Below are 57,671 nucleotides of genomic sequence, written 5' to 3' on the forward strand. Positions count from 1 at the left end.
CCCGACCTGCCGTTCTGCCTGTGCTGGGCCAACCACAGCTGGAGCAACATCTGGCAGGGCGTGGCCGATCGCATGCTGATCGAGCAGACCTACCCGGGCATGGACGACCACCGCCGCCACTTCGAATGGCTGCTCGCCGCATTCCACGATCCGCGCTACATCCGCGTCGACGGCAAGCCGATGTTCCTGATCTACAACCCGCCCGACATTCCCGACGTGGCGCGGGTGATGGACTACTGGCGCGAGCTCGCTGCGCAGGCGGGGCTGCCGGGGCTGCACCTGGTCGCGGTGAATTACCTCGGCGCTGCGGTCGATCCGGCCGACTTCGGCATGGACGCCGCCACCTGGCAGCCCCTGCCGCCCAAGAGCGGCCACATCCCGTGGCGCTACCCGGCCTTGAAGGCGCGCATGCGCATGGCGAAGGGAAAATACAAGCTGACCGTGCTGGACTACGCCCGCATCATGAGCGGTCTGACCCGCGCCAGCCCGCCGCAATTCACCGAGTACCCCACGGTGCTCCCGAACTGGGACAACACCCCGCGCTCGGGTCTCAACGGACTGGTGCTGCACGGCTCGACCCCGGAGCTCTTCAAGACCGTGCTGCGCCGCGGCGTCGACCTGGTGCAGGGCTACCCGGCCGAGCAGCGCATCGTCTTCATCAAGGCCTGGAACGAGTGGGCCGAGGGCAACTACCTCGAACCCGACCAGCGCTTCGGCCACGGCTACCTGCGCGCGGTGCGCGAGGTCCTGCAGGAGACGCGCTGAAGTGTGCGGCATCAACGGGATCTTCGCCTACGCCCCCGCTGCTAACGCAGTGGACCGCGCCGAACTGCTGCGGGTGCGCGACACCATGATCGAGCGCGGCCCCGACGGTGCCGGCGTGTGGACCGGCGACGACGGGCGGATCGGCCTCGGCCACCGGCGCCTCGCCATCCTCGATCTCAGCGCGGCGGGCGCCCAGCCGATGCACTCGGCGGACGGCACGCTGGTGGTCAGCTTCAACGGCGAGATCTACAACTACCCCGAGCTGCGCGGCGATCTCGAGCGCGCCGGCGTCGAGTTCCGCTCCCATTCCGACACCGAGGTGCTGCTGCACCTGTATCGCCGTCACGGTCCCGCGATGGTGGGCCGCCTGCGCGGCATGTTCGCCTTCGCGCTGTGGGACGCGCGGGCGCGCAGCCTGCTGCTCGCGCGCGACCCCCACGGCATCAAGCCGCTGTATTACGCGGACGACGGCAGGACCCTGCGCTTCGCCTCCCAGGTCTCCGCCCTGCTGGCCGGCGAAGGCGTCGACACGCGCCCCGAACCCGCGGGAGCGGTCGGATTCCTGCTGTGGGGCTCGGTTCCGGAACCGTTCACGCTCTACCGCGGCATCCGCCTGCTGCCGGCAGGCTCGACCCTGCTGGTGAACGAAGCGGCCGGCGCCGGCGCGGCGGTACGCTACTGGAGCCTGTCCGCCGCCCTGCAGCGCTCGGTGCAGGCCGCGGCGGCCGTCCCGGCCGGCGGGGAGGCCGCCTTCATGCGCGAACGCCTGCTCGAGAGCGTGCGCGCCCACCTGCTCTCCGACGTTCCGGTCGGTGCGTTCCTGTCCGCAGGGCTGGATTCGTCCACCCTGGTCGGCCTCGCCCGCGAAGCCTCGCCCGCCCGCCTGCGCACGCTCACCCTGACGTTCGACGACCTGCAGGGCACGGCGCACGACGAATGTCCGGCCGCGAGCCTGATCGCCCGCCATCTGGACGTCGACCACACCTGCATCGTGCTCTCTGCGGGCGAACAGGAAGACGAGCTCGATCGCTTCTTCGCCGCGATGGACCAACCGACCATCGACGGCATCAACACCTGGTTCGTGAGCCGCGCAGCACAACAGGCCGGCCTCAAGGTCGCACTCTCGGGCCTGGGAGGGGACGAATTGCTCGGCGGCTACGTCACCTTCGCAGAGCATCCGCGGCTGCGCGCGCGCGCCCACGCCAGCCCCTGGCGGCACGCACCCCGGCTCTACCGCGGCGCCCACCGCCTGCTCGGTGCCCGCCTCGGCTGGCCGCCCAACGCGGCCGGGATCCCGGCTTGCGGCGCCGATCCGGAGGGCGCGTACCATCTGCTCAAGGGCGTGTTCATGCCCTGGGAACTGGACGGCGTGGTCGATGCCGACGTCCTCTGCGAAGGCCTGCAAGCCCTCGCCGAACACGATGCGGCTCACACCGAGGCGCTTGCGGGGCTGAACGACTTCGGCCAGGTCGCCTGCCTGGAGTCGGTGCGCTACATGCGCAACCAGCTGCTGCGCGACACCGACTGGGTCAGCATGTCGCACTCGCTGGAGATCCGGGTGCCGCTGGTGGACCACCTGCTCAGCGAGGCCCTGCTCGGTCTCGCCGCGAGCGGACGCCTCGGCCCGGGCAAGAGCATGCTGCCGCGGACGCTGGCACGCGGCCTGCCCGACGAGATCCTGAACCGCCCCAAGAGTGGTTTCGTCGTTCCCACCTGGCGCTGGCTGCGCCACCATCCGGGGCTCGATGCGTGGAAGTCCTTGCCCGCGCTGCGCCACCCGCGCATGTCCGATGGCCGGCGCTGGGCCTACACGCTGCTGAGCCGCCACCCGGCAGGCAAGGCCCTGATCCGCAACTGAACCAGCTCCGCCCGACCCCGCCCTTCATCGTCCGCCCCATGGAAACCAAGCCCGATCCGATCCCGCCCGCCACCAGCGCACGCATCAGCGTGGTGATGCCCTGCTACAACGCCGCGCCTTTCGTGCGCGAGGCGGTGGAATGCGTGATGGGGCAGACCCGTGGCGACGTCGAGCTCATCGTGGTCGACGACGGCTCGACCGACGCGAGCCGCGACCTCCTGCACGCGCTGGCGGCGGCGCACGGGCCGCGCATGCGGGTGCTGCACCAGGACCGCAAGGGCCCTTACCCCGCGCGCAACCTCGGCCTGCGCCACGCGAGCGGCGGCCTGGTCGCCTTTCTCGACGCCGACGACTACCTGAGCCCCGACTGCCTGGACAAGCTGGCCAACGCCCTCGAACGCACGGATGCGGACATCGCCTACTGCGGCTGGCAGAACGTCGGCGAGGGTGCGCCCGGCACCACGCCCTATGTGCCGCCCGACTATGCGGCGCTCGACACCGCGGCCGAGTTCCTGCGCGCCTGCCCCTGGCCGATCCACGCCGCCCTCGTGCGTCGCGCTGCGATCGACGCCGTCGGCGGCTTCTCGGAGCGCTGCTTCTCGGCGATGGACTACGATCTGTGGCTGCGCCTCTACGCCCACACGCAGAAGATCGTGCGCGTGCCCGAGGTGATGGCCTTCTACCGCTGGCACGGCGGCGGGCAGATCTCGAAGACGCGCTGGAAGCAGGTCCTCGACGCCCTGCGCGTGCGGCGCGACTTCGTCGCCGCGCACCCGGAGCGCATCGCCCACCTGCCCGCCGCCCGCCTGGCCGAGCTGACCGACGGCTACCTGCTGCGCGAGGCCTACCGCGCGTACTGGCGGCGCGAGCTCGACGACGCCCAGGTGCTGCTGCGCGCGGCCCTGCGCGAGGGCGCCTGGGGGGTGCGCGACCTCAAGTACATCCTGCCGGCCCTGCTGCCCGCCCCGCTCTTCCGCCGCCTCGTCGGACTCGCCGGGAGCACCGGATGAGGGCGGCGGCCCAGCCAGCCCGCCAGCATGGGGTCTACCGCAACACCCGCACACCCGCTACCCTGCCGCCCGAATCGCTCCTCTCCGCTCGAACACGATGACGACCTCCCCCGCCCAACGCGTCCCGGTCCTGATGTACCACCGCATCGGCGCTGCACACAACGACTGGGAACGCAAGTACTGCGTGAGCCCGGAAGCCTTTGCGGCACACATGGACACGCTCGCGCGCGCCGGCTGGAAGGCGGTGTCCATCGACGCCTTCTTCGCCTGGCTGGACGGCGGAGCGTCCCTGCCGGAGGGCGCCTTCCTGCTCACCTTCGACGACGGCTTCCGCGGCGTGCACGACCACGCCGGTCCGGTGCTGCGCAGGCTCGGCTGGCCGGCAACGGTCTTCCTGGTCAGCGCGCTCGTCGGCGAGCGCGACGCCTGGTGCGAGAAGCACAATCCGGACGGCCACACCTACCCGCTGATGGATCGCGCACAGATCCTCGCGCTGCGCGCCCAGGGCTTCGCCTTCCACTCCCACACGCGCGACCATGCCGACCTGCCGACGCTCGACGACGCGGCGCTCCAGGCCCAGCTCGCCGGTGCGCGCGACGACCTCGAGGCCCTGCTCGGTGCGCCGGTCGACTACCTCGCCTACCCGTACGGGCGCTACGACGAACGCGTCCTGCACCAGGCGCGGCAGGCCGGCTACCGCGCCGCGTTCTCGGTGCAGCCCGGGTTCAACCGTCCCGAGGTCGACCGCTTCCGCCTGCGCCGGCTCGACGTGTTCGGCACCGACACCCCGGCGATGCTGCGCCGCAAGATCACCCTGGGCAGCAACGACGGCCGCCTGACGGCCGCGCTGCGCTACAACGCCGGCCGGGTCCTCGCCCGGCTCGGCATTCGTCACTGAGGCGGGATCATGGACGGCTCCACGCCCTTCATCACGGTCGCACTGTGCACCCACAACCACGCCGACCGCCTCGCACGCACGCTCGAGACGCTCGCCGACCTGCATCCTCCCGGACGGCCGTGGGAGCTGCTCGTGATCGACAACGGCTGCACGGACGCCACGCCCACGCTGCTCGCGCGCACCGCATGGCACCCCGCGGGGGTTGCGGTGCGGGTGGTGCGGGAAGAACGCCTCGGCTTGTCGAACGCGCGCAACCGCGCGCTGCGCGAGGCACGCGGCGAGTACCTGCTGTTCATGGACGACGACGAGACGCCAGACCCCGAGTGGCTGCGCGCCTATGAACAGGCGATGGAAGCGTTCGAGCCCGACGCGCTGGGCGGCCGCATCGAGGTCTTCTTCGAGGATGGCGTCCGGCCGCGCTGGCTGCAGGACGAGCTGCTCGGCTTCCTCGGCAAGCTCGACCACGGCGAGGCACGCTGGCTGGATGCGCCGGGGACGCCGATCTTCGGCGGCAACTTCGCCTTCCGCCGCGGCGTCTTCGACACCATCGGCGATTTCGACGCCCGCCTCGGACGCATGGGCAAGGCCAACATCGGCGGCGAGGACACCGAGATCTACCGTCGCCTGCTGGCGCACGGCTGCCGGGTGCGCTGGGTTCCGCAGGCGATCATCCACCACCGCATCCAGACCCCGAAGCTGCGCCGCGGCTATTTCCTCGACCTGCACTTCCGCCAGGGACGCACCGAAGGGTCGGCGAAGCGCGGCAGCGGCCGACGCATCCCGCCCCCCTACCTGATCGCGCAATGGCTGCGCGCCCTCGGCCGCGCCGCCGGACTCAGGCTACGCACAGGCGCCGACCATTCGCTGCGGATGGAGATGAACGCGGCCTACTTCTGCGGTTTCCTGCTCGGCTGGATGCGCGACCGCGGCTAAGCCGCCGCAGCGCCCCCCTGTCTCTCTGATTGGACCTGCCCCGATGTCATCGTTCCGGCTGTCGCACCTGCACAAGCTGCTCGACCCCGAGATCCGCGCCAAGAACCTCCAGTGGCTGCGCTGGCGGGCCCGGGAGCTCTACTGGTCGGCCGCCCATCCGGCCATGCCCGACCCGGTCTTCGTGATCGGCTGCTCGCGCTCGGGCACCACCGTCACCTTCGAGACGCTCGCCGCGTCCGGGCAGTACCTGCATTTCGACTACGAGCTGCCGCAGCTCTGGGACGGGCTGTACGGGCCGCTGAACAACGGCTGGGCATCGGAAGCCGCAGGCCCGGAACATGCCGACCACGCGCACCGCGAACGCGCGCTCGCCTACTTCTATGCGCGCCTCGGCGCCGGCCCGGTGCTCGACAAGACCTGCATCAACACGCTGCGCGTGGCCTACCTGCACAAGCTGTTCCCGCGCGCGAAGTTCGTCTTCATCCACCGCGATGGACGCGACAACATCAGCTCGATGATAGACGGCTGGCGGCTGGGCCGTACCGATGGCGGCTTCGGCCTGGAGAAATTCTTCGGCCCGTCGCCGGTGCCGGTGGAGATCAACGGCGGCGAGTTCCGCGAATGGCACTTCTTCCTGCCGCCGGGGTGGCGCGACTACAACCGGGCCAGCCTGGAAGAGGTATGCGCGTTCCAGTGGATCAGCGCCAACCGGCTCGCCCTCGACGCGGCGCGCGACGTGCCGGCGGCGCAGTGGATCCAGGTGCGCTACGAAGACATCTTCGAGCGCCCGGTGGAGATGTTCCGCACCGTGTTCGAACGCCTCGGCCTGCCCTTCGACGCGCGCATGGAGGCCCACTGCGCAGGACTCTCGGGGCGCCCGACCAGCATCGTCAAGGGCACGCCGAAGAAGCAGAAATGGAAGGAGAGCAACCCCGAGGCGATCGCGCGCATCCTGCCGGCGATCGCTCCGCTGATGCGCGAGCTGGGCTATGCGCTCGACGACTGAGCCGACGGTCAGCGTCGTCATCCCGGCCTTCAACGCCGCCTGGTGCATCCGGCGCGCGGTCGACAGCGTGCTGGCGCAGGACTTCACCGATTTCGAGCTGATCGTCGTGGACGACGGCAGCACCGACGACACCGCGGAGGTCCTGCGCGGCTACGGCGACGTGCTGCGCCTCGTCTCCCAGCCCAACGGCGGCATGAGCCGGGCGCGCAACGCCGGCATCCGCCTCGCACGCGGGCGCTACATCGCCTTCCTCGACGCCGACGACCGCTGGCTCCCCGCCAAGCTCGGGCGCCAGGTCGCACTGCTCGATCAGCGCCCGGAGCTGGCCTTCTGCGCCGCGACGGCGAGCCTCGAGGACCCGGACGGCAAGCCAGTCGGCATCTGGGCCTGCCAGGGCGACGGCACCGCCTCGGTGGCCGAGGTATTCGCCGCCCATGCGCTGATCGCGGGGGGCGCCTCGTCGGTGCTCGCGCGACGCGAGCCGGTGCAGGCGCTCGGCGGTTTCGACGAGGCCCTGTTCGGCGCGGAAGATACCGACCTGTGGATCCGTCTGGCCGCATGCGGCGGCTTCGCATGCATCCCCGAGGCGCTGGTGGTGGTACTCAAGCGCCCCGGCAGCGTGAGCCGGAACCGCGCGCGGATGCGCGCCGGCGCGCTGGCGATGACGCGCAAGAACCGTCACCTGCTGCCCGCCGACAAGCAGGGCGCCTACTGGCGCGCACTGTACGCGGGCACGCTGTGCGACTACGCCAAGTGGGCCTGCCGCGAGGGCGATCGCGGCGCTGCGCTCGCCGATCTCGCGCGCGCCTTCGCGTGCGCGCCCATCGGGCGGGGACGACTGATCGCCTCGATCGCGCTCGCCGTGCTCGCCGGAGGACGGCTATGAACGTCGCCACCGCCGCCCGCAGCCTCACCATCCTGATCTGCACGCACAACCGCGCGGACCTGCTCGCACGCGTCATCGATTCGCTCGAGTCCGCCCGCCAGCCTGCCGGCTGGAGTGTCCGCCTGTTCGTCGTGGCCAACGCCTGCACCGACGGCACGCACGAGTTCCTGGCCGGGCGCAGCGACCGCGCGGATCGGCTGGCGCTGTCGTGGATCGCGGAGCCCACGCCGGGAAAGTCGCATGCGCTCAACCGCGCCCTGCCCTTGCTGGAGGACGAGCTGGTCGCCTTCGTCGACGACGACCACCGCGTGGACGCCGACTACCTGCTCGGGGTCACCGCCGCCGCGGAGCGCTGGCCCGAGGCCGATCTCTTCTGCGGGCGGATCGTGCCCGACTGGGACGGCAGCGAGCCGGCCTGGGTGCACGACGAAGGCCCCTATCGCATCTACCCGCTGCCGGTCCCGCGCTACGACCAGGGCATGGAGGACTTCCCCGTCGACCTCGAGGGGCCGATCCCGGGAGGCGGCAATCTCGTCGCCCGCCTGCCGGTGATCGGTGCGACGGGACCGTTCGCGATCGAACTCGGGCCGACCGGACACGATCTCGGCGGATCGGAGGACGCCGACTGGATCCTGCGCGCCTTGCGCAAGGGGGCCCGCCTGCATTACGCACCGCAGATCCTCCAGTACCACTATGTCGATAGCGAACGCCTGACCTTGTCCTACGTCGCACGCAAGGGCTACCAGCGCTCGCAATCGGTCACGCGGGTGCGCGCGGAGTTCGACCGGGTGCCGCGCTACATGTGGCGCAAGGCCGCGGGCTACGCCCTCGGGCTGGCGTTCTCGTGGCGGCTGCAGGCACGGCGCTTCTATCTGGTCCGCCTGGCTTCCTCGATGGGCGAGATCTCCGGCATCCGCGACCGCCACCGGCGCAAGCGCAGGCGTGCGGCACTGCCGATGCTCGGGGCGGAAGCGGGATCGGCGGCCTTGCTGGTGGCCGCCGCGCTCACGCTCGCGCTGGCGACGGTGCTCGCGCGCCACTGGCTGGGCGAAGCCCTGCTCGGCGCCGGCGTGGTGGGCGCGCTGACGAGCGCGGTGCTGGTAGCCAAGTCGGTGCGGGACTTCTCGCGCACCGGGCCGGGCCTGCGCGAAGAGATCCTCGCGCGCTATCGCGGCTACGTCGTCTTCGCCATCGCCCGCCTGGGGCTCGCGGCCCTCGGCCTCGCCGCGTTCTGGGCCTTCCCGGGCACCGCGCTGTGGATCACTGCGGCGGAAGCGCTCGGTCGGGAACCGCCGCTGTGGACGACTGCCGCGGGCGGCGCCCTCACCCTCGCGCTCGCGACGGTGTATGCCGGCTGCCGAGCACTTTCGCAAAACCCGGGCCTGGTGATCGCGTCCTGGCAATATCGTACCGTCCGCATCCATCGCCTGTGGCGCGCGCTGTCGCAGCGCGGTCTCGACCTCATCGCGCGCATCGTGCTGGCGACCGGAATCGGCCTGGTCGGGGCGATCGCGTTGCTGCGCTACCACCAGGGCGGCAGCGCGGACGCGGGGGCCATGCTGCTCGTTACCTGCGGCTACATCGCGCTGCTCGCCTGGGCGATCTGGGAGCCCGACGGCACACACGCCCCCACCCCGCGACGGCGCGCGCGGCGCAACGTGCTGATGATCGGCAGCGATACGCTCCGGGCCGACCGCATCGGCGCGCAACGCGAAGGCGCGTCGATCACCCCGAACATCGACGCGCTGGCCGCACGAGGCACCCGCTTCGGCGCCTGCTACGTCCCCTGCGCGCGCACCGCACCGAGCCTGATCTCGCTGTTCACCGCGACCTGGCCGCACCACCACGGGGTGCGCGACAACTACGTGGCCGGCGCCGAGACGCGGCTCGAAGACAAGACCCTGCCGAACATACTGCGCGCACTGGGCTATCGCACCGCGGCGGTTTCCGACTGGTGCGGCGCCGATCTGGGCAAGTTCGATTTCGGCTTCGACATCACCGATCTGCCCGAGGATCAGTGGAACCTGAAGTACCTCATCCGCCAGGGCCCGAAGGACATCCGCCTGTTCCTGTCGCTGTTCCTGCACAATCGTCTCGGCCGTCACCTTCTTCCCGAGATTCACTACCTCGGCGGCGTGCCCCAGACCGGCATGCTCGGACGCCGCGCGCGACGCACGCTGTCGCGCCTGGCTGCGGGTGACGAACCCTTCCTGCTCAACCTCTTCTATTCGACCACGCATCCGCCTTTCGCATCGGAGCACCCCTACTACACCCGGTTCTCCGATCCTGCCTATTCCGGCGCGTCCAAGTTCGCCATGGCCCGGCTGACCGAACCGTTCGAGATCATCCGCCGCCAGGGCGAGCCGCGCGAGGAGTTCGACCTCGACCAGATCCTCGATCTCTACGATGGCTGCGTGGCCCAGTTCGACGACGAGGTCGGGCGCCTGCTGCGCCAGCTCGACGACAGCGGCCTCGCGGAGGACACCATCGTGGTGCTCTACAGCGACCACGGCATGGAGTTCTTCGAGCACGGCACCTGGGGCCAGGGCAACTCCGCCCTGGGCGACTTCAGCGCGCGCGTGCCGCTGATCGTCGTCGACCCGGCCCGACCGGGCGGCCAGCGCGTCGACCAGGTGGTGCGCAGCGTGGACATCATGCCGACCCTGCTCGATCTGCTCGGTGCGCCCTCGGTCGGCTGCGACGGGGTGTCGCTGCGCCCGGCGATCGCCGATCCGGCGACCGACCTGCACCTGCGCGCGTTCAACGAGACCGGGATCTGGATCGCACCGGTCCCCGGTCTACCCGAAGGACACCTGAGCTATCCCAACCTGCTGGAACTGCTCGACGTTCCGGACATCGCGGCGGGCAGCCTGTCGCTGCGCGAGCGCTACCGCCAGACGGTACTGGTCGCCAAGGACCGCATGGTGCGGGACGGGCGCTGGAAGCTCGTCTACCAGCCGCTCGAGCACGGCAGGCTTCTCAGCCTGTACGACGTCGAGAGCGACCCCGGGTGCACCGCGGACGTCGCGTCCCGGCATCCCGCAGAGGTCGAGCGCCTGTGGGCGCAGCTGCGCGCCTGGATGGCGAACGACCCGGCGCTGCGCGGAGATCCCCGCCTGGACCTGCCGCCGACGCCCGCAGCGACCTCAGCCGCCCGCGCGCCGGAAGCGGATCTCGCGCCCGAGATGCGGTAGCGGGATCACGATCTCCGCATCGGCTGCGGGAACATGATCGCGGTAGCGATGGAGGACGATCCGCTCCGGTGCCTCGGCCCCGCCGGCGGCATGCACGGGAAACTCGGCCACGCGTTCGAAATCGGCTTGCGCGAGCAGCTCGGCAAGCATCTCGAACTCGGGAACGCCGACGATGTCCGGGCGCTCGATCACCACGTATTCGATTCCGTAGCGTCGAATCAAGGCGCGGATGTCGTCGATGCCGGAGACGTGCGAGCTCATGCCGAAGTACTTGTGTACCGCGAGCGAGACCAGGACCTTGTCCGCGCGCAACACCACGGCCTCGCGCGCATGGTCGAGCTGCCGCAGATGGAAGATGAAGCTGCCGTCATGCTTGCCGGCAAACAGCACGGGAGCGCCTGTCCGCCGCTCGTGGACCGCCTGCGCCACCTCGCGATAGCCGTCGATCCGCGGGACCGGCTGCGTCAGCGTTCGCCAGCCCTGGAAAGCGAGCATGACCACGAGCAGGACGAGGAAGCCGTCGTGCGATCGCCGCCCCCGCAGCAGGAACAGCGGACGGGCGGCCAGCACGGCGAGCGCAGGCAGGGCATATAGCGTGTAGCGCGGCGCATTGCCCGCACCGCCGAGCACCAGCGTCATCACCACGTACCAGCACAGCAGCCAGGCGTGGATCAGGGCCAGCCGGCCCTCGCCCTGGCGGGCCGGAAGCAGCGCCCCCGCGAGCGACAGCAGCGCCAGCGGCCAGCCCCAGACCTCGATCAGGGCCCGCGGATAGGTCAGCCAGCGTTCGAGCGAGAGGCGGGCCGCACTTTGTCCGACTTCGACCCGGCTGTCCCCGACGGTGGCCGCGAGGCCGAGATTGCCGAACTTGAGCGCATGCAGCGCGACCAGGGCGATCGCCAGCGCCGCGATCAGATAGGCGGGCACGGCCTGCACGCGCCACAGGGCGGCACGCCGCGACGAGATCAGGCCGTACGCCAGCAGCGCCGGCAGCAGGAGCGCGACGGTCTGCTTGACCGCCAGTGCGGCGGCGATCGCCAACCCGGCCGCGATGGCCCGCGACCATGCCGGGCGGTCGAGATAGCGCTCGAAGGTCCACACCACGAGGACGAGCAAGGCGATCGCCGGCGCCTCGAGCATGACGCTGCGCGCCCAATGGTTCCACTCCGGGACCGCGATGAACAGTGCCGTCGCCATGAAGGCCATCAGGGGGTTCCAGCCCGTGCGCACCCAGTCGAACCACAGCCCGGCGGCGAGCAGGACGAAGGCGAACACGGTCCAGTGCGCAACCGTCTCGCTGACCCCGAAGAGCGCGAAGAAACCGGCCTCGACGAAATAGAAGCCGGGCAGGTACCAGTTGAGCGCGAGCGCAGGATACTGCGCGAAATAGCGCAAGGCGTAGCCCATCGGGTCGTCGAGCGGCAGGTCGCGCAGCAGGTCGAGGATGAACACCCCGCCCATCGCATGCCGCGTCTCGTCGGTCCACCAGAATCCGCTCCCACCCAGCGCGGGCGCGAGAAAGAGCGCGGAGAGGGCGAAGAGGAGCGCACAGGGAAGCCAGGATCTCATGGCGGGGAGCCCTCGGGAGATGGATCGGGAACGGGCAGCGGCCCGAGTTGCTCGAGCACGAAGCCGGTGGTCTGCAGCAGCGGCGCGGCACCGGCCAGGGGCGGATCGCCGACCCGCCGCAGATGGAGCACGCGATGCCCGACCAGGCTGGTGCGCAAGGCCGCGGCATCTCCAAAGCCGGTGCAGAAGCGTACCGGCTCGTGGGCGCGGTCGCGGCGAAGCTCGCAGCGCCCGGGGTTGGTGGGGTCGCCCGCCAGTGCCATGTGCGCATCGGCCGGATAGGCCGGCCCGTAGAAGCGCACCAGGTTGAGGTATTCCTGTTTGACGGACGGGGCTGCGATCAGGATTCCCGGCCGCCCCTCTCCGCCGAACACCTGCGCGCTGATCGCCGCCATCTCCCGGGGGACGTAATCGACGCGCTCGTAGCGCGGCACGAACATCGCCGCACCGAGGCGCTGGATCCGCCAGAGACCCGGTTGCTCGACGAACCAGCCATAGATCGGGGGTCTCGACATCAGGACGAAAACCACCGCCAGGCCGAGGGCCGCGCACCTCTGCCGCGCCCCCAGCACAAAGGTCCAGCCCGCCGCCGACAGCAGGATCAGGGGAGGGACGAGGCCGATCAGCATGCGGGTCTGGACGGCGGAGTCGGAGGCGATCAGCGCCCATGAGGGCAGGCCCGCGAGCAGCAGCCACAGGACGCCGAAACGCACCACCCGCGAGCCGCGGAACCGCGGCAGCGCGAACACGGCCCCGAGCCAGAGCATGCCGCCGGCGACGAACACCAGGTTTCCCGCATGCACCCCCTCGCGCGCGCGCTGTGCAAGGCTTGCGGCGAAGGCCAGATAGCTGCGCGGGTCCGCCAGCGGGTGGAAGACGAACGCATAGGTGGCGTAGCCGAGCAGGGCCGTCCCCCCTGCGAGGACGAAGCGGCGCAGCGTCCGTGCGCGTGCCTCCGCGGCGCCGGCAAAAGGCAGATAGGCGAGCATGAACGCCAGCCAGATCCACACGCTCTCCACCCGCACGGTGTAGCCGAGGAAGGCCAACCCTCCGGAGACCGCCGCCAGCCAGCCCGCGGCCGTGGCGGTCGACGCCAGCAAGGCCCACACCGCCGCAGCGCCGAGCCCGAAGCTGAGCACCTCGCTCACCAGGTTGCCGCTCAGGTAACCATGGACATCGGACAGCACGAACAGAAGGGCACTCGACGCCAGCCCACCGGCCCCGACCGCACCCGGCTCGAGTGCTCGTCCGGCGAGATGGCTCACCCGGCACCAGGCCAGCAGGCCGAGCGGCATGGCGAGGACGAACATCCAGTGGGCGGCCGTGATCGCCGCATCCGTGCTTCCGAACGCGGCGACCGGCGCGCCGAGCAGCGCGATGTGGCCGAGACGGCTCGATCGCCAGAAAGCCTCCGAGTAGCTCTCGTCCTCGGGCCAGGCACCGGCGAGCTGGGCGACGATCTCCTGCGCATTGCGTGCGACATCGACGAGGTAGGCGGTCTCGGCGAAGCGCTTGGCCTGATAGAGGTAGATCGGCGCGTCCCAGTGCACGTCCGCGAGCGGTGCGCGCGACAGCGCGACGAGCAGCATCGCGAGCCCGACCGCTAGCCAGAGTACGCGGGTCCTGCCCGCCACCCGGCCGCGCCCCCCACCCGACGCGCAGCCCCCGCCCGCGCCCGGCAGGCAAGCTCGATGGTGACTCATGCGGATGCGTCGTGCGGGTGGCAGGCGGCGCTCAGAGCGCGGCGAGCACTTGCTGGATGATCTCGGCCTGCGCGTCCTCCATGCCCAGCCACAGGGGCAGCCGCACCAGACGGTCGGCGATGTTCTCGGTGACGCTCAGTTCGCCGTGGGCACGACCGAAGCGGCGGCCCGCCGGCGCATCGTGCAGCGGGATGTAGTGGAACACGCAGTGGATCCCGAGGCCGCGCAGGCGCTCGATGAAGGCCGTGCGTTGCTCCAGCCCCGGCAGCAGCAGGTAGTACATGTGGGCGTTGTGCCCGCAATGTGCGGGGATCACCGGGCGCCGCAGCCTGCCCTGGCGCTCGGCCTCGGCAAACCACTGGTGGTAGGTGTTCCAGATGCCCAGGCGGCGACGGGTGATGCTGTCGGCCTCCTCCATCTGCGCCCACAGGAAGGCGGCGATGAGTTCTCCGGGCAGGTAGGACGAGCCGATGTCCACCCAGGTGTATTTGTCCACCTGGCCACGGAAGAACTGGGAGCGGTTCGTGCCCTTCTCGCGGATGATCTCCGCGCGCTCGGCGCGCCCCGGAGCATTGACCAGCAGGGCGCCACCCTCGCCCGAGATGATGTTCTTGGTCTCGTGGAAGGAGAGCGCCCCCATGTGCCCGATCGCGCCGAGCGGCCGGCCCTTGTAGCTCGCCATCACCGCCTGCGCGGCATCCTCGACGACGAGCAGGTCGTGGCGGCGGGCGATGTCCATGATCGTGTCCATCTCGCAAGCGACGCCCGCGTAGTGCACCGGCACGATCGCGCGCGTGCGCGCGGTGATCGCCGCCTCGATCAGACGCTCGTCGATGTTGAGCGTGTCCGGGCGGACGTCGACGAACACCGGCACCGCGCCCCGCAACACGAAGGCATTCGCGGTGGACACGAAGGTGTAGGCCGGCATGATGACCTCGTCGCCCGGCTCCAGGTCGGCGAGGATCGCCGCCATCTCGAGCGCGGCGGTGCACGAATGGGTCAGCAAGGCCTTGGAGGCACCGGTACGCGCCTCGAGCCAGCGCGAGCACTGGCGGGTGAAGTTCCCGTCGCCCGCAAGGTGGCCGTTGGCGTGGGCCTGGGCGATGTACCAGAGTTCCTTGCCCGTCATGTGGGGCTTGTTGAAGGGGATGTTCATGGCTGCGGCCCGGTCGAGTGCGAGTGAGGAACGGAATTCGGACGGAAGACCCAAAACTTCTGCAGAAGAAACAGCAGGATCGCGAGCACGACGATCGACACGCCCTGGACGAGCTGATGGGGATGGCCCATGCGGTCGACCAGCACCATCAGCGCGACCAGGTTGAGCAGGTAACCCGCTGCGTAGGAGAGACAGTAGCGCACGAACGCCGGCCCGTGCATCCCGCCGTGACGGAAGGACCAGCGCTTGTTGAAGACGAAGGTCTGCACCACCCCGAGCAGATAGAGCACGCTCATGGCGAGCTTGGCCCCGACGCCTGTCGCCGTCAGCGCGAGATATGCCAGGTAGAGCACCACGTTCGATGCCAGCCCCACCGTCGCGTAGCGGACGAACTGGCCCAGGGTGGCTTGCGCGCTCATGCAACCCGAACCCTGTGGAAAGTCATCGAGGGCGCCGGGAAGCTGAAGCCGAGACGCGCATAGAGGTTGAGCACCCGATGGTTGCGCGCCACGATGCTGGTACGCACCCGGGTCGCCCCTTCGAGGCGCGCCTGGTTCATCATCGCGCGCCAGGCGCGCAAGCCGTAGCCCCTGCCCTGCCGCTGCGGCACGACCGCGTTGAGATGCCAGTAGCAGGTGCCGTCGGCAAGCTGCTCGGTGACGAAGAAGGCGACCAGTTCGGCCCCTTCGCGCACGGCATGGAGGCGTTGCGAGGGATGCTCGAGGCTGCTGCGCACCCAGTTCTGGTAGCGCAGGTCGCCAAGCCGCGATGGCAGCCGCGGGTCGACGTGGAAACGTTCGTTCCGGAAGGCGCCTCCCGCCACCTCGACGATTTCCTCCAGATCTTCAGGTCGCGCTCGTTCGACCACCAGTCCCTGTGCATCGCGCGGCCCGGCCGACTGCAGGTCGCCGAACTCGGGCTGGAAGACCATCTCGATGAAACGAAAGCCGACCTCCTCGAGCAGCATCGATTCGCGCAGCCGATCATGGGGGAGCCGGCAGCTCGCCAGCCCCACGCCCCCGACCTCGCATGCGGCGACGAAGGGCGCCAGATCCGCCGCGCTGGCGCCCGTGCGGGCTTCGATGCGCGACACCTGCACCACCGGATGGCCGAATACCGCCGTGTCCCAGGGGGCCTCCGCCCATTCGAGGCGGAGCTCAGCCGTGTCGATGCGGCCGTGCAGGGGGTGGGAGGGGGCGGCTTCAGCAGCACTGGTCATGGACAGTCTCCGTGTCGCCCTGCGCAGCGGTGGAGGATCGCAGCGCATAGGGCGGACGCTCCATCGAGCGGAAATGCATCCTCGCCAGGTACTCCCCGAAGATCCCCAGCGCGAACAGCTGGACGCCCGAGAAGATCGCGATGATCGAGGCCAGGAAGGGGAATCCGGGCACCGCGCTTCCGTCGACGAGATAGCGCAGGAGCACGTACAGGAGCACCAGGAAGCCCATCGACCCGAAAGCCAGTCCGAGCACGCTGGCGACCTGCAGCGGCAGGACCGAGAAGCCGGTCATCATGTTGATCGCATGATTGATGAGCTTGCGCAGGGTGTAGCCGGAATCGCCGACGGCACGCTCGTCCTGGCGGACGAGAACGGAGCCGAAACGCGTCGTGCCCCAGGTGAGCAGCACGTCGATATTGACCGACGGGCTGCGGTAGGCCGCGAAGGCCTCGCGCAGGCGGGCGCGGAAGACGCGGAACGCGCTCACCTTGCTCGCCGACTCCACGCCCATCGCCCCCTGCAGCGCGAGCTTGGTGATCCTCGAGGCCTGGTCGCGCAGGAAGCCGTGCGTCTCGGCCTGTGGCGAACCATAGACGACGTCGTAGCCTTCATCCAGTCTGGCCAGCAGGCGATGGATCTCTTCCGGCGGATTCTGCAGGTCGTCGTCCAGCGTCACGACGAGCTCGCCGCGCGCGGCCCGAATGCCGCACAGCAGGGCGTTGTGCTGGCCGTAGTTGCGCGCCAGGCGCAGGCCGAGCACGCGGGGATCGGCCGCAGCCAGCTGCTCGATGACGCTCCAGGAGTCGTCGCCGCCGCAGTCTTCCACGAGGATGATCTCGAACGGCCGGCCGATCTGCTCGAGCGCGCCGACGAGCCGTCGATGCAGTTCGGGCAGCATGGCCTGCGAGCGATAGACCGGAACGATGGCGGAAATATCGATGGACATGGTCGTCTTCAGGGGGCGGTCAGGGTTTCTGCGGCTCGCCGAACGACTCGCGCCAGCGCTTCTGGATCTCCGCCGGGGGACAGAACCGGCAGCCTTGGGAAGCGCCCTCGGCGGTGCCGGCATCCTGGTCGACCTGCGCCGCCGAACGCGCCGCGGTCGCCGCCTCCTGCGTCACTGTCGCCTCGGTGGTGGCCGGAGCGGCGTCTGCAGGCTCCGCCTGCGACGGCTCGTCGGGCGCTGCCGGCTTCGGTGCGGGCGGGCGCACCAGCGGCGGCAGCTCGACGCCGAACTCCTCGCCCATCTTGCGCAGCCGAAAGTCGTTCGGCGAAAGCTTCAGGGCCGTGCGGACGACCTCGGCCGCCTTGGCGCGCCGATCGGTCGCCCGGTACAGGGTGGCCAGCTGCGCGGCCGCCCGTGCATGGCGGGGGTCCAGTTGCAGGGCATTGAGCAGGGCGGACTCCGCCTCGATGTGCTGCTTGCCGTAGTACTGGGCCCAGCCGCGCAGGAAATAGACCTCCGGCATGAGGAAGTGCGACCGTGCCGCATGGCTGATGATGTAGCTGGTCTCGTTGACGATCGAACCGACGTAGCGCTCGCGCTCCTTCTGCGAGGCGGAGCCGACCACCTTGTTCTCCCACTGCATCCCGAAGCAGAAGTGATGGAAGTGGAAGTATTTCTGCGGATTGTTGGCCGCCTGCCAGGCGGCATTGTTCTGGTTCTGCAGGCGCTGCACGCACCAGGCGCGCAGCGCCTGGTAGTCAGCCTCCGTTCCGGCGCTCGCGCCCGTCATCGCGATCGACCCGGCAAGCAACACGGCTGCTCGCAGCACTTTAACCATCATCGTCTCCTGTCATTTCGGCGCTTCGGGTCCTTGCGCCCGCGCTTCGCCCGTGGCGACATCCGCCTGCGCACGCAAGCGCGACAGGCGCTCGAATATCACCTGCGCCGCAAGCGCATGCCCTGCGCCGCTCCAGTGCGTATCGTCCGGCATATAGACGTCTACGACACCGCGCTCCACGGCGTCGCGAATGGCGAGGTCGAGCCGGGCGTCGGGCACATCGAGTCCGTCGAAGAGTTCGCCCAGCCGCTCGGCTGGCAGTCGGGCGGGATCGCGCGCCCAGGGACGATACGCGCTCGACTTGTCCGGCGCCAGCGCGGTCATGAACACCGTCCGTCCGTCGGCCTGGAAGCGCGTCGCCAGGTCTGCGAGGGCGCAGCGGATCCGGCGCAGGTGTTCCGCACTCCAGGCGGCCTTGTTGAAATCGTCGCCGTACACCAGCAGGCGGGCGGATGCGCGCGACGAGAAGAGGTCTGCACGCACGAGTTCGACCTCCACCGTGTTGCCGGCCTGCACACCGAAGAGACCACGCATGGCACCGCGGTAGAGCCAGCTGCGCGCGAACCCGGGGTTGGCCTCCGCCAGCGCATGCGGCCGCGGCACCGCGCGGGCATGCGCCACGACCGCCATCGGCGGCGGCAGCGCGAGCGGCGGCGCGGGGCGCGAGCTCGGACACAGCCCCTCCACCTTCGCGTGATCCGCAGCCAGGCCGCGCTCGACCACGTTCCAGATCACCACCTTCGGCGGATGTTCCACGAACAGGGGCGACGCGCGCAAGGCGTCCACGTCTACGCGATGGACGTCGAGCGTATGCACGCTCCAGCCGGTCATTGCGGCGAGGTGGTTCTGCCATTGCTGGGCCGGTCGCAGGTTCGCGAACGAATCGCCGACCACCAGGATGTCCACCGGCCGCGTCCATTCGCCGAACGAGGTCGGAAGCGGATCGAATTCGAGCACCGGCTCGTTCCAGCCATGCGTGCGCTCGGCGTACCCGCCGAGGCGGGTCAGGTCGCCATAGACCGGCTGCAACCACCACGCCAGCATCCACGCGGCCGCGACCAGGACCAGGGTGAGTCCGACGACGAAGAGGGAAAAGGCGCGCGGCTGCATCAGAACTGGAAGTACAGGAACTCGGAAATCGCATCGCCCCGCGTCAGCGCCGTGGCGAGCAGCAGCACGGTCGCGACCAGCCAGGGGGTGCCGATACGGAAACGCAGCAGCCCCGCTTCATCGACTCCGCCGCGGAAATCGAGCGCGGGCCGGTAGCGGGACATGATCTGCTGCGTGTTGGGGGCGAAGAAGGCGATCGCCGCCAGGATGGCGAGGTCCCGCCAGACCCAGGCATCGGCGAACTGCCCGGCCAGCAGTCCCGCGCCCACCCCCATCTCGCCGGCGAGGCGGTTCAGCCGCCAGTGCAGCGCGTTGAGCCAGTCGGGCGGCACGGCCACGCCATTCGCGCCTGTCATCGCGCCGAGCATGGCGAGCGCGGCATCGAAGGAGTTCGCGCGGAAGAACACCCACGCGACGACCACCGCCACGAAGGTGAGCGCCCAGCCGAGCACCCGCCACGCCCGGCCGCCGCGCAGGCCGAGGCGGCCCACCAGCCAGCGCCAGGCATGATTCACCATCAGGTAGAACCCGTGCAGCGCCCCCCAGACCACGAAGGTCCAGCCCGCGCCGTGCCAGAGCCCGCCCAGCACCATCGTTACGAACAGGTTGGCGTGGCGCCGCAACGGCCCCTTGCGGTTGCCGCCCAGCGCGATGTACAGGTAGTCGCGCAGGAAACGGGACAAGGTCATATGCCAGCGCCGCCAGAACTCGGAGATGCTGCCCGCCTTGTAGGGCGAATCGAAATTGAGCGGCAGCTTGACGCCGAACATGCGGGACAGGCCGATCGCCATGTCGGAATAGCCGGAGAAATCGAAGTAGAGCTGGAAGGTGTAGGCCAGCGCGCCGCCCCAGGCGTCGAGCAGGCTGAGCGCCTGCCCGGCCTCGGCGGCCTGGAACACGGCGTTGGCATGCGGCGCGATGCCGTCGGCGAGGACCACCTTCTTGAAGATGCCGAGCCCGAAGATCGCCAGCCCGACCGCAATGTTCTCCCAGTCGAGCCGGTAGGTGGATGCGTGCGCGAACTGCGGCATCATCTCGCGGTGATGCAGCACCGGCCCGGCGATCAGGTGGGGGAAGTAGGTCACGAACAAGGTGTAGTGGACGAAGTTGAACTCCCTCGCCTCGCCTCGCCAGGCATCGACCAGGAAGGCGATCTGGGTGAAGGTGAAGAAGGAGATCCCCAGCGGCAGCACGATGGCGTCGAAATGCCAGTGGCCGTCGAAGATGACGCGGGCGCTTTCGGCGAAGAAGTTGAAGTACTTGAAGTAGCCGAGCAGGAGCAGGTTGGCGCCCACCGCGAAGACGAGGAGCGCACGCCGACGCTGGCCGGCCGGACGTGCGGACTCGCGCGCCAGGCGGACGCCCATGCCGTAGTTGAAGACGATCGACGCACCGAGCAGGCCGAGGTAGATGGGGTTCCACCAGGCGTAGAAGAAGCACGACGCCGCCGCCAGCCATGCCGCGGCGAGGCGCTGGCTCGTGGCGGCGAGCCAGAAGAAGCCGACCAGCACGATCGGCAGGTACAGGTAGATGAACTGCGGCGAATTGAACAGCATCGCTCAGGCGCGCAGGCAGTTGCGGGTGCGCTCGGCCACCGCCTGCCAGCTCAGCGACTGGCGCACGCGCGCGAGCCCCGCCTGTCCCATCGACTCGAGCAGCGGGGGGTCGTCCAGCAGGCGCGCGAGGGCGTCCACCAGTTCGGCCCCCGTGCTCGCGTCGACGCGCAGGCCGGTCACGCCGTCGAGCACCGCCGAGCCGGTGCCGCCGGCACGTCCGGCGATCGCCGCCTTGCCGCAGGCCGCCGCCTCGAGGAACACCATGCCGAAGCCTTCGGTGTCGCCGCCGATCTCGCGATTGGCCAGCACGAACACATCGCAGGCGTTGTACCAGCGCGGAAGGTCCTCCATCGGCACGTGGCCGAGCCGATGCACCCGCTCCGCGACCCCCGCCTCCCGCGCCACGCCGTCGAGGTAGTCGGCGTCCTCGCCGATGCCGACGATCGCCAGATGCACGTCGACGCCGCGCGCGCGCAGCGCCGGCAGGCTGCGGATCAGGGTGTCGAAACCCTTGCGCCGGCTCAAGCGTCCGACGGACAGGATCAGCCGTGCCGAATCGCCCAGCCCGAGGCGCGCGCGCAGGTCGCCCGCGGGCAGCCCGGGGCGGAAGCGCTCGTTGTCGACACCCGGATGGATGAGCACGATGCGCTCGGGCCGGACCCCCATCCCGATCAGGGTGTCGCGGGTGAAATCGCTGTTGGCGATGACCCGGTCCGCGTGGCGCAAGGCGAAGCACATCGCCTTGTACTTGTTGCCGCGGCCCCAGCCGGTGAGCTCTTCGCCATGGGCGTAGATCACGACCGGGCGCAAGGTCAGGCGGGCGACGAGCCAAGCCACCAGCCCCTCGGGCAGGGCACGCCCGGCGTGGATCGCATCGAATCGCCGCGTGAGCGCGAGCCGCAGCGCGCAGACGAGGAACCTGAGGTACATGCCGAGCGACTCCGGCCGCAGCCAGCCGACGCGCTGCAGGTTCAGGCGGTGCACGCTGTTGGGGTGATCGCGGTCGTACTCGGCGGCGCCCGGAACCTGCGCCGTCAGGATGTGGATCTCCTTCCCGCCGAGTCGGCGATAGACCTCGTCGAACCAGACGGCGGTGCCACCCTTGGTGGGCAGGAAAAGCTCGGTGAGGACCAGGTAGCGGTTCCGCATGGGAGATCTCGGGATCGAAGCGCGCCAGATCGTATCACCGTGCCCGCGCGGCGCAGCGGCCATGCATCACGCCCGCGATCAGGAAGACCGGCGCGAGCGCGAACCGCAGGCCGCTGTATTTCAGGAAGCGCCGCAGCGCGGGCTCGTGCTCGACCCGGGCCAAGAAGACGGCCACCCTGTGCGGCAAGGAACGGGTGACGAGCCCCGTGGCCGCAGCGGCCAGTTCGTCGGCGAGCTCGGCGGTGGACAGGAAGCGCACGTCCGGATGGCGTTCGAGCACCCCGCGCAAGGCCCGCTCCAGCTCGTCGTTCGCCGCGCGCGCGACCGCTGCGGCGCCCACGAAGCTCTCGCGATGGGTCTCGAACAGGACCGGGCGGCCGAGGCGCCGCTTCGCCGCCACGGCCTGCCAGACCTGTTCCGCCCGATGGCCGCGGATCGGTTCGAAATAGTCGTCGCGCACCAACTGCATCAGTCCGTCGGCGGTGCGCTCTCCATTGCGGATGACGCGCGTCGGCGGCATCAGTGCCCCCTGGCCGTCACGCCCCTCGATGCGACGCCCCGGGGTGACGATGCAGCGCACGCTGCTCCCCGCCCACGCACGCTCGACCGCGTCGTCCCAGACGAAGGTGTTCGGCACCGCCACCACCGGCGCCGCACCAAACAGGCGCTCGAGCAGCCGCGCCTCCTCATCGACGGCACATTGCACCGCCGCGGGATCCAGGGGCCGGCTGGGCAGCACCGAGGCGTCGATCCAGCGGCTCTGCAAATGCGACGGCAGCCCTTCGCTGCGCGCCTGCGGATCGGCCAGCCAGTCGCGCAGCGAGGCATCGACGCGGGCTCGCGCAAGCAGCGCATCGGGCCAGAAATGTTCCATGCCGTGTCGCTGGAGGGCGAAGACCCCCGCGCCGCAGCCGGCACGCATCGCCTCGACCATCGGCGCGAACTCGGGCGCATCGAGCGCCCTGCGGTGGTAGCGCGCAAGGCCGTCGGCCAGCATGGCGGCCCCGTCCGGCAGGCTGCACACGACACCGAGGGTCATCACCGCCGGCCTCCCGCGCTGGTCGCGCACCGCGGCGAGCCGGGAAGCGAGCCCTGCAAGCGCGTCGGCGTCCGCCACCGGCCCGGGACCCCAGTCGTCGCTCTCGACGATCAGCACGGGCTGTGCGAGCACGGGTTCGTTCCACAGGGCTCGCACAGCGGCACGGTGCACAACGAGGAATGCCAGCACCGCCGCTCCGCCCCACAGCACGAGAGCAAGAATTGAAAACGACATCGTAAAGACGCTCTACCTCGCATGGATCGTTGGGGCGGACCCGCCAGCCAGCACAGGCCGTCGCGAACCTGAATGCAACGGCCGTACGCGTTTCCCCGCCCACCTGTGTACTGCACCGCACTTGCGCGAAGCCTACTCGGCTACCATAGACCGCGATGTGATCAATTTTACTATTCAAGACGATGACGATACGACGAGTACTGTGCGGCTGGATCAACCTGGACGAACGCGTCGCAAGCCAGGACGCACTCGCTGCGATGCTCGCCGCCGAGGGGCTCGCACCGGCACAGATCCGCGTGCAGACGTCCGAGGCAGGCGTTTTGGCCTGCACCCATCCCGCGGGGAGCAGTGCGGTCGACCTGCGCTCGGGCAGCATGGCCGTGCTGCTCGGGAACCCGCGCTGGCCCGACGCGCGGCTTGCCATGCTGGCTCATAGCGAGGGCCACGCAGCCGCGCTGCTCGATGCCTGGCGGAACAGCGGCGAAGCTGCCCTGGAAACGATCCAGGGCAGCTTCGCCCTGGTCCTCGTCGACAGCGCTCGCGACCGGATCCTGCTCGCGGTCGACCGCTGCGGAGCGGAGCGCCTGTGCTTCGCCGCCGTGGGCGGCACGCTGGTTTTTTCCACCAGCGCGCGAGCAGTGGCGCGCCACCCGCTCGTGGCAGCGACGATCGACAGGCAGGCGCTTTACGAATACCTCTATTGCCACATGGTTCCAAGCCCCGATACGGCGTTCGCCGGCGTCGAGAAGCTGCTTCCCGCCCAATGCGCGAGCTTCTCCGGCGGCCGCCTCGAGCGCCGCTTCTACTGGCAGCTTCCTTACGCGCCGGAAGTCGACGCCGACGAGGCCAGCCTGCGCAAGCGATTCCTCGACCTCACAGAGCAGGCGGTCGCCCGTCAGTACGACGAGAAGCGATCGACCGGCGCCTTCCTGTCCGGCGGCACGGACAGTTCGACGGTAAGCGGGATGCTCGGGAAGGTCAGCGGGCAGCCGGCGCGCACCTACTCGATCGGCTTTCGTGCGGAAGGCTTCGACGAGATCGAATATGCCCGCATCACCTCGCGCCACTTCGGCACCGAGGCGCACGAGTATTACGTGACCGCAGACGACATCGTCGAAGCCATGCCGCTGATTGCCGCGGCCTACGATGAACCGTTCGGCAATGCCTCGGCCGCACCGACCTATTTCTGCGCGAAGATGGCACGCGAGACCGGTATCGAAATCGTGCTTGCGGGCGACGGCGGCGACGAGTTCTTCGGTGGCAACGAGCGCTATGCCAAGCAGGGCGTTTTCGAGCGTTATCACCGTACGCCCGCAGCACTGCGCAAGCTGCTCGAGCCCCTGGTGATGAATTTTCCGCTCGGCGATTCGATCCTTCCGGTGCGCAAGGCGCAGAGCTACATCCGGCAGGCGCGCATCCCGCTGCCCGACCGTCTGGAGACCTACAATTTCCTGCATCGTGATCCGCTGCAGGAGATCTTCGAGCCGGAATTCCTCTCCGCGGTCGACACCGAACGCCCACTGAAACTCGCACGCGACGCCTATTTCCGCAGCGCCTCGACGGAAGTCATCGAGCGCATGATGCACCTCGACCACAAGATCACCCTCGCCGACAACGACCTGCGCAAGGTCACGCGGATGTGCGAGGCCGCCGGCGTGGAGGTGCGCTTTCCATTTCTCGACGACGATCTCGTCGAGTTCTCGGGCCGACTGACGCCGCGGCACAAGGTGGACAAGGGGCGGCTGCGGGTGCTGTTCAAGGACGCGCTGCGGGGCTTTCTGCCGAACGAGACGATCACCAAGAGCAAGCACGGCTTCGGCCTGCCGTTCGGCGTCTGGCTGAACAGCCATGGTCCGCTGAAGAGCCTCGCCGACAACGCGCTCGACAGCTTGTCCCAGCGCGGAATCGTCCGACCCGCATACCTCGACGCTCTGCGCAAGGCGCATGCATCCGGACATGCGAGCTATTACGGGGTGATGATCTGGATCCTGATCGAACTCGAACTCTGGCTGCAGCACAACGCCTGAACCGACCGCTCCAGTCCGGCTCCGACAAGACGCTGCCCCGGCTCCGAAATGCAAGGACCGGGCCGGCGAACACCTGCCAGCCATCAGGGCATCCGCACCCGCTAGGCGAAGAACGGCCTCACGCGAGGCCACCTGGCGAGAAGGCCAACCACGGCCAGGGTGAGCAGATAGACGAGCGGCGTCTTGAGGAACTCCCAGAGCAAGCCGCCGCCTTCACGAGCGCCGAGGACTTCCATCACCGCGACATGGCCGGCATACACCCCCAGCGTGTAACGTCCCCATTGGGGCAAGGGCGTCCCCACTGCCCACGATGGATACGACCGGAGCAGGTTTAACAGCCCCCAGACCTGAAAGGGCGTGGCAAGCAGAAAATCATGCCCCTCCAGCGGGACGCCGCAGGTGTGCAGCAGGGTCCAGGCCTCGACAAAAGTGGCGACCGTGCCGCCGATGAAGAGGAGGCAGGCGATGCGGCGCCCCATGCGAACCGTGTCCCCAGCCGACCACCATCCGGTGGCGATGATCAACGGCGCACACATGAGCCCCGCCGGCACGCCCGGAGAAAGAGGCCCCAGCAACGGGTGGTCTGCATATGCTCCGACGCCGAGCCCCATCGCATACAGCAAAGCGAAATAGACGAGGCAGGGGACGCGCCGCTTCACGCGCGTGACCGCAAACACATGCAGGGTCCCGATCAGCAGCGCGGGCAGGAACCATAAATGCGCACGCGGCCCGGCGAGCAGATTCCAGCCGTCGCCGAACAGCGCCGCGGCACGCCAATAGGCAAGGCGAATCCATCCGCCTTCCCACGCTGCGTTCCAGTCGGGGGTCCAGAGCAGGTAGAACGCGTACCCGAAGAGGACAAGCCCGAGCAGCCGACCCGAAAAACCGCTCACGACGCGCAGGTCGCGCCCGCTTTTCCTGCAGCGCTCACCGAGCAGGTAGCCGGATACGACAAAAAAGAATGGGACGGCGAACCGCGCTCCCAGATCGAGCAGATCACCCGGAGAAATTCGTCCGATTGAATACACAGGCCCGATGAAGGGATCGCAGTGAATCGCCAGTACGGCGAAGATGGCGATCGCCCTCGCGGCGTCGATACTGGGCATCCTTCCAGCGCCCTGCGGAAACACGGCGTGCTTGACGGCATCCATGGAGGCGGCATCTCGGCATAGGGGAGAGTGGAGCCGGAAGGCTCATCCGGCAAGATGGATTGTGAGGATCCGCGCGTCGACCGAGGCAGCCCCGGTCCCCGATCCATCGACCTCATCGGGACACTCTGCGTTCGTGGTTTCCCGAACATCGCCGCGCGAGGCAGCAATGCGGGCTCGCGGGTCAGCCGCGGACAAGACCGATCGCTCGTGCGAGGATCCGGACCAGAAGCCTCAATTGCCCAAATTCCAGCCTGATCCTTGCACTGTTCCACAGATATTCGAGCGCTCGGAGTTGATCTCCACCCTGGCTGCTCGACCAAGCCGCACCGAACCACAGCTCGACCAACGCGTCACGCACCGCGGCCCGGTCGTCTGCTTTCAAATTGCCTTCCAGCAAGCGCTGCTTCATCAGGGCGTTCGAGAGCAGATGCTCCCTTTGTCGATCCGACTTGGATGAAAACCCCTGGCCCGATGCTCGCTGCATGTACAGGCCATCGGTCACAAGGGCGCATTTCGCGTGCAGTGCGGCACGTATCGCCCAGTCGCAGTCCCAGAGCAGGATATCCGCCTGGTACGGACCGATCCGCTCGAAGCTCGAACGTCTGACGACCGGGCGCTGAAACGCCATCGGCACAGTCCTCAGCAGTCCGCGGAACAACTCCGCCGGCGCGAAAGCGAGGGCTCCCCCCCCGGGAGAGGAGAACGGATGGAGGGTCGACATCAGCGCCCCCATCGCCTGTTCGTAGGCCCTCTGGCCCGCCTCGCTCCGCTCGCCGAACCATGCGACGCCCATGAACACCACATCGAGCTCGGGGTCCTCCGCAAGGGCCGCGACTGCGCGCTCCAGATAGGTCGGAGCATAGAGATCGTCGTCATCGAGGAATGCCAGCAAGTCGCCCCGCGCTTGGAAGGCGCCTGCATTCTTCGCCTCGGCGCCACCGCAACTGCGGACGTTACGGATGAGCGCGCAACGCGGGTCATCCGGTATCGACGCCGGCGGCTCCGAGGCGTCGTCGACGACGATCAGATTCCAGTTCTCACAGCTCTGAGCGCGGACACTTGCGATTGCCTCGGCCAATAGTCGAGGCCGATCATGAGTCGGGAGGACGACGGTGACCGACGGCGAACGTGTCGAGGTGCTCATGAGCCCCCCTCGGTGCGCCGGAGGCTCGATCTCATCGGTGCGACCTGGAGCTCGCGAATCGGCCACCGGCAACGCGGGGTTGCGGGAGATGGCTCTTGTCGGGCGGCGTCGGGCCGGCACTCGACAATGGCCGCTCGAGCCCGGAGGCGCTGCTTCCCCGAGCTTGCACCCGCGGTTCGGCAATTTCCCCGACCGCCCGCCGAACCAGTTCGTGCACCACCACGATGATCACGATCAGGTGGTAAAACAGGTCGAAATACTGCAGGCCCAGGAAGGAGCCGGCCGACATGTAGCCGATCAGGCTGACCTGGATCATCGCGGCGAGGTCCCGCGCCCAGGTCAGTTCCTTGTGCGGCTTCACCATGCGGATGATCTGTGTCGCCGACCGCCAGGTGAAGATGTGCAGCAGCACGAACATGACGAGACCGGGCCAGCCCTGCTCGCCGAGCGTACCGAACCAGTTGCTGTGCGAATCGGTGCCTCCGAAGCCCGTGACCGCGCGGAAACCCCCGCCGAGCAGGCTGGAGTTGGCGATGTAGACGGCATTCCCCCAGGCGTAGATGCGCCCTTGTGCCGAGCCGTCCTCATCATAGGTCTGGATCGTGTGCATGCGCTCGAACCACTCCGGCGGCATCACGTAGAACACGACCAGCACCACCGGGATGATCCCGATCAGGACCCCGAGCCGGTTGCGCGCCTTGAGCAGGAAGAACACCCCCATGGCGCCGAGCCCGACCAGCGCACCGCGCGAATGCGTGCCGATCACGGCGATCAGAGTGAGGACGGACATGGCGAGCAGCCCCAGGCGCTGCCAGGCCACCTTGAGCTGCAGGCGGATGTACCAGAGCAGCGGGACCGTCATCAGCAGGGCGAGGCCGATCGAGTTGCGGTCCTCGATGAAGGAGCCTCCGGGGCCGCGCACGTTGTGTCCGCTACCCCCCGTCAGGACGAAGATGCCGCCCTTCACCCCGTAGAAGGCCAACGAGAAGGCGATCACGACCACCAGCCAATGAACGCGATCGCGGTCGCGGATCAGCATCAGGGTGACGTAGGTCATCAACATGATCCGCCACACCTTGTCCCACTGCGGCCAGGCCAGGCCCGGATACCACGAGAAAGCCGTGGTCAGGAACATCCATCCGGTGAACACCAGCATCAGCCAGGTCTCGCGCGACCACACGATCTCCTTCTTCTCGCGCGAGAACAGGATGCCGACGAAAGTGGCGAGCGCGACCATGAATGCGAAGGGCATCGAGGTCGAGAAGCCCCAGGCCATCCGGTGCGGATTCATGTAGCTCAGCCACGACCACGCGAGAATGCCGATCCACGGGTATCTGAGGATGAAGGGCAGCGTGCCGAACACCGCGAGGGTGACGATCAGGTCGCGCATGACACCTCCGAGGCGTCGACCTTGCTGACGACGTAGCGATACTTTCCGGACTTCTCCGGCGCAATCTCGGCAACCTGCTCCACGTCGATCCGCACCCCCTCGCCGAGCCGGGCCGCCAGACCGTGCTCGATCCGACCGACAGTGTCGGCGTCGAACCCCACGCCCGGCACCACCTGCACCCGAGTGTGCTCCAGCGACTCCTGCACGATGCGGAAGCCCGCCACCTGGGGCAGGTCGCGCAGCACGTAGATCAGCGCCAGCCCGTGCATCACGGTGCCGTCGCGGGCGACGACGAAGTCGGTCGCGCGTCCCTGGATCTCCCTCAGCATCGGCAGGCCGCGCCCGCAGGCGCAGGTCGCGGTGTCCATCACCGCCACGTCCCCGGTGCGATAGCGGATGAAGGGAAAGTCGCCGGTGGCGAGATGGGTGACGACGATCTCGCCCGCCTGCCCGGGCGGCAGCACCCTGCCCTCGCCATCGACGATCTCGACAATGAGGTCCTCGGCAGTGAGGTGCATGCCGCCTTGCGGGCACTGGTGGGCGATGAAGCCGGCGTCGCGGGAGCCGTAGCCGTTGGCGACCGGGCAGCCGAAGACACGCTCGATGGCCTCGCGCTGGTGGTCGTAGAGACGCTCGGAGGTGCAGAACGCCACCTCGATGCCGAGGTCGTCCATGCGAATCCCGCGCCTTTCGGCGTGCAGGCCGATATGGGACAGCGCCGAAGGGTAGCCGAAGAGCATCTTCGGGCGGCGCGCGCGGATGCGGGCGACGAAGCCGTCCAGCTTCGTGGCGGACATCTCGAAGGCGGGCAGCAGCTCGGTACGGAACAGCCGATCCCGCAGTGCGCGCACCCGGTCCTGCGCGCCGAGCTCGATCGGCGAGCCCCACACGACAATCTCGGGATCGCCGATGTCGACGCCCCACCAGCGCGTCGCGCGCCACTTGGCGGCGACGTCGTGGCTCACACGCCGGTCGCCGATGAAGAAGATGAGCGGCTCGCCGCTCGAGCCGCCGGTGTTGAAGCGAGCCAGTCCGACCGCGTCGTCGGCCTTCAAGGCTTCGGTATTGGCGCGGATCTCCGCCTTGCCCAGGAAGGGCAGGCTCTGCAGCTCGGCCAGGCTGGCGATCGCCGCGGGGTCGAAGCCGATGCGCGCGAAGCCTTCGCGGTAATAGGGCACGTGGTCGCGCGCATGCACCAGCAGCGCACGCAGGCGCTCGAGCTGCAGGGCCTCGATGCGCTCGCGCGGCCACCACTGGCTATCCTCCAGGCCGCGCCGCAGGGCGACGCTGTCGTGTTGCTTGAGGCGCTCGTGGAGCGGGAAAAGCAGGCCCGAGACCAGGCGGGTGTAGAGGCCGGACATTTCGTTTTCCTCCGCCTCAAGGGTTCGCGGTGCGATCCAGCATGGCCTGCAGGGGCCCGCCCATCTCGCGTGCGAAGTCTTCAAGCGCGGCGATCGTGCCGGCGTGCCCGCCCTGACCCTGCGGCGCATGCAGCATGACCACCGCCGAATCGTCCCCTTCGCCGCGCAGGCGGCTCAGCGCCAGATAGACCTTGGCAAGATGATCGCTGGTGGTCCACCGGCCGCCGATCCAGTACGCGTACCAGACGACCATGCGTGCATGCTCGCTCGCCATCTCCAGCGTGCGCCACGCCTGCGCCTGGTCGCCGAGTTGCACCCGGACCGGACCCGCGGCGGTCATGCGCCACACCGGGTCCTTGCTGATCAGCACGCGGTTCTCGGAATTGATCAACTCCCTGCCCGGTCCCTGGTCGCGGTAATAGCCGATGTACACCCCCACCGGAACGCTCCCCGCGCGCCAGGTCGAACGGAAGGTGTCGCGCATGCCGGAATAGCTCGGCGACCACGGCGGCAATTCGCCCGCTTCCGTCCGCTGCCACGCGCCCTGCCCCTCCAGCGCGGCGAAGCGCACCGGCCCCTGCTCGCCCTGGCGCTCGAGGTGGCCGAGGACCGGCACCCACAGCCCCACCGCGACCACCGCCACGGCCAGCCAGCCCAGGCCACCGGTGCGTACGCCCGACGATCGCGCGGAGCCGACGGGCATGGCCGGGGCCTCTTCCTCGTCCTCCTGCCAGCGCGAACCGATCCAGAACAGCGCGAGGATGATGATGCCGAAGAAGACCCAGCCGTAGATCAGGTGGTCGGCCCCGGCAGCGAGGCGGTTGTCGGTGAGGTGGCCGAGCATCACGATGCCGTAGGCGCGCAGCCAGTTGGCGAATACCGGCAGCACGATCGAGGCGGCGACGAAAAGCAGGCGCTTCTGCGTGCTGCGGTAGTTCAGGTAAGCGTACAGGCTGCCGACGACGATCGAGGCCATCAGGTAGCGCACGCCGCTGCACCCCTCCACCACCTGCCAGCGCCCGGAGGGGATCACCAGCAGGAAGCCTTCGGCGTACACCGGCACTCCGGAGGCGCGCACCGCCCAGATGATGAAGTCGGCGGTCCACTGCATCATGGTGGGGAAGAGGAACTCGCCGAACGGCACCATGAAGAACAGGAAGCCGATCGGGAAGGCGTAGGTGCGCACCACCGCGCTGCCCATCACCGCCCAGACGAAGCCCACCAGCATGCCCACGAAGGCGAACTGCGACACCGCATCGACGCTGGCGAGCTCGCCGAGCAACCAGGCCGCGCCGGCGACGAGTCCGGCGCAGATGCCGAGCAGCGAGGGCGCGATCGGCACATGGTCGATGAAGTGCCGGCGCCGCCATACCAGCCAGGCCGAGATCGGCGCGATCACGAAGCCGTGGGCGAAGGTGTCCGAGCGGTCCCAGATGCCCACCATGGCCAGGAAGGTGTCGCGATACCAGAACAGCAGCCACAGCAGTCCCAGCGCCAGCACCGCCAGGTGAAGCCTGCGCGTGCGCGGATCACCGAGCGTCGCAGGGCGGGCGTCGGTCGCCTGCAGGTGGGTCGGCATCGCGCCCGGCCGCACGGATTGAAGCATCGCGGTTCCTTTCATGTTCATGTGGCCCTCTTCGCGGCAATCGCATCCGCGTAGGCGGACAGCAGTTGTGCGCGCACCGAGCTCCAGCGGTAGCGCTGCACCTCGGCGCACCCGGCGGCGACCAGCGCGGCGCGCAGGCCGGTGTCGGCAAGCACCTTGTGCGCGGCGTCGGCCATCGCCTGCGGATCGTCGGGTGGAACCAGCATGGCCGTGTGGCCTTGCGTGACGATGAAGGGAATGCCGCCGACGTCGGTGGTGACCACCGGCAGGCCGCTCGCCAGCGCCTCGAGGATGGCATTGGGCATGTTATCCACCCGACTCGGGTTGAGCATGAGATCTGCGTCACGGTAGAGCGCAGCCATCTGCTCGCCGTCCAGGCGACCGGTGAAGCGGACCCGCTCGGCGATGCCGAGTTCCTGCGCGAGCGCGGCCAGCGCCGCGGCCTCCGGCCCGCTGCCGGCGATCGAGAGGCGCGCCGCCGGCCAGGCCGCGCACAGCCGCGCGAAGGCGCGCAGCGCGGTGTCGTTGCCGTAGAGGGCTTCGAGGTTGCGGGCGACGACCAGATGCGGGCCCTCGCCGGCCGCGCGCGGCGCCGTCGCGGGATGGAAACGCTCGAGGTCGACGATGTTGGAGACGATGCGCCCGGCCATGCCATGGCGCGCGAAGACTTCGAGCAGGAAGCCGGACGGCAGCACCAGGCTGGACGCGCGGCGCAGGGTGGCACGCACGACCGCCGCCGAGCGGGCAAGGAAGCCGGCCGCCTCGCCTCCGCGGTAATTGACCACCACCGGCACGCCACGCAGCCAGCCGATCCACACCGCCGGCGCGGCGAAGAGATGCCAGGACCAGCCGGAGTTGGCCATCACATGCATGAGGTTCGCCCGCCCTGCGGCCTGCCACAGCCGCAGCAGGTAGGGCAGGAGCCGGAACAGCGCGCGCACGCCCTTCAGCCTTTCGACCCAAGCCGGACGATACGGCGCATTGACCTGCACGACCTCGACCGACGCGCCCTCGCCGCGCAGCAGCTCGGCGAGCTGGCGGGTCTGGTTGGCCATGCCGCCGGCAGGCGGCGGCAGCGGCCCGACGAGCAGGACGCGCAGCGCGGAGAAATTCATGCCGCAGCGCGAGGCTTCGCGACCAGGCTGCGATACACCGGCGTGTAATTCGCCACGCTGTTCGTCCAGTTGCGCACGTCCTCGACGAACTGCCGCCCCGCCGCGCGCATCGCCGGCCAGCGCTCGCGGTGCGCGAGCAGGTCGTCGATGGCGGCGGCGAGCGCCTCGGCGCTGCCGGCCTTGAACAGCCTGCCGGTCTCGCCGTCGCGGATCAGCTCCTTGTGGCCGCCGACGTCGGAGGCGACGAAGAGCCGACCCTGCGCCATGGCCTCGAGCGGCTTGAGCGGGGTGACGAGCTCGGTGAGTCGCATGGAGTGGCGCGGATAGGCGAGCAGGTCGATCTGGTCGTAGTAGCGGCTGACGTCCTTGTGCGGCACGCGGCCCGGTGAAGACGACCTTGTCGGCCACGCCGAGGCGCAGGGCCTGAGCCTTGAGGTTTTCGTCCTGCGGCCCGCCGCCGACGAGCAGCAGGCGCAGCTCGGGGCGCTTCTGCAGCAGCGCGGGGAAGGCCTCGAGCAGCAGATCGAGGCCCTCGTAGGCGTAGAAGGAGCCGACGAAGCCCACCACGGTGGTGCCGGCGAGGCCGAGCTGCTCCCGCAAGGCAGGGTCGGCGTCGCCCGAGAGCTGGAAGGACTCGATGTCGACCGCGTTGGGGATGACCGTGACCTTGGCCGCCGGGATGCCGCGGCCGACGATGTCGGCGCGCAGGCCTTCGCAGATGGTGAAGACGTGGTCGGCGCGCTTGATCGCCCAGGTCTCGAGCGCCTTGGTGGCGCGGTAGCGCAGGCTGCCCTCGGTGGTGGTGCCGTGGTCGACCGCGGCGTCTTCCCAGAAGGCGCGGATCTCGTAGACGACCGGGATGCCGAGCTTGCGCCCGGCGCGGATGGCCGGAATGGCGTTGAGCACCGGCGAGTGGGCGTGGAGGATGTCGGGGCGCAGTTCGGCCGCGAGCTGCTCGATGCGCGCCTGCACCGCACGGATCTGGCGCAGCTCGGCGATGCCGCTGCTCGCCGGCGTCGGCACGCCGGTACGGTGGAAACGCAAGCCCTCGATCTCCTCCACCATGGCCTTCGTCTCGCCCTGCTTGGGCGAGGTCAGGTGGAAGGTCTCCCAGCCGAGCGCGCGCTGCTCGCGCAGGATCGCCGCGGTACGGAAGGTGTAGCCGCTGTGCAGCGGGATCGAGTGATCGAGGATGTGCAGGATGCGCATGAGATATTCGGAACGTCGCGTTCAGACCGCCTCGGCCATCGCGGCCGGCAGGATCGCGCCAGCGGCGGTGTTGCGGACGAAAGCCTCGAACATCAGCAGCGTCCATAGCGGGGCGCTGTAATCGCGCGCGCCGGACTGGTGGGCGTCGACCAGATGCTCGAGGTAGCTGCGCTCGAAGATACCCGTGGCGGCCAGGGTTTCGCCAAGCACTGCGTCACGCACGCGCTGTTTGAGCGGACCGCGGAACCAGCGCTCGAGCGGGACGGCGAAGCCCATCTTGGGGCGATAGAGCACGTCGTTGGGCAGAAAGGGTTCCATCGCCTTCTTGAACAGGTACTTGCCCTCGTTGCCCTGGATCTTGAGCCCGGAGGGCAGCGTCGCCAGCCACTCGACCAGCTTGTGGTCCATCAGCGGCTCGCGCACCTCGAGCGAGTGCGCCATGCTCGCGCGGTCGACCTTGGTGTTGATGTCCCCGACCAGGTAGGTCTTGAGATCGAGGTACTGGATCAGCGCGAGCGCGTCGTCGGTGCCGGCGGCTGCGGCATGGCGGCGGAAGACCTCGAGCGCGTCGTAACCGCCGAGCTTGCGGCGGAAATCGGCGGAGAACAGGCGCTGGCGCATGTCGCCGCGCAGCAGCGACACCGAATGGAAGTAGGCCTCGACCGAATCGCGCGCCATGGCCTGGAAGGTGGTCTTGGCGCGGAACACGCGCGGCGCCCAGTCGGCCTTCGGATAGACGCGCCCGAGCAGGCCGAACACCGGCCGGCGCACCCCCATCGGCAGCGCGGCGCGCATCCGCTCTTCCATCAGGTGCATGCGGTAGCGGCGGTAGCCGCCGAAGCTCTCGTCGCCGCCGTCGCCCGACAGCGCCACGGTGACCTGCTTGCGCGCGAGCTGGCACACGCGGTAGGTGGGGATGGCCGAGCTGTCGGCGTAGGGCTCGTCGTAGAGCGCGGCCAGGGTGTCGATGAGGTCGAAGTCGTCGGACTTGACGGTCTCGACGAAGTGACGGGTGCGGTAGCGGTCGGCGACCTTCTGCGCGAAAGCCGACTCGTTGTACTTGGGATCGTCGAAGGCGATCGAGCAGGTGTTGACCGGATCGTCCGAGAGCCCCGCCATGGTCGCCACCACCGCGCTCGAATCGACCCCTCCGGAGAGGAAGGCACCCAGCGGCACCTCGGCGATCATGCGCAGCCGCACCGATTCGCGCAGGCGCTCGGTCAGCTCGGCGGTGGCGTCGGCGAGGCCGATGTCGTTGTCGAGGGTGAAGCGCACGTCCCAGTACTGCTTCGGCGCGGGGATCGGCTGGCCGCGGCGGATGCACAGCGATTCGCCGGGGCCGAGCTTCCTGGCGCCGAGGAAGATGGTGCGCGGCTCGGCGACGTAACCGAGGGCGAAGTACTCCTCGACCGCGAGCGGGTCGATGCGGCGGTCGAGCGCCGGGTGCTGCATCAGCACCTTGAGTTCGGAACCGAAGGCGAGCGTGCCGTCGGGCAGCAGCGCGTAGAACATCGGCTTGACCGCGAGGCGGTCGCGCGCCATGAAGAAGGTGTCGCGGTTGCGGTCGTGCAGCGCGAATGCGAACATGCCGCGGAAGCGCTGCACGCAGTCCTCGCCCCAGGCCTCCCAGGCGTGCACGATGACCTCCGTGTCGCTGCGGGTGTGGAAGACGTGACCGAGCGCCTCGAGCTCGGGCACGAGCTCCTGGAAGTTGTAGATCTCGCCGTTGAACACCACCGCCACCGAGCCGTCCTCGTTGAACAGCGGTTGCTGGCCGGTGGCAAGGTCGATGATGGACAGGCGGCGGTGGGCGAGCGCGACGCCCGGCTCGAAGTGGTAGCCGCCCTCGTCCGGGCCGCGATGGTGCTGGACGTCGTTCATGCGCTGCATCAGGGCGCGCTCGAAGTCGCGTCTGCCACGGGTGTCGAAGAGGCCGGCAATGCCGCACATGATCGCGTGTCCTCGTCAGGCTGCGCCCTGCGGGCGCAGAAGGGATTCGTAGAGCTCGGCGTAGCGGGCCACCATGCGCTCGATGCTGAACTCCGCCTCGACGCGCCGGCGCGCAGCCAGGCCATGTTTTTGCCGCAATGCAGCATTCGCAGCGTAGCACAGCAACGCCTCCGCCATGCCGCGCGGGTTTTCGGCCGCCACGAGCGCGCCGGTCTCGCCGGGCACGACCAGCTCCGCATTGCCGCCGACCGCGGTGGCGACCACCGGCAGCCCGCTCGCCATCGCCTCGAGTACGGTGTTGGAGATGCCTTCGGCGCGCGACGGCAACGCGAACACGTCGAGCGCGCGCATCACCGCGGGCACGTCGGCACGCTCGCCGGCCAGCCAGACGGCGTCTTCCAGCCCGCTGCTGCGGATCTCGGCCTCGAGCGTGGCACGCAGCGGCCCGTCGCCCGCGAGCAGCAGGCGCAGCCTGCCCCCGACCCCGCCGTGTGTGCGCGCGAGCGCGAAGGCGCGCACCAGGGCGAGCGGATCCTTGACCGCCTGCTGCCGCCCGACCGTGCCGACGATGACCGTGCCGGGGGTGGCAAAGCCTTCCGGCAGACCGGCGAGGCTGCGCGCCTGCGCCGACAGGCGGGGGTGGAAGCGCCGCGCGTCCACGCCGTTGCAGATGCGCGCGACCCGCGCGGGGGAAATGCCCACGCGCTCGACGAGATAGGACTCGATGTGGCCCGAGAGCGCCACGTAGCGGTTCACGAAGGGGCTGTAGGCGCGCCGCAGCCACTGGAACTTGCGCCGCGTGCCGCCGGGGTCGGAGACGTCCCAGCCGTGCTCGCCATGCACCGTCGCCGGCACGCCGGCGAGCCGCGCCGGCACCACCGCCTCGAGCGCGGCGAGGTTGCGCGTGTGCACGATCGCAGGACGCAGCGCGCGGAACAGCCGGTACAGGCGCGGATAGAGCTTGAGGCCGTGGCCGGGCGGCTTGTGCAGCGACACGAAGCGCACGTCCGCGCGCTCGATGCGGCGCGAGAAGCCTTCGGTGCATTCGGTGAGCGCCACCACCGCATGACGGAAGCGCTCGGCAGGGAGGTGGTTGATCAGGTTCACCACCCCGTTCTCCAGGCCGCCGACGTCGAAGCGGTACACGAGGTGCAGCACCAGCGGCCGGGCGACGTCCTTCATGGTGTCCGCACGAGCGCCGGCGCGTTCGGCGCGGCGCCCTCGCGGGCCTGCACCGCCTGCGCGAGGCCTGCGTCCGTGCCCTGCGCATCGAGCAGCCAGTCCAGGGTGCGCAGGTGCGCCGACCAGCTGTAGGCGCGCAGCACGCAGTCCCGCGCCGCCGCGCCGATCGCGGCGCGGCGCGACGGATCCCCAAGCAGCTCGACCACGCGCCGGCACAGCTCGTCGCCATCGTCGGCGATGCTGCACTCCACCCCGTCGCGCGCCGCCAGACCCACGGCAGGCGCGGCCGAGAGCACCACCGGGCGCGCCATGGCCATCGCTTCCAGCACCTTGTTCTGGATGCCGCGCGCAATGCGCAGGGGCGCCACCACGAGGTCGGCGTGGGCGATGTAGGGGCGCACGTCGGGCACGGTACCGGTGACCACGACATCCTCGCCGGCGAGCGCCTGCACGGCCGGCGCCGGGTTCATGCCCACGATCCAGAAGCGCACGCCGGGCATGGCGCGACGGATCGCCGGCAGGAGCTCGGTGGCGAACCAGCACACCGCGTCGACGTTGGGCCAGTAGTCCATCGCACCGCTGAAGGCGATCACCGGAGCGCCCGCCGGATAGGGCGAAGCCCCCGCGTTGGCAGGCGCGAAGTACTCGGCGTCGACCCCGTTCTGCATGACGCCGACGCGGTCGCCGACTTCGGGCGCCGCGCGCCGGAAGACCTCGGCCTCGGCCTCGGTGACGAAGAGGCTCGCCTCCACGCCGGCCGCGGCGCGGCGTTCGAAGTCGAGCAGGCGCTCGCCCTCGCGCCGGTACAGCCAGGACATCGGCCAGCGCCGGTCGGCGGCGTACTGCGTCCACTTGGCCGAATCGACGTCGCAGAAGTCGACCACGCGGCGGCTCAACCCGGGCACGTCGAGGTATTGCGCCATCGGCCCCGAGAAGGCCACGGCCGAGCGGATGCCGTGCTCGGCCACCACCTGACCCACCCAGCGCGCCAGGCGCGGGCTGCGGTAGTAGGGCAGGCTCAGCGCCTCGCCGCGCAACAGGCCGCGCAAGCTGGCAAAGCGCCGGATGCCCGGTTCGATCGGGATCACGCAGGTCTGCTCGCACCACTGGCGCAGGGCCGGGATGTGGCGGTGGTCATCCGGGTGGTCCACGAAGCTGCCCAGCCACACCCGATGCGTGCGGGCGAGCTGGCGCAGGATGTTGAACGACCGCAGCTTGTCGCCCTTGTTGGGCGGATAGGGGATGCGGTGCGTGAGGTAGAGGAGCGGCGGCCGGCTGTCCTGCACCGCCCTACCCCAGGTTGCGCACGATGTGCGGCCCGAGCCGGTTCGCCACGCCGATCGGCAGGCGCTTCCAGAGGGCGATGAAGGCCCGGTACTTGGGGTTCATCGGGTTGTTCTGCGGGATGCTGTCGCGCTTGTACAGGCGGAACTCGTAGGACAGCGGCTGCGGCTCGAAGCCCCAGTTCTTCTTGAAGGCGTAGGGGCCGGTGCCGACCTTGCTGCGGCCGTAGTCGAACACCTTGCAGCCGCGCTCGCAGGCGCGCCGCATCAGCTCCCAGTACTTGAAGTCATTGGCGGCGAACTCACGCGCGGCGAGGTCGTCGCCGGCGTAGTAGGGCAGCACCTCGTCGCGGAAGTAGAAGCTGAGCACGCTCGACAGCGGCTTGCCCGCGGGCGAGGTGACGGTGAGCACCTCGCAGGCTTCGCCGAAGCGCTCCTTGAGGCGCTCGAAGAACTTCTTCGGCAGTGCCGGCGTACCGTGGCGCAGCACGTTGTCGGCGTAGAGGGCGAAGAAGCGCTCGACGCCGGCGTCGATCTCGCCCACCAGGCCGTTCTTGATGCCCTTGCGCACCATGGCGCGCTGCTTGCGCGGGATGGCGAGCAGGTTGGCCTCGACCTCGGGCAGGATCTCCTTGCGGAAGGTGACATAGAGCTCGGCCTGGCGCGGCCACTCTTCGTGGCGCGGCTGCAGGTTGCGGTATTCGAGGTGCTGCACGCCGAGCGCCAGCGCCAGCGTCTCGGCCTTGGACTCGAGCGCGTGCAGGGTCTCGGGGCCGGCGTCCTCAGCGGCGGCGATGCCGCCATAGACGCAGAAGGGCAGCGACACCAGCGCATGGCCGAAGAGGCGGCTGCGCACCTCGGCGAGCGGCAGCACGCCGACGATGTCGCCGGCGCGCTCGGCGTAAAGATAGAAGGTGCGGTGATCGAACACCTCTTCCATGAGCTCGCGCCAGGCGGACAGGTGGAAGAAGGTGGCCTGCGGGCAGCGGTGCACGAAATCGTCCCAGCGCGGCGCGTCCTCGCCCTTGAGCAGGTTCACGACGATCGGCAATCGGTCCATGGCGCGCATCCGGATCCAGTCGGGTTCAGGCGGCGTCGCGGAAGACTTCGTCGGCGCGCCCCCAGGAGAAATCGGAGAGAAGCCGGTCGAGCCGGGCTTCGGTGTGCTGGAGGTTAATGTAGTGCCTGAACCGGGTCTTTGCCGTGGCAGCGGTCACGCGCGGCTGTTCGGGATCGATTTCCCAGGGGTGGAAGTAGAAGATCGCCGGGCGACGGTCGGCAGCGTTGACGCGCGCGATCTGCCAGCGCGACAGCGCATAGGGCAGCAGGCGGAAGAAACCGCCGCCACCCGCGGGCCAGTTGCGTCCAAGCATGTGCACGGTGGTGATCGGCACCTCGACCAGGCCGTTGGGCAGGCGCCACGGGAAGCGCGGCGCGTCGGGGATGCCGTAGTGGTCGTGGCGGACCGGATACACGCTCGAGCTGTAGCGGTAGCCCGCCTCGGCGATGCAGTCGTGCGCCCACAGGTTGGCCTCGCCGATCGAGAAGCTGGGCGCGCGGTAGCCGGTCACCACACTACCGGTGATGTCCTCGAGGATCACCTTGGCCAGGCGGATGTCGGCCGTGAAGGCTTGGGGCGTGAGGTCGCTCGCGCGCTGGTGCGCGTAGCCGTGGCTCGCCACCTCGTGGCCCGCGGCGGCGATGCGGCGCACCAGGCCGGGATAGCGCTCGGCGAGCCAGCCCAGGGTGAAGAAGGTGCCGCGCGCGCCGTGGCCGTCGAGCAGCGCGAGGATGCGATCGACGTTGCGCTCGACGCGGCAGGGCACGCTGTCCCACTGCTCGCGCGGAAAATGCGGCGCGAGCGCGGAGACCTGGAAGTAGTCCTCAACGTCGCAGGTGAAGGCGTTGGTGATGCGTGCGGCCACCTCAACCCCCCGGCGCGGCGTGGACCGTCTCGTGCTCGACGAGCCAGTCGTGCAGATGGGCAGCGATGCGCTCGGCGCAGCGTCCATCCCAGTATTCGGGCACCCGCCCGGCCTTGCCACCGGTGGCGAGGATCTCGCGCGCCGCGGCGACGATCGCCTCGGGGCGGATGCCGACCAGGGTGTTGGTGCCCTGCTCCACCGTGATCGGGCGCTCGGTATTCTCGCGGATGGTCACGCAGGGCACGCCGAGCGCGGTGGTCTCTTCCTGGATGCCGCCGGAGTCGGTCAGCACCATGCGCGCACCCGACATCAGGCCGAGCATCTCGAGGTAGCCCTGCGGCGGCAGGATCAGGAAGCCGGAGCCGGCGAGGCGATCGAGCATGCCGAAGCGCTCGAGGTTGTTGCGTGTGCGCGGATGCAGCGCGACAACCAGCGGCAACGCCTCGCTCACCGTGCGCAGGGCGTCGATGATCGGGCCGAGGGTGTCGGCGCTGTCGACGTTGGACGGACGGTGCAGGGTGACGACGCCGTAGCCGCCGGCGATCCGGCTCGCGTCCAGGCCGGCCGCGGCGAGCAGCACGTCGGCCGGCACCGCGCGCGGCAGGCTCGCGCGCAGGCTGTCGATCATGACGTTGCCGACGAAAACCGCACGCTCGGCGGGGATGCCTTCGCGGACGAGGTTGTCGTGGGCGGATCGCTCGGTGGTGTAGAGCACGTCGGAGATCTGGTCGGTGAGGATGCGGTTGATCTCTTCGGGCATGCGGCGGTCGTTGCTGCGCAGACCGGACTCCACATGGACCACCGGGATGTGGCGCTTGCTCGCCACCAGCGCGCAGGCGAGCGTCGAGTTGACGTCGCCCACCACCAGCACCGCGCGCGCGCCATGCTCGTCGATGACCGGCTCGAAGCGCTTCATCACCTCGGCGGTCTGCACCGCGTGCGAGCCGGAGCCGACCGCGAGGTTGACGTCGGGCTCGGGCAGGTCGAGATCGGCGAACAGGCGGTCCTTCATCGCGGGATCGTAATGCTGCCCGGTGTGCACCAGCAGCGTGGGGATCGGCGGCTGGTGGGCGGCGAAGGCGCGGATGATCGGCGCCACCTTCATGTAGTTGGGACGTGCGCCGACGATGCAGATCACCGGCGCGGCCGAGAGGCGATGCGCGCTCATCGACCTTCCTCCTCGGTCGCGGCATCGCGGCGCACCGCCTGCAGCAACTGGTTGAGCACTGCGAGCGTGGCCGACACCGACTGCTCCAGGCCGGCCAGACGTGCCTCGATGCGCTGCAGGTCGTAGCTGCCGGCCATGCCGGCGACCTGGTCGGCAAGCTCGGGCGAGACGCGCAGGCGCTCGACCGCCAGCGCATCGACCGGCGGCATCGCCGCAGCGGGCTCGGCGTCCCTCAGCACCGCGCGTCCCATGCCGGCCACCGGGCGCGTACGCGGCGGCGCGAACTCTTCCTTGAGCTCGGCGATCACCTCGCGCACCTGCGCCTCGGTGACCACATGGCTCTCGCCGAGATAGGCGGCGAGGAGCAGACGGTCGCACAAGGTGTTGATGGTGCGGGGGATGCCGCCGGTGTGGCCGTAGATCGCGTTGAAGGACCCGGGCTCGAAGCGCGGGTCCTCGTTCCAGCCGACGTGGCGCAGGCGGTGCTCGATGTAGCCGCGCGTCTCCTGCAGGTCGAGCGGGCCGAGGTGATAGGAGGCGATCACGCGCTGGCGCAGTTGCTGCATCTCGGCGCGCTGCATCATCTCGCGGAACTCGGGCTGGCCGACGAGGAAACTCTGCAGCAGCGCATGATCCTCGAGCTGGAAGTTCGACAGCATGCGCAGTTCCTCGACCGCGGCTGCGGACAGGTTCTGCGCCTCGTCGATGATCAGCAGCGCGCGCTTGTCGGCGGCGGCGAGCGACACGAGGTAGGTCTCGATCGCGAGCAGCAGGCCGGCCTTGTCGAGGTTGCGGCTGGGTACGCCGAAGGCGCCGGCGACCATGCGCAGCATGTCGGAGGCGTCGATCTGGGTGCTGACGATGGTGGCGGCGACGACCTTGGCCGGATCGAGCTGCTCGAGCAGGCTGCGCACGATGGTGGTCTTGCCCGCACCCACCTCGCCGGTGATGACGATGAAGCCCTCGCTCTGGTGCAGGCCGTATTCGAGATAGGCCATCGCGCGCCGGTGCCCCCGACTGCCGTAGAAGAAGGCCGGGTCGGGGTTGAGCTGGAAAGGCTTGCCGCTGAGTTTGAAGAAGGTTTCGTACATCGGGTGTCCGTTCAGAACCGCATGCCGAGGATGGCGGTGACGGAATTCGTCGTGTAGTCGCTCTCGCCCTCGGTCTTTTCATATCGGTAGCGCAGCCCCGCGCGCGTCCTGGGGCCGAGCGTACGATCGACGCCCACCGTGCCGGTCAGGCGACGCAGTGCGAGGTCGGCGTCGGCCGCACTCTCGGAATCCGAGCGCGCGAGCGTGGCATACAGCGAACTCGTGCCGCTGAGCGTGTGGCTCCAGGCGAGCGTGGTGGTGGTGATGCGCACCCGCTCGGTGTCGCGCAGGTCGTCGTCCGGAAGCAGGCCGGTGGTCGAACCGATGCGGCTGCGATCGCTGCGACTGGCGGACAAGCTCAAGGTGTTGCGCACCCCGAGCAGCGAGACGCCGCCACGGAACGCGCGCTCGACGTAGGCGGCATTGGAGCGCAGCACGCCGAAGGTGAGACATTCGTTGAGGGCCTGCTCGCGCTCGATCGGATCGGCGATGTCGCGTACGCGCATGAAGCAGTCCCGATCCGCGAGCACCACCGTGCCCAGCGTCTGTGCGAGCGAGGAGACGTCGCGCGTCGCACCGAGGAAGAAGACCGCGCGGCGCATGCGGTGGTTGAGGGCGAGATCGTAGCCGCGCCCGAACACCCGATCCTCGACCGTCGCGGCGAGCGAGGTGCGGTCGGTCGGGTACCAGTCCACCCCGGCGCCAACGATCCCGCTGCTGTCCTTCCTGCCGTCCGCGTAGTCGTTGGACTCGTGCCCGACGATGCCGCGCAGGCGCAGCTGCGGGGAGACGTTGGCGTACAGCGTGCCACGCACCGACTCCTCGCCACGCTGGCCGGTGGCGGCGGTGCCGCCATCACTTTCGGTGCGGGCATAGGCCAGGCCCCAGCCGAAAAACCGCAAGCCGCCCGGATCGGCGAGGCTGGCCTCCACGGTGTCCGCGCTCTGGTCGCCGAGACCGCTGCTGTTGGATCGCACGCCGCTGGACGAATAGCTCACCGAACCGCGTGCAGCCTCGCCGAAGCGCAGGTCGGACTCGAGCCGCGGGGTGATCGACCAATAGCGGACTTCGTTGTCCTTGTCGAAACCGAACGGGTCGCCGGGCGCCCGCCCGCTGAAGGCGGAATAGTTGTTGCGGGTGATTCCCCCGCTGAAATCGAGGAACAGCAGATCCTCCAGCGCCTCGTAGGCGCCCCTGCCGTCGAAGGAGAGGTAAGTGGAGTCGTCCTCGCTCGAAGAGGAATGGACGAGGTTGCGCAGGCGCGCGCTCAGGCTGCCGTTGAGACGCCCTGCGCTGCGGCTCACCGACACGCCGGGCGAGACCTCGAGCAGCCAGTCCCGACCGCCCTCGCGATCGAGGCCGGCGTTGTCGGTCCAGGTGAGTTCAGTGTCGAACGTGGGCGTGACCCGGGTCGACTGCGCGACCGCTCCGGTGGCCGGGCACAGGAGCGCGAGCACGCACGCACCGGCGACGAGGCCGGTACGCCGGGGCTCAGGCCGCCTCGGAACTGGCTTCGGGCGCTTTCCCATATCCGTATCCGTATCCATAGCCGTAGTAGCCCCCCACCGAGCGATCACGCGACTTGTTGAGCACCATCATGCGGATCGGGCAGGGCTCGATCGCTGCGAGCGCCTGGCGAACGTGGGCGTGGGTGGTGCGCTCGGCCTCCACCACGAGGACCACCTGTCCCATGTGGGTGGCAAGCACGCGCGATTCGGTCGTGACCAGCAGCGGCGGCGAGTCGAACACGATGATCCGGTCGGCGTAACGATGCGCCATCTGCTCGAGCAACTGCGTCATGCCGTCCGAGGCGAGCAGTTCGGTCGCGCGCTGGTGCGGCATGCCCGCCGGCAGGATGGACAGCTTGTCGATGTTGGTCTTGAGCAGGACCTCGGAGAGGTCCTCGACCTCGCCGGCGAGCACGTCCATCAGTCCCGGCTGCGGCGGCAGATCGAACTCGCGCAGCACCGAGGGACGCGACACGTCGGCGTCCACCAGCAGCACCGTGTAGTCGAGCTCCATCGCCATGCTGATCGCGAGATTGATCGCGTTGAAGGTCTTGCCCTCGCCAGGAAGCGCGCTGGAAATCATGATCAGGTTGCCGTTATCGACCGCCGCCGGCCCCTCGAGGACGGCATTGGCCAGCAAGGGACGCTTGATCAGGCGGAACTCCTCGGCAATGGCCGAGCGCGGCTGGTCGGGCGTGACCAAGCCGCGAGCGGCCAGGCGCGCGAGATCGATATGGACGCTCTTGGGCTGGGCGCGCACCGGCGCGGGGGTCGCGACCACCGGCGCATTCGACTCCACCTTGGGCGCAAGCGGCTTGTCCTCGGGCAGGACGAGCGCCTCCGGCACCGGAGCGGATTCGACGGCGCCCTCGCCCGCCGCACTCTTGAGTTGGTCGAGGCGCTTGACTGCTTTTTCGATAATGCTCATCCGGGCACCCCGTTCAACTCTGCAGGAACACGATCGCGACCGTAACCGCGGCGAACACCCCGGCGTACGCCACCAGACCGCTGCCGAAGGCGAACAGCCCGTTGCGGCGACGACGACGACGCTCCGAAGTGGTCAGCATGGAGACGGTGCCGAGCACCGGCAGGCCGGTGATCTCGCGCAGCTGGCGCGCATCGCTGAACGCCGGTCGCAGCTGGCTGATCAGGAAGGTGAGCGCGAACCCCGCCCCCAGACCCACCAGCGCGGCGAGCGGCAGCAGCAGCAGCCGGTTGGGAGCCGAGGGTTTGGTGGGCAGGGTGGGCGGATCGATGATGCGGAAGTCGGCGATGCCCGACTGGGTGCTCATCTCGGCGGCGATGTTCGCCGACTCCCGCCGCGATACCAGCTGGTCGTAGTTGCTCTTGTGGACGCTGTAATCGCGGTTGAGCTGCGCCATCTCGGTCTCGAGCTCGGGGATCCGCTTGGCGTCCTCCGAGAGGCTCGCCAGGCGGCTCTCGAACTCGGCCACCCGCGCACGCAGCGACGCGACCCGGGCCTCGGCCTGCGCCACCGCGAGCCGGGTCTGCTCGACCCCCGCACTCATGGCGCCGGGAGCACCGAAGGTACTGCCCGCCATGCTCGCGCTCAGCTCGGCCAGCTGCGCCTTCTTCTGCTTCTCGAGATCCTCTATGACGCGGCGTGCACCGACCACGTCCGGGTGCATCTCGGTGTAGCGCTGCAACATCTCGTCGAGGTTTCTCTTGAGCAGGTCGATGCGGGCATCGATCTCGGGCGTCGCCACCATCGGCGGCGGCGCGATGCCCGCATCGGACGGCGCTGCGGAGAGTTGCTGGCGGAGCGCGTCGCGCGAGTTCTCGGCCTCGCGCAGTTCCAGGCGTGCTTCGCGCAATTGCTCGTTGGTCTCGGCGATCTGGGTGACGTAATCGCGCGCGCCGGTACCCAGCAGCGCCATGTTGCGCAGGCGGAAGTCCTTGAGCCGGTTCTCGGCGTCGGTCAGCTTCTGCTCGTAGCTGCGGATCTGGTCCTCGATGAAGCGCCGTGCCGCGTCGGTATCCTGACGCTTGCCGCCGAGACCGGATTCGACGAACAGGGACAGCAGCGACTGCACGACGCGCTGCGCACGATGCGGCTCGACGTCTTCGTACGAGAGCGTGAACAGGTTGTCGCCGCGGCCGGACTGGATGCGCAGCCGGCTGGTCACCGAGGTGATCAGGGCCTCGCGCTGCTGTGCGTTCTGCACCGTGAGGTCGAGGTCGGCCATGGTGATCAGCTTCTCGACGTTGGGCCGGCTGATCAGCGTGCGGCTGAGCAAGTCGATCTGCTGGCTGATGTTGGGCTGGACGGCGAGCCCGGACATCAGCGGGCGCAGCACCGACTGGGTATCCACGTGGATGCGTGCGGACGACTCGTAGTGGTCCGGCATGAAGTAGATCGCCAGGCTACCGGCGATACCTGCGACCCACGCGAGCGCAAGCCCCCACCAGCGGAACCGCCACATGCCGCGCAGGTAGCCGATGATCTGTGTTACGAGTTCTTCCATGGGTCACGGTCGTGCTGAGCGCCCGCCACCGACCTTCTGCGATCGGCTTGCGGGCGTGTATGGATGGAGGTCAGAACCAGCTCTGCGGGATGATCAACACGTCGCCAGGGCGCATCTCGACGTTCGCCGAGACGTCGCCGCGCTTGACGAGGTCACGGATGCGCACGCTGTATTGCTTGTTGCCCTCGGCGGTGCGCAGGATGCTCGCGCCGTTACCGTCGGCGAAGTCCGTGAGCCCGCCGACTGCGATCATCACGTCGAGCAGAGTCATCTTCTGCTTGTACGCCAGCGTCTGCGGATTGGCCGCCTCGCCGATCACGCGGATCTGTTCGCTGTAAGGACCGACGAAGCCACCGACGATCACCGTCACGACCGGATCGCGGATGAACTTCGCAAGCTGCTTCTCGATGTCGCGGGCCAGCGTGCTCGAATCCTTGCCCATCGCGGGCAGGTCTTCGACCAGCGGTGCCGTGATCTTCCCGTCCGGCCGGACCGGGACGGAGGTGGACAGCTCGGGGTTGCGCCAGACCACGATATTGACGCTATCCCCGGGCCCGATCACGTAGTTGTAGTCCGCATCGGCCGCGGACGCGGGGGCAGGCGGGAAGGAAGAGGCACAACCACCGAGCAGTCCCGCCGCCACAGCGAGAACGAGGAAATGCAACACCGCGGATGATGCGCTTTTGACGCTTCTGAACATGACAAGCCCCTTCGTAAGTCCCGGACGGCGAATGATATACGACGACGCGAATGCGAGGGCCATCGTACGGGCACCGCCCGCCGCGACGCCAGGCAGGATTGCACACAAGCGCCTACATTTCAGGAGACATGAAGTCGGCTAGATTCACGGCTCGCCCGTTCCGGATTATCATTGATCCGATGGGAGTCGTCCGCGCTCGCCGCGCGCGCACTCCAGACCACCCAGAACGTAAACGAATTGGGCCACTCCAATGCGCCAGATCCACTCTTCGCGGGGCACGAACTGCCCCCCGCCCGTACGCGACCTCGCTTACCTAGCGTTGTCTGGCGCCGGATTCCAATCGCCGGAGACGTCGCCGCATCAGTGGTTCGACGAGAACACCGCCGCACTGCGCGGCCTTTCGTTCGAACGCAGCGGCTTCCAGGTCTGCATCGCCAACGGCAGTGAAGCGCTCAAGCGCCAGACGGCCAAGCTGATCGAGCGCATGTACTCGGCGCGCGGCCTTTTTCCCTACGGGATGCACGCCAACATCGACCCGCGCGACATCACCGTGGTCGCTCTCCTCGACGGGGAAGCGGTCGCGACGGCGACGATCCGCGTCGATCACGGTGGTGGATTGCTCGCGGACACTTTGTACAGCAAAGAGATCGACCACGTGCGCGCGACCGGGGGTCGAGTGTGCGAAATTACACAGTTGGCGATCGATCCCGAGCGCGGATCGCACGAAGCGCTGGCTGGCGTGATGCAGGCCGTGTTCGTGATCACCCAGGCGACGCGGCGCGTCACCGACATTTTCGCCGAGGTCAATCCGCGCCATGCGGGATTCCATCAGCGCGTATTCGGCTTTCGTCGCGTGGGCGTGGAGAAGATCTGCCCCAGGGTCAACGCTCCGGCCGTGCTCCTCCATCTGCCCCTGTCCGAGTTCGAGGAGCGCGTCGCCCGCCACGAACGCCTGATGCACATGAACGGCGATCGGGTTCATCGCCTGCTGCCGGATCCCGTCCAGTCCAGGCAGTTGATCCAGGCGATGACCGGTAAGGCGGCCTGAGCCCGCCCGGGGCACTCAGAACATGTGGCGCAGTTCGAGATAGACACGATCGTTCCGATCGTAACGGCTGAAAAACCCCCTTCCATTCCCGCCGAAGACGTCGACGCCACCGACGAGCCTCCATGCCGGGGCGAATTTCCAGGTCAGCTTCGGTCGAATCAGGTGATCCGACCGGTTAATGCTGGACAGCGCGAGGACTTCCGCCTCCAGGTTCGTGCCCGCGCCATGAACGACCTGCAAGGTGACGCCCTGCTCGTGCCGATCGGCCATCAAGGCCGGAACATGCTCCTCCAGCCAGCGCCCGTAGTACTGCACGTTGAAGCGCCAGTCGCCCGCGGGCACATCGACCCCGAGCGCATAGTCGACCATGTCGGTCGGCAGCAGCCCGATGGAGAGGCCCGGACCGCTCGAGAACGTATTCAGGCTGCGACCGTGCGTATGGACCGCCTCGCCCTTCAGCACGAAGCTGCCGAGATCCTTGCTGAAAGTGCCGCCAAGCTGCCCGATCCGGTCGTGTCGCAGGCGGGCCACACCCTGGTTCAGGGCGTATAGCGTCGGCGAGACATCGTAGCTGCGGTAATAGAAGGCGCTGAGATCCCACCCATCGACGAGTCGCGAGACGCGCGCACCCCAGTTCGAGCCATCCAGATCCTTCCCCGGACGATCCTCGTCCAGCACCGTACCTGCAGGCAACCACGGGAAGACGAAGAAATCGTCGCCGGGCTCGCCGATCTCGTCGAACGAGGGCTTCGGCACCCACAGGAACTCTAGGTGCGTTTCGGCACCGAAATGCTCGGCGCGCAGCGCCCACTGCCCAATCCGCATGCCCTCGAGTTCCGGCTGCAGGAAATCCCGCATGTCGCGTGCGGACACGACGTCGGCGAAAAAGAAGCCGACCATCTCGCCCCATACGATCTGCTGCCGCCCGGCACGGAATTCCCAGTCGCCATGGCCCAGATCGACATAAGCCTCGCGCAACACGAAATCCGTGCGGCGGTCGCGCCGCACGGCGGCCGGATAATGTTCGTCCTCGAGGTCGAAAGCACCGTCGGCCTCGGCGCGCGCGCTCAGCTTCCATCGCGCCCGCGGCGCCAGCTGCCCGGCGACACCGAGTTCCCCACGCGCGCGCAGGCGCGACCAGCGCTCCGGATCCCGGTATGTGTATGCCGCCCCGAGTTCGGTGTAACCGTTCCACTTGAGGCCGTCCGCGCCCTCTGCACCGGACGCCGGCGCTCCGACGTCGAGCAGCGCGTCGAGTTCGGCGTCGGCCTCACCCGCGTCCGCGTCCGTCACGGGTTCTTCGGCAGCGGGCTCCCCTTCTTCCACCTCCACCGACACCGGTTTTGGCGCGAGCTGCGGCCCCGCCGCAGTCGCCGGCACGGAGAGGGCCCCCAGGACAAGGGCAAGAACGGTCAGACAAGGCAGCTTCTTCGACAGTGGCATTGCACTCGTTCCTAGATTTCGCGGATATCCTCGTCGCGCGGCGTCCGCCCATCGACGAACACCCAGCGGTCGTCGGCCTTCATGCCGAGCGCGATGATCTGGCCGTCGGCGATGCGCACCAGCCGGTCGGCCATGTTCATGACCTTGCGGTCGTGGGTGGAAAAGACGAAAGTCGTCCCCGACTGGCGGTTGATGTCGCGCATCAGCTTGAGGATGCTGGTGCCGGTCTTGCTGTCGAGGTTGGCGGTGGGCTCGTCGGCAAGGACGATCTTGGAGTGCGTGGCCAGCGCGCGCGCGATCGCCACGCGCTGGCGCTGGCCGCCGGAGAGCTGGTTCGGCCGATGCTCGGCGTATTTCTTCAGGCCGACTACCCCGAGATAATGGCGCACCCGTTCCGCGCGCTCCTTCTTCGTGAGCTCGGGCATCTGCAGCAGGGGATACTCGACGTTCTCCGCGGCCGACAGGACAGGGAGCAGATTAAAGGTCTGAAAGATGAAGCCGATGGTACGGGCACGCAGGTCGGCCAGTTCGTCGGGCGTACGGTTCGACACGTCGTGACCGTCCACGACCACCCGCCCCGAACTCGGCGTGTCGATGCAGCCGATGATGTTCAGCAAGGTCGACTTGCCACTGCCCGAAGGCCCTGCGATCGCCAGGAACACCCCTGGCTCGATCTCGAGCGAGACGTCGTCCAGCGCCAGCACCATCTGCTCGCCGAGACGAAAACTCTTGCTCACGTGTTCGATCTGGACGATGGCCATCAGGACGATCGAGAATGAAGATAACTTCGAAAGGATAGCACCCATGACGCCAAGCTTACGATCCCGCCGCCGATTCGTCGCCTGCCTCGCCGGCAGCCTGCTGCTGCCGACGCTGGCGCATGCGACCGACGCCCCCGCGCCTGCCGAGCCCGCACCCCCCGAGCCGGTCGACGCGGTGGCGATCGATCTGGTCCAGCGCGCCGACGCCATCCGCTTCCCGCGCGAGAGCTTCCAGACCGAGGTCGTCGTGCGCAACTATACCGACGGTGCAGAAGGCGACTCGCGCACCTACCGCATCCTCTCGCGCGGGAACGAAAACACCATCGTGCTGACGATGGAGCCGGCCACCGAGCGTGGCCAGGCCTTGCTGATGCGCGCCCGCGACCTGTGGATCTTCATGCCGAGCGTGTCGCAGCCGGTGCGCCTGTCGCTGGCCCAGCGCCTGACCGGGCAGGTGGCCAACGGCGACCTCGCACGGGCCAACCTGGCTGGCGACTACACGCCGACCATCGCCGGCCGCGAAACGATCGACGGCCAGCCCGTGGTGGTGCTCGACCTCAAGGCGGTCGATCGCGGCGTCACCTATGCACGCGTGCGCTACTGGGTGGGCGAGCGCGACCAGCGCCCGCTCAAGGCCGAGTTCTACGCACTCTCCGGTCGTCTGCTCAAGACCGCACGCTACGAAGAATTCCGCCAGATGGCCGGCGCGATCCGCCCCACCCGGCTGGTCATGGAGGACGCGCTCAAGAAGGGCGAGATCTCGGTGCTGACCTACGAGAACATGAACGTGCGCGACCTCCCCGAGCGCATGTTCACCCGCGAGTACCTGCGCCGCCTGCAGCAGTAGGGTGTGCGCCGAGCCGGCAGGTCTTCACACCACCACGCGCACGTGCCCGCCGGTCGCCTCCTGCAGGTGGCGGGCAAATTCCGCACGCACCCCATCTTCGCCATGCACCAGGCGCACCTCGCCTGGGAGATGGCGCATGCGGGTGACAAAGCGGGTCAGATCGTCGCGGTCGGCATGCGCCGAGTAGCCCGACAGCGTATGGATGCCGGCGCGGATGTCCACGCGTTCGCCGTCCAGCTCCACGTAGCCGCCGCGCGGCCCGTAGGCCTGGATGGCGTGGCCGGGCGTGCCGCGCGCCTGATAGCCGACGAAAAGCACGTCGTGGCGCGGGTCGCCGAGCATCTCGCGGAGGTAATTCACCACCCGGCCGCCCGCGCACATGCCGCTCGCGGCGATCACCACCGCAGGCTCGCGGCTGCGTGCGAGCCTGCGCACGTTGGCGAGATGGTCCTCGTGACTGTCGATCGCCACCAGCTGATCATAGGACAGCGGCTGGCGCCCGGCGCGCACGCGCGCGCGCGCCTCGGCGTCCCAGAACGGCTGCAACTCGCGGTAGAGCGCGGTGAAGCGCTGCGCCAGCGGCGAGTCGAGGAAGATCCGCAGCCCGCCCCAGGCTGCGGCATGCGGCCCGGGCCGCAAGCGCTGGCGATGCAGGATGTCCTCGAACTCGTAGAGCAGCTCCTGCGTGCGCCCGATGCTGAAGGCGGGCACGATCACCGTGCCGCCGTCCTCGAGCGCATGCTCGACGACCGCCTGCAGACGCGCACGCCGGTCGCGGCGATTCTCGTGGACGCGGTCGCCGTAGGTGGTCTCCAACACCAGCACGTCCGCCCGCCAGGGCGGACGCGGCGCCGGCAGCAGCGGCGCGTGCGGCGCCCCGAGATCGCCCGAGAACACCACCCGGAGCGGCTGCGGCCACGCCGCGCCCGAGAGCTCGCATTCGACGTAGGCCGAGCCGAGGATGTGGCCGGCGCGCTGCAGGCGGATCCTGCAGCTCGCGTCCGGGCTGCGATACACCAGGTGCCACTTGCCGTAGGGCAGCGCGCGGATGCGCGCCTCCACCTTGCCGAGGTAGCGCTCGATCAGGGCGCGGTCGCGGCTCACGCCCACCGCGAAGGCGTCGGCGAGCACGGTGGGCAGCAGGCGTGCCGAGGGCTCGCTGCACAGGATCGGCCCCTTGAAGCCAGCGGCGAGCAGCCACGGCAGGCGGCCGCAATGGTCGATGTGGACGTGGGTCAGCACCAGCGCGCCAACACCCTCGAGCGGGAAATCGATCTCCAGCCGGTCGGCGGCCGAGCGCCCGTCGGGCGCGGTCTCCGCGCCCTGGAACAGGCCGCAGTCGACCAGCAGGCTGTTGCGCCCCTCGACGAAGAGCTGGTGACAGGAACCGGTGACGCCGTCGCGCGCGCCGTGGTGCAGGATGGTCGGGTTCATGACGTCATTCTAGACGCCCATGCGCCGGCGTCCACCCGCGGCGGCCCCGCCGCACCAGCGTCCGCGGCCTGCGCCCGCTAGTCCATTCCCCACTTCTGCAAACGGTAGCGCAGCTGACGCAAGGTCATGCCGAGGTTGCGCGCGGCCGCCGACCGGTTCCAGCGCGTCTGCTCGAGCGCGCGGATGATGCGCAGGCGCTCGACCTCATCCCGGCCCTCGCCGGCCACTTCGGCCTCGGTCGCCGGCGATGCACCATTCTCGCCCCCCCCCGGCGCCGCGAGCGCGCCGCAATCGTCCTCCACCCCGAGGTCGCCGGCACCGATCTCCTCACCCTCGCACAGCGCACAGGCGCGCTCGAGCAGGTTCTCCAGCTCGCGCACGTTGCCGGGGAAAGCGTAGGCCTGCAGCGCCTCGAGCGCCGCCGCGGAAAGCCGGCGCGGCGCCCCACCCTCGCGCACGGCGAGGCGGGCGAGGATGTGGGCGGCCAGGTCGGGGATGTCCTCGCGGCGCTCGCGCAACGGCGGCACGCGCAAGGTGATCACGTTGATGCGGAAGAACAGGTCCTGGCGGAAGCGCCCCTCGGCCACCAGGCGGCCGAGATCCTGGTGCGACGCGGAGAGGATGCGCACATCCACCGGCTCCTCGGCATGCGCACCCACCGGGCGCACCGCGCGCTCCTGGATCGCGCGCAGCAGCTTGACCTGCATCGCCAACGGCAGTTCGCCGATCTCGTCGAGGAACAGGGTGCCGCCGCCCGCGGCCTGAAACAGCCCGCTCTTGTCCGCGGTGGCGCCAGTGAAGCTGCCCTTGCGATGACCGAAGAACTCGCTCTCCATCAGCTCGGGCGAGATCGCCCCGCAGTTGACCGGCACGAAGGGGCCGGCGGCGCGCGCACCGAGCGCGTGGATGTAGCGCGCAATCACCTCCTTGCCGGTCCCGGACTCACCATGGATGAACACCGGCGCCTGGTTGCGCGCAAGCTTCCCGGCCTGGGCGCGCAGCTGCACGAAGGCCGCCGAGTGGCCGATCAGGCTGCGCTCCGCCGACGCCGCACCATGCTCGACCGGCTCCACCGCGTGCAGCTTGAGCGCGTGCTGCACGAGTTCGCGCAAGGCCTTGAGCTCGACCGGCTTGGTGACGAAGTCGAAGGCACCCAGCTTGAGCGCGCGGATCGCGGTCTCGATGCTGCCGAAGGCGGTGATCACCGCCACCGGCAGGCCCGGCCGCAGCGTCTGGATGTACTCGACCAGCTCCAGCCCGTCGCCGTCGGGCAGGCGCATGTCGGTCAGGCACAGCCGGTAGCTGCGCTCGGCCAGCAGCGCACGCGCCGCGCCCACCGAGCCCGCCGTGTCGCAGGCCAGTCCCATGCGCATCAGCGAGAGCTCGAGCAGTTCCCGGATGTCGTCCTCGTCATCGACGACGAGGACGTCGGCGGCACGGGGCCGGTTGCGGCGGTCGACCTGGGTCATGGCTGCTGGCTCGCGGTGAGGATGAAGTCGGCACCGGGGGTACTCGGGGCGAGCGCCAGGGTGGCGTCGTTGGCCTCGGCCAGCTCGCGCGCGATGTACAGTCCGAGGCCGGTACCCTTGGGATGGGTGGTGAAGAAAGGTTCGAACAGGTGCGCCCGCATCGCCTCGTCGAAGCCCGGACCGTCGTCCTGCACGTGCAGCACGACCTTGGCGTGCGGCAGGGCCTCCGCCCACAGGCGCACCGCGCCGGGCGCGCCCGAGGCATGGCGGGCCGCGTTCGACAGCAGGTTGTCGAGGATCTGGTGCAGGTGGGCGCGGTCCATCGCCAGGGTCAGCGCAGGGTCGATCGCAAGCTCGTACAGCTGCGCCTCGGCGGGCTCGCGGAACACGCGCGCATCGAGGATCTCGCGCACGAAGGCGGCCAGGCGCAGGGCCTCGGGCATGGTCTGCTCGCGCCGGCCGAGGGCGAGCACGTCGCGGATCATGCGCTCGATGCGGCGCGCATTATCGTTGATGATGCGCACCAGGCGCGCCTGCATGTCGGCGCGTTTTTCCTCGCCGAGCAGCTCGGCGGCCTGGGTCACCGCCGACAGCGGGTTGCGGATCTCGTGCGCCATGCTTGCGGTGAGGCGGCCGAGCGCGGCGAGCTTGATCTGCTGCAGCTGGCGCTGGATCTCCTCGTAGTCGGTTAGATACAGCAGGGTGTCGCCCTCGGCCGCGCTCCCCCGGTCGCCCTGCACGCGGCGGCAGCGCAGCAGGCGGCCGGCCGCACCCACCCGCATCAGACGCCCGTCCTCGCCCACCGCCGGCTGCAGCATGTCCTCCAGCCCGGCGTCGAGATCGGCGAGCGCGAGTCCGTCGAGCGCCCCGTCGCCGGCACGGGTCAGGCCGAGCATCTCGAGCGCCTGCGCGTTGGCGTGGAGGACGCGGCCGCGCGCGCCGACCACGATCACGCCGTCCTGCATGTCGCGCAGGATGTGGGCGCTCACCGCCTGCTGCTTGGCGAGCGCCACGCCGCGCTCGGCCGCTAGCGCGGCGTTGGCCTGGGCGCGCAGCGCGAGCAGGCGCGCGATCGCCGCGATGCCGAAAAAGCCGGCGCAAAAGATGCCGACCTGCAGGAACTCGACCGACTGCCCCCCACCGAAAAGCCGCGAGGCGTTCTCGACCAGCACTGCCAGGGTGGCGAGCGCGGCCGAGAACATCACCATGCGCCCTTCGCCGATCAGGCCTGCACCGGCGAGCATCACCATCATCAGCACCGGCATGCCGCTACGGTAGCCGCCGCTCACCCACATGATCGCCGCGAGCGCGACGATGTCGGCGAGCGCGAGCAGGGTCACGACGCGTTCGAAGCCGAGCCGTCGCACCGCGTCGGGGAAACCGAGACTGAGCACCGCGGCGAGGTAGCCGACCACCGCCACGAGGTAGAGGCGCGGGCTCTCGCTGCCGAGGCCGAGCGCCTCGCCGGCGACGAGGAAGAGACCGCCCAGGATCAGCCGGAAGACGTTGAGGTAACGCAGCGCACGCCGGCGCGCGCGGTCGGCCGCATCGACCGCGAAGGCGGCCGCTTCAATCGGGTCGCGGGCCGGCACGGCGATGTTCGTCGCAGCAATAGAAGGTTTCGCCGGCGCGCACGCCCTCGGACTCGGGCACGATCAGCCCGCAGTGTCGGCACTCGAGCATGACCTCGGGCTTGCCCAGGCGCCCGTCCTCGGCCTTGCGCCCGAGTCCGCCACGCGCCTTGAGGCGGCGCACCGCGCCGCGCGCCCACCAGATGCCGAACACGACAAGGATCAGGATGAGCAGGTTGCGCACGTTGGGGGCCGGATGGAAGTCGAGAACACCCGGATTCTAACATGCGCCCCCCGGCGCCCTCGGCCGCGCACGCCGTGCCTACCGCGCACCCGGCCGGTTTGCGACAATGCCGGTCCGCACCGCACCGAGCCGCCGCCATGCCGAACTTCCCCGCGCCGATCGAGTCCCGCCTGCCGCACGTCGGCACGACGATCTTCACCGTGATGTCCCGCCTCGCCCAGGAATGCGGCGCGATCAACCTGTCGCAGGGCTTCCCCGACTTCAACGCCGACGACCTGCTGTTCGAGCGCGTCGCGCACTGGATGCGTGCCGGCCACAACCAGTACGCGCCCATGGCCGGCACCGCGGCGCTGCGCGCGGCGATCGCCGCCAAGGTCGAGACGCTCTACGGCACGGCCTACGACGTCGAGCGCGAGATCACCGTCACCGCCGGCGCCACCCAGGCGCTGTTCACCGCGGTGACTGCCTGCGTGCGCGCGGGCGACGAGGTCATCGTGTTCGAGCCGGTGTACGACTCCTACGTCCCCGCCATCGAGCCCGCCGGCGGCAAGGTCGTGCGCATGCGCTTGGCCGCACCCGACTACCGCCCCGACTGGGACGCGGTGGCGGCGGCGATCGGGCCGCGCACGCGCATGATCATGATCAACACCCCGCACAACCCCACCGCCACGGTATGGACGCGGGACGATCTCGACCGCCTCGCGGCGCTGGTGCGCGGCACCGGCATCGTCGTGGTGGCCGACGAGGTCTACGAGCACATCGTCTTCGACGGCGCGGCGCACGCCTCCTGCGCCGCGCACCCCGAGCTCGCGCAACGCAGCTTCGTGGTGTCGAGCTTCGGCAAGACCTACCACATCACCGGCTGGAAGGTGGGCTACGTGCTCGCCCCGCGCGAGCTCATGGCCGAATTCCGCAAGGTGCATCAGTTCAACGTGTTCACCGTGAACACTCCGGTACAGCTCGCGCTCGCCGACTACATGGCCGACGCCTCGCGCCACCTCGGCCTGGCCGCGTTCTACCAGGCCAAGCGCGACTTCTTCCGCGCCGCGCTGGCCGCCTCGCGCTTCGAGCTGCTGCCCTCGCACGGCACCTACTTCCAGCTCGCGCGCTATGCGGCGATCTCCGACCTGGACGACGCCGCCTTCTGCGAGCACCTGACCCGCAATGTCGGCGTCGCCGCGATCCCGGTGTCGGCCTTCTTCGCCGACGGCCGCGACGAACACGTGATCCGATTCTGCTTCGCCAAGAACGAGGCCACGCTCGCCGCCGCCTGCGCCAAACTGGTGGCGCTCTAAGTCGCCCCGCCCCCCCTCCACGAGAGTGCCCCGATGTTCGAACAACCCATCCCCACCTTGCGCCGCGACGGCGAGGTCGTCCATGTCCTCGACCAGACCTTGCTGCCCTTCCGCACCGAGACCGTCGCGCTGCGCACCCTTGCCGAGGCCGCGCACGCGATCCGCAGCATGCAGGTGCGCGGCGCGCCGCTGAT

At 69.2% G+C, this 57,671-nt stretch carries 47 protein-coding genes and 1 pseudogene (2 of these 48 running past the window's edge); 13 read left to right on the plus strand and 35 right to left on the minus strand.

The features are described 5' to 3' along the window. The 8 genes from TMZ1T_RS15630 to TMZ1T_RS15665 all read left to right on the plus strand — a co-directional run. A protein-coding gene (locus TMZ1T_RS15630) for a glycosyltransferase WbsX family protein (RefSeq protein ID WP_004324855.1) crosses the window boundary here: on the plus strand, positions 1-765 show its 3' portion. It extends 312 nt beyond the left edge of the window; the window shows 765 of its 1,077 coding nt (coding positions 313-1,077); its start codon lies off the left edge, out of view; it ends in the stop codon at positions 763-765. 1 nt (position 766) lies between these two features. Then, positions 767-2,623 (plus strand): asparagine synthase (glutamine-hydrolyzing), encoded by a 1,857-nt coding sequence (gene asnB / locus TMZ1T_RS15635; protein ID WP_012585876.1) that lies wholly within the window; start codon positions 767-769, stop codon positions 2,621-2,623. A gap of 38 nt (positions 2,624-2,661) precedes the next feature. Next, complete coding sequence (locus tag TMZ1T_RS15640; protein WP_004299576.1) at positions 2,662-3,633, plus strand: glycosyltransferase family 2 protein; 972 nt, start codon at positions 2,662-2,664, stop codon at positions 3,631-3,633. Positions 3,634-3,730: 97 nt separating this feature from the next. Beyond that, on the plus strand, positions 3,731-4,531 hold the full coding sequence (locus TMZ1T_RS15645) for a polysaccharide deacetylase family protein (protein WP_012585877.1): 801 nt from the start codon (positions 3,731-3,733) through the stop codon (positions 4,529-4,531). Between the two features lie 9 nt (positions 4,532-4,540). Further along, the gene (locus TMZ1T_RS15650; RefSeq protein WP_004299580.1) at positions 4,541-5,464 is read left to right on the plus strand and encodes a glycosyltransferase family 2 protein; all 924 of its coding nucleotides are present in this window, start codon (positions 4,541-4,543) and stop codon (positions 5,462-5,464) included. Positions 5,465-5,507: 43 nt separating this feature from the next. Then, entirely contained in the window at positions 5,508-6,470 is a 963-nt protein-coding gene (locus tag TMZ1T_RS15655) for a sulfotransferase family protein (RefSeq protein ID WP_004299582.1), read from the plus strand. Beyond that, positions 6,454-7,356: a glycosyltransferase family 2 protein gene (locus tag TMZ1T_RS15660; RefSeq protein WP_012585878.1), complete on the plus strand. Its 903-nt coding sequence runs from the start codon at positions 6,454-6,456 to the stop codon at positions 7,354-7,356. Before TMZ1T_RS15655 ends, TMZ1T_RS15660 begins: the two co-directional genes overlap by 17 nt. Continuing rightward, positions 7,353-10,550: a sulfatase-like hydrolase/transferase gene (locus TMZ1T_RS15665; protein ID WP_012585879.1), complete on the plus strand. Its 3,198-nt coding sequence runs from the start codon at positions 7,353-7,355 to the stop codon at positions 10,548-10,550. Before TMZ1T_RS15660 ends, TMZ1T_RS15665 begins: the two co-directional genes overlap by 4 nt. Here the strand turns inward: TMZ1T_RS15665 and TMZ1T_RS15670 are convergent. Genes TMZ1T_RS15670 through TMZ1T_RS15720 form a run of 11 tightly spaced genes read right to left on the minus strand, consistent with a single transcriptional unit; the run spans position 10,503 to position 22,967 of the window. Then, complete coding sequence (locus TMZ1T_RS15670; RefSeq protein ID WP_012585880.1) at positions 10,503-12,119, minus strand: ArnT family glycosyltransferase; 1,617 nt, start codon at positions 12,117-12,119, stop codon at positions 10,503-10,505. The two genes, TMZ1T_RS15665 and TMZ1T_RS15670, sit on opposite strands and share 48 nt — an antisense overlap. Next, positions 12,116-13,822 carry a hypothetical protein gene (locus TMZ1T_RS15675; protein ID WP_245537127.1) on the minus strand — a complete coding sequence of 569 codons (1,707 nt, stop codon included), beginning with the start codon at positions 13,820-13,822 and terminating at the stop codon, positions 12,116-12,118. Before TMZ1T_RS15675 ends, TMZ1T_RS15670 begins: the two co-directional genes overlap by 4 nt. A gap of 31 nt (positions 13,823-13,853) precedes the next feature. Next, complete coding sequence (gene rffA, locus TMZ1T_RS15680; protein ID WP_004299592.1) at positions 13,854-14,978, minus strand: dTDP-4-amino-4,6-dideoxygalactose transaminase; 1,125 nt, start codon at positions 14,976-14,978, stop codon at positions 13,854-13,856. Next, positions 14,975-15,397 (minus strand): GtrA family protein, encoded by a 423-nt coding sequence (locus tag TMZ1T_RS15685; protein WP_004299595.1) that lies wholly within the window; start codon positions 15,395-15,397, stop codon positions 14,975-14,977. The genes rffA and TMZ1T_RS15685 overlap by 4 nt, the downstream gene beginning before the upstream one ends. After that, a complete protein-coding gene (locus TMZ1T_RS15690; RefSeq protein WP_012585881.1) occupies positions 15,394-16,197 on the minus strand; it encodes a GNAT family N-acetyltransferase in 804 nt (267 codons plus the stop codon). Before TMZ1T_RS15690 ends, TMZ1T_RS15685 begins: the two co-directional genes overlap by 4 nt. Then, entirely contained in the window at positions 16,181-17,143 is a 963-nt protein-coding gene (locus TMZ1T_RS15695; protein ID WP_012585882.1) for a glycosyltransferase family 2 protein, read from the minus strand. The genes TMZ1T_RS15690 and TMZ1T_RS15695 overlap by 17 nt, the downstream gene beginning before the upstream one ends. Positions 17,144-17,162: 19 nt before the next feature. Then, positions 17,163-17,981, minus strand: a complete 819-nt coding sequence (locus TMZ1T_RS15700) for a tetratricopeptide repeat protein (protein WP_012585883.1) — start codon at positions 17,979-17,981, stop codon at positions 17,163-17,165. Between the two features lie 12 nt (positions 17,982-17,993). Next, entirely contained in the window at positions 17,994-19,091 is a 1,098-nt protein-coding gene (locus tag TMZ1T_RS15705; RefSeq protein ID WP_012585884.1) for an alginate O-acetyltransferase AlgX-related protein, read from the minus strand. Beyond that, positions 19,091-20,647: an MBOAT family O-acyltransferase gene (locus TMZ1T_RS15710; protein ID WP_004299604.1), complete on the minus strand. Its 1,557-nt coding sequence runs from the start codon at positions 20,645-20,647 to the stop codon at positions 19,091-19,093. Before TMZ1T_RS15710 ends, TMZ1T_RS15705 begins: the two co-directional genes overlap by 1 nt. A gap of 3 nt (positions 20,648-20,650) precedes the next feature. Further along, complete coding sequence (locus TMZ1T_RS15715) at positions 20,651-21,796, minus strand: glycosyltransferase family 4 protein (RefSeq protein ID WP_004299606.1); 1,146 nt, start codon at positions 21,794-21,796, stop codon at positions 20,651-20,653. Positions 21,797-21,830: 34 nt separating this feature from the next. Next, complete coding sequence (locus tag TMZ1T_RS15720; RefSeq protein ID WP_261788984.1) at positions 21,831-22,967, minus strand: hypothetical protein; 1,137 nt, start codon at positions 22,965-22,967, stop codon at positions 21,831-21,833. A gap of 359 nt (positions 22,968-23,326) precedes the next feature. Here TMZ1T_RS15720 and TMZ1T_RS15725 point away from each other — a divergent pair, with 359 nt between their 5' ends. Continuing rightward, on the plus strand, positions 23,327-25,096 hold the full coding sequence (locus TMZ1T_RS15725; protein WP_041589687.1) for an asparagine synthetase B family protein: 1,770 nt from the start codon (positions 23,327-23,329) through the stop codon (positions 25,094-25,096). A gap of 101 nt (positions 25,097-25,197) precedes the next feature. Here the strand turns inward: TMZ1T_RS15725 and TMZ1T_RS15730 are convergent, their stop codons facing one another. From TMZ1T_RS15730 to TMZ1T_RS15815, 18 genes and pseudogenes are all read right to left on the minus strand, one after another. Continuing rightward, entirely contained in the window at positions 25,198-26,247 is a 1,050-nt protein-coding gene (locus TMZ1T_RS15730) for an acyltransferase (RefSeq protein WP_012585887.1), read from the minus strand. A gap of 181 nt (positions 26,248-26,428) precedes the next feature. Next, positions 26,429-27,391 (minus strand): glycosyltransferase family 2 protein, encoded by a 963-nt coding sequence (locus TMZ1T_RS20300; RefSeq protein ID WP_012585888.1) that lies wholly within the window; start codon positions 27,389-27,391, stop codon positions 26,429-26,431. Between the two features lie 31 nt (positions 27,392-27,422). Then, entirely contained in the window at positions 27,423-28,781 is a 1,359-nt protein-coding gene (locus TMZ1T_RS15740; RefSeq protein ID WP_012585889.1) for a putative O-glycosylation ligase, exosortase A system-associated, read from the minus strand. Next, positions 28,769-30,142, minus strand: coding sequence for a phenylacetate--CoA ligase family protein (locus tag TMZ1T_RS15745; protein ID WP_012585890.1), 1,374 nt, complete (start codon positions 30,140-30,142; stop codon positions 28,769-28,771). The genes TMZ1T_RS15740 and TMZ1T_RS15745 overlap by 13 nt, the downstream gene beginning before the upstream one ends. 16 nt (positions 30,143-30,158) lie before the next feature. Beyond that, a complete protein-coding gene (gene xrtA / locus TMZ1T_RS15750) occupies positions 30,159-31,769 on the minus strand; it encodes an exosortase A (protein ID WP_004299615.1) in 1,611 nt (536 codons plus the stop codon). Continuing rightward, positions 31,766-32,863 (minus strand): glycosyltransferase family 4 protein, encoded by a 1,098-nt coding sequence (locus TMZ1T_RS15755; protein WP_041589688.1) that lies wholly within the window; start codon positions 32,861-32,863, stop codon positions 31,766-31,768. Before TMZ1T_RS15755 ends, xrtA begins: the two co-directional genes overlap by 4 nt. Beyond that, positions 32,860-34,072: pseudogene (locus TMZ1T_RS15760) on the minus strand (TIGR04063 family PEP-CTERM/XrtA system glycosyltransferase). The gene TMZ1T_RS15755 and the pseudogene TMZ1T_RS15760 overlap by 4 nt, the downstream one beginning before the upstream one ends. 21 nt (positions 34,073-34,093) lie before the next feature. Continuing rightward, complete coding sequence (locus TMZ1T_RS15765) at positions 34,094-36,022, minus strand: XrtA/PEP-CTERM system amidotransferase (protein WP_012585892.1); 1,929 nt, start codon at positions 36,020-36,022, stop codon at positions 34,094-34,096. A 15-nt stretch (positions 36,023-36,037) separates the two neighbouring features. Continuing rightward, positions 36,038-37,204 carry a TIGR03088 family PEP-CTERM/XrtA system glycosyltransferase gene (locus TMZ1T_RS15770; RefSeq protein ID WP_012585893.1) on the minus strand — a complete coding sequence of 389 codons (1,167 nt, stop codon included), beginning with the start codon at positions 37,202-37,204 and terminating at the stop codon, positions 36,038-36,040. Next, complete coding sequence (locus tag TMZ1T_RS15775) at positions 37,201-38,490, minus strand: TIGR03087 family PEP-CTERM/XrtA system glycosyltransferase (protein ID WP_012585894.1); 1,290 nt, start codon at positions 38,488-38,490, stop codon at positions 37,201-37,203. The genes TMZ1T_RS15770 and TMZ1T_RS15775 overlap by 4 nt, the downstream gene beginning before the upstream one ends. A gap of 4 nt (positions 38,491-38,494) precedes the next feature. Further along, a complete protein-coding gene (locus TMZ1T_RS15780; protein WP_041589897.1) occupies positions 38,495-39,547 on the minus strand; it encodes a FemAB family XrtA/PEP-CTERM system-associated protein in 1,053 nt (350 codons plus the stop codon). Positions 39,548-39,572: 25 nt separating this feature from the next. Then, entirely contained in the window at positions 39,573-40,412 is an 840-nt protein-coding gene (locus tag TMZ1T_RS15785; protein ID WP_012585896.1) for an XrtA system polysaccharide deacetylase, read from the minus strand. 1 nt (position 40,413) lies between these two features. Continuing rightward, a complete protein-coding gene (gene wecB / locus TMZ1T_RS15790) occupies positions 40,414-41,580 on the minus strand; it encodes a non-hydrolyzing UDP-N-acetylglucosamine 2-epimerase (RefSeq protein ID WP_004299630.1) in 1,167 nt (388 codons plus the stop codon). After that, complete coding sequence (locus tag TMZ1T_RS15795; protein WP_012585897.1) at positions 41,577-42,671, minus strand: XrtA/PEP-CTERM system-associated ATPase; 1,095 nt, start codon at positions 42,669-42,671, stop codon at positions 41,577-41,579. Before TMZ1T_RS15795 ends, wecB begins: the two co-directional genes overlap by 4 nt. A gap of 11 nt (positions 42,672-42,682) precedes the next feature. Then, the gene (locus TMZ1T_RS15800; RefSeq protein ID WP_187283006.1) at positions 42,683-44,128 is read right to left on the minus strand and encodes a TIGR03016 family PEP-CTERM system-associated outer membrane protein; all 1,446 of its coding nucleotides are present in this window, start codon (positions 44,126-44,128) and stop codon (positions 42,683-42,685) included. Positions 44,129-44,162: 34 nt separating this feature from the next. Beyond that, positions 44,163-45,107, minus strand: a complete 945-nt coding sequence (locus TMZ1T_RS15805; RefSeq protein WP_004299637.1) for an XrtA-associated tyrosine autokinase — start codon at positions 45,105-45,107, stop codon at positions 44,163-44,165. Positions 45,108-45,120: 13 nt separating this feature from the next. After that, positions 45,121-46,665 (minus strand): XrtA system polysaccharide chain length determinant, encoded by a 1,545-nt coding sequence (locus tag TMZ1T_RS15810; protein ID WP_012585899.1) that lies wholly within the window; start codon positions 46,663-46,665, stop codon positions 45,121-45,123. Between the two features lie 70 nt (positions 46,666-46,735). Continuing rightward, complete coding sequence (locus tag TMZ1T_RS15815; RefSeq protein ID WP_012585900.1) at positions 46,736-47,365, minus strand: XrtA/PEP-CTERM system exopolysaccharide export protein; 630 nt, start codon at positions 47,363-47,365, stop codon at positions 46,736-46,738. A 250-nt stretch (positions 47,366-47,615) separates the two neighbouring features. Between TMZ1T_RS15815 and TMZ1T_RS15820 the strand changes: the two genes are divergently transcribed. Beyond that, positions 47,616-48,413, plus strand: a complete 798-nt coding sequence (locus TMZ1T_RS15820) for an N-acyl amino acid synthase FeeM domain-containing protein (RefSeq protein WP_004299642.1) — start codon at positions 47,616-47,618, stop codon at positions 48,411-48,413. Positions 48,414-48,428: 15 nt separating this feature from the next. Here the strand turns inward: TMZ1T_RS15820 and TMZ1T_RS15825 are convergent, their stop codons facing one another. Then, on the minus strand, positions 48,429-49,856 hold the full coding sequence (locus TMZ1T_RS15825; RefSeq protein ID WP_012585901.1) for a DUF1302 family protein: 1,428 nt from the start codon (positions 49,854-49,856) through the stop codon (positions 48,429-48,431). An 11-nt stretch (positions 49,857-49,867) separates the two neighbouring features. Next, a complete protein-coding gene (locus tag TMZ1T_RS15830) occupies positions 49,868-50,617 on the minus strand; it encodes an ABC transporter ATP-binding protein (protein ID WP_004299645.1) in 750 nt (249 codons plus the stop codon). A 43-nt stretch (positions 50,618-50,660) separates the two neighbouring features. On the opposite strand from TMZ1T_RS15830, the gene TMZ1T_RS15835 reads away from it, so the two are divergent. Then, positions 50,661-51,464 (plus strand): outer membrane lipoprotein-sorting protein, encoded by an 804-nt coding sequence (locus tag TMZ1T_RS15835; protein WP_004299647.1) that lies wholly within the window; start codon positions 50,661-50,663, stop codon positions 51,462-51,464. A 24-nt stretch (positions 51,465-51,488) separates the two neighbouring features. Here TMZ1T_RS15835 and TMZ1T_RS15840 read toward each other — a convergent pair whose 3' ends face one another. From TMZ1T_RS15840 to TMZ1T_RS15855, 4 genes are all read right to left on the minus strand, one after another. Next, positions 51,489-52,898 (minus strand): MBL fold metallo-hydrolase RNA specificity domain-containing protein, encoded by a 1,410-nt coding sequence (locus tag TMZ1T_RS15840; RefSeq protein WP_004299649.1) that lies wholly within the window; start codon positions 52,896-52,898, stop codon positions 51,489-51,491. A 77-nt stretch (positions 52,899-52,975) separates the two neighbouring features. Then, positions 52,976-54,367 carry a sigma-54-dependent transcriptional regulator gene (locus tag TMZ1T_RS15845; RefSeq protein WP_004299651.1) on the minus strand — a complete coding sequence of 464 codons (1,392 nt, stop codon included), beginning with the start codon at positions 54,365-54,367 and terminating at the stop codon, positions 52,976-52,978. Continuing rightward, entirely contained in the window at positions 54,364-55,959 is a 1,596-nt protein-coding gene (locus TMZ1T_RS15850) for a two-component system sensor histidine kinase NtrB (protein ID WP_012585902.1), read from the minus strand. The genes TMZ1T_RS15845 and TMZ1T_RS15850 overlap by 4 nt, the downstream gene beginning before the upstream one ends. Further along, positions 55,937-56,182, minus strand: a complete 246-nt coding sequence (locus TMZ1T_RS15855; RefSeq protein WP_004299655.1) for a PP0621 family protein — start codon at positions 56,180-56,182, stop codon at positions 55,937-55,939. Before TMZ1T_RS15855 ends, TMZ1T_RS15850 begins: the two co-directional genes overlap by 23 nt. A 137-nt stretch (positions 56,183-56,319) precedes the next feature. Between TMZ1T_RS15855 and TMZ1T_RS15860 the strand changes: the two genes are divergently transcribed. Continuing rightward, on the plus strand, positions 56,320-57,477 hold the full coding sequence (locus TMZ1T_RS15860; RefSeq protein ID WP_012585903.1) for a pyridoxal phosphate-dependent aminotransferase: 1,158 nt from the start codon (positions 56,320-56,322) through the stop codon (positions 57,475-57,477). Positions 57,478-57,510: 33 nt separating this feature from the next. Continuing rightward, on the plus strand, positions 57,511-57,671 hold the start of the coding sequence (gene mtnA, locus TMZ1T_RS15865; RefSeq protein WP_012585904.1) for an S-methyl-5-thioribose-1-phosphate isomerase. The gene runs 910 nt beyond the window's last position; only the first 161 of its 1,071 coding nucleotides appear in the window; the start codon lies at positions 57,511-57,513; its stop codon lies beyond the right edge, outside the window.

Source organism: Thauera aminoaromatica (genome assembly GCF_000021765.1).
Taxonomy (GTDB): domain Bacteria; phylum Pseudomonadota; class Gammaproteobacteria; order Burkholderiales; family Rhodocyclaceae; genus Thauera; species Thauera aminoaromatica.

Bases quoted from the DNA above. Each gene is read 5' to 3' on its own strand.
- TMZ1T_RS15840 (WP_004299649.1), bottom strand. From the start codon at position 52,898: ATGAACCCGACCATCCTGCACCACGGCGCGCGCGACGGCGTCACCGGT.
- TMZ1T_RS15670 (WP_012585880.1), bottom strand. From the start codon at position 12,119: ATGAGATCCTGGCTTCCCTGTGCGCTCCTCTTCGCCCTCTCCGCGCTC.
- TMZ1T_RS15825 (WP_012585901.1), bottom strand. From the start codon at position 49,856: ATGCCACTGTCGAAGAAGCTGCCTTGTCTGACCGTTCTTGCCCTTGTC.
- TMZ1T_RS15700 (WP_012585883.1), bottom strand. From the start codon at position 17,981: ATGGTTAAAGTGCTGCGAGCAGCCGTGTTGCTTGCCGGGTCGATCGCG.
- rffA (WP_004299592.1), bottom strand. From the start codon at position 14,978: ATGAACATCCCCTTCAACAAGCCCCACATGACGGGCAAGGAACTCTGG.
- TMZ1T_RS15695 (WP_012585882.1), bottom strand. From the start codon at position 17,143: ATGTCCATCGATATTTCCGCCATCGTTCCGGTCTATCGCTCGCAGGCC.
- TMZ1T_RS15655 (WP_004299582.1), top strand. From the start codon at position 5,508: ATGTCATCGTTCCGGCTGTCGCACCTGCACAAGCTGCTCGACCCCGAG.
- TMZ1T_RS15830 (WP_004299645.1), bottom strand. From the start codon at position 50,617: ATGGCCATCGTCCAGATCGAACACGTGAGCAAGAGTTTTCGTCTCGGC.
- TMZ1T_RS15860 (WP_012585903.1), top strand. From the start codon at position 56,320: ATGCCGAACTTCCCCGCGCCGATCGAGTCCCGCCTGCCGCACGTCGGC.
- TMZ1T_RS15845 (WP_004299651.1), bottom strand. From the start codon at position 54,367: ATGACCCAGGTCGACCGCCGCAACCGGCCCCGTGCCGCCGACGTCCTC.
- TMZ1T_RS15795 (WP_012585897.1), bottom strand. From the start codon at position 42,671: ATGTACGAAACCTTCTTCAAACTCAGCGGCAAGCCTTTCCAGCTCAAC.
- TMZ1T_RS15725 (WP_041589687.1), top strand. From the start codon at position 23,327: ATGCTCGCCGCCGAGGGGCTCGCACCGGCACAGATCCGCGTGCAGACG.
- TMZ1T_RS15815 (WP_012585900.1), bottom strand. From the start codon at position 47,365: ATGTTCAGAAGCGTCAAAAGCGCATCATCCGCGGTGTTGCATTTCCTC.
- TMZ1T_RS15705 (WP_012585884.1), bottom strand. From the start codon at position 19,091: ATGCAGCCGCGCGCCTTTTCCCTCTTCGTCGTCGGACTCACCCTGGTC.
- TMZ1T_RS15740 (WP_012585889.1), bottom strand. From the start codon at position 28,781: ATGCGCGACCTGATCGTCACCCTCGCGGTGTTCGGCACGCTGCCCTTC.
- TMZ1T_RS15770 (WP_012585893.1), bottom strand. From the start codon at position 37,204: ATGAAGGACGTCGCCCGGCCGCTGGTGCTGCACCTCGTGTACCGCTTC.
- TMZ1T_RS15645 (WP_012585877.1), top strand. From the start codon at position 3,731: ATGACGACCTCCCCCGCCCAACGCGTCCCGGTCCTGATGTACCACCGC.
- TMZ1T_RS15665 (WP_012585879.1), top strand. From the start codon at position 7,353: ATGAACGTCGCCACCGCCGCCCGCAGCCTCACCATCCTGATCTGCACG.
- TMZ1T_RS15710 (WP_004299604.1), bottom strand. From the start codon at position 20,647: ATGCTGTTCAATTCGCCGCAGTTCATCTACCTGTACCTGCCGATCGTG.
- TMZ1T_RS15745 (WP_012585890.1), bottom strand. From the start codon at position 30,142: ATGTCCGGCCTCTACACCCGCCTGGTCTCGGGCCTGCTTTTCCCGCTC.
- TMZ1T_RS15780 (WP_041589897.1), bottom strand. From the start codon at position 39,547: ATGGACCGATTGCCGATCGTCGTGAACCTGCTCAAGGGCGAGGACGCG.
- TMZ1T_RS15835 (WP_004299647.1), top strand. From the start codon at position 50,661: ATGACGCCAAGCTTACGATCCCGCCGCCGATTCGTCGCCTGCCTCGCC.
- TMZ1T_RS15730 (WP_012585887.1), bottom strand. From the start codon at position 26,247: ATGGATGCCGTCAAGCACGCCGTGTTTCCGCAGGGCGCTGGAAGGATG.
- TMZ1T_RS15660 (WP_012585878.1), top strand. From the start codon at position 6,454: ATGCGCTCGACGACTGAGCCGACGGTCAGCGTCGTCATCCCGGCCTTC.
- TMZ1T_RS15805 (WP_004299637.1), bottom strand. From the start codon at position 45,107: ATGAGCATTATCGAAAAAGCAGTCAAGCGCCTCGACCAACTCAAGAGT.
- TMZ1T_RS15685 (WP_004299595.1), bottom strand. From the start codon at position 15,397: ATGAGCGCGCAAGCCACCCTGGGCCAGTTCGTCCGCTACGCGACGGTG.
- xrtA (WP_004299615.1), bottom strand. From the start codon at position 31,769: ATGAACATGAAAGGAACCGCGATGCTTCAATCCGTGCGGCCGGGCGCG.
- wecB (WP_004299630.1), bottom strand. From the start codon at position 41,580: ATGAGCGCGCATCGCCTCTCGGCCGCGCCGGTGATCTGCATCGTCGGC.
- TMZ1T_RS20300 (WP_012585888.1), bottom strand. From the start codon at position 27,391: ATGAGCACCTCGACACGTTCGCCGTCGGTCACCGTCGTCCTCCCGACT.
- TMZ1T_RS15690 (WP_012585881.1), bottom strand. From the start codon at position 16,197: ATGACCAGTGCTGCTGAAGCCGCCCCCTCCCACCCCCTGCACGGCCGC.
- TMZ1T_RS15640 (WP_004299576.1), top strand. From the start codon at position 2,662: ATGGAAACCAAGCCCGATCCGATCCCGCCCGCCACCAGCGCACGCATC.
- TMZ1T_RS15755 (WP_041589688.1), bottom strand. From the start codon at position 32,863: ATGAATTTCTCCGCGCTGCGCGTCCTGCTCGTCGGGCCGCTGCCGCCG.
- TMZ1T_RS15650 (WP_004299580.1), top strand. From the start codon at position 4,541: ATGGACGGCTCCACGCCCTTCATCACGGTCGCACTGTGCACCCACAAC.
- TMZ1T_RS15820 (WP_004299642.1), top strand. From the start codon at position 47,616: ATGCGCCAGATCCACTCTTCGCGGGGCACGAACTGCCCCCCGCCCGTA.
- TMZ1T_RS15810 (WP_012585899.1), bottom strand. From the start codon at position 46,665: ATGGAAGAACTCGTAACACAGATCATCGGCTACCTGCGCGGCATGTGG.
- TMZ1T_RS15715 (WP_004299606.1), bottom strand. From the start codon at position 21,796: ATGCGGAACCGCTACCTGGTCCTCACCGAGCTTTTCCTGCCCACCAAG.
- TMZ1T_RS15675 (WP_245537127.1), bottom strand. From the start codon at position 13,822: ATGAGTCACCATCGAGCTTGCCTGCCGGGCGCGGGCGGGGGCTGCGCG.
- TMZ1T_RS15765 (WP_012585892.1), bottom strand. From the start codon at position 36,022: ATGTGCGGCATTGCCGGCCTCTTCGACACCCGTGGCAGACGCGACTTC.